Raw genomic sequence first — 57671 nt, forward strand, 5'->3', positions numbered from 1 at the left:
GTTTGGGAATTGCGATCGCGCTATGTTGACTTGTTAGTGTTAAGTGTGGCACGGGGTCAACTGAGTGCCACAACTGTTGGTCTAAAATTCTTTAAGCAGGGTGTAGTCAAAGCTTTAGCTGAAAAAGGCAACGACGCAGATAAACGCTCTTGCATTGAACTTTTAGCCCAAATTGATTCCCAAGGAGCAGCGGAAGTTTTAGCACCTTTATTAGTCAAGTTAACCCCAAGTTTGCAATGCCAAAGTTTGGAAGTGATGCTGATGGAAGGTGCAAATCCGGTTTATCTACCCGCCATCCGTCCTTTATTAGAACAACCCCAAGAAACCAACCCCGAAGTTTTTGCCCTAGCGCTACGCTACATTTGGCTAGCTGAACCCAATCCCAATTTAAGCCTCCTCGAAGAATACCTGCACTCTCGACATAACTCACTCATCCGCGCCACCGCCGCGGCTTTAGTTTTACGCCAGGGAACGCCCATACAAAAGGTAGCAGCCACTAAAACCATGCGCCGAATGCTGACTCATAAGCAAGAACGAGAACGAGTGAATGGAGTTAGAGCGCTCAGAGAAGCAGTTTATTTGCAAGCGTTGCGAATTCACATCCCGAATTTGTTGCAAGACGAGTCGTTGCGGGTGCGCTGTGCAGTTTTAGAAATGATTGCAGCCACTCATTTAGAGGACTACTATTCAGCACTAATCGCCGCACTTTACTATAAATCAACCCGCAGTACAGCAATGTTAGCCCTCGTGCGACTGGAAAACGAAGCCCTAGAGATGTTGTTGCAGTTGGCTAAGAATATTTACAAACCAGAAGTAGTGCGGATGTACGCTTGGCGTACCATTGCTCAAGTTGGTACCCAAGAGGCAATTGAGACTTTATGGGAAAATTTAGAAACATCTTGGGGTACTACCAGGGATCATATACTCCACAGCTTACTCAAGATACACAAACAACCAGGAATTAAAGGTTTAGGAGATCGATTTTATGAAAGTCGTGTAGAAAATTTAATTCGGCAGGAATTAAAATTTTTAGGGGAGATTTACGCTGCCTATATAGACTTTCAAACACCAGATAAACAAGAAAATTATCAATCAAGTGAGAGGATTTTGATTGTCTCGGAGTTACTACAACGCGCCCTGCGAGAATTAGAATTCGATGTCAAAGAACGATTACTAATGCTACTGAGGCTGCTTTATTCGCCAGAAAAGATGCAAGCAGCAGCGTTTAATTTACGATCGCTCTCAGTGGTGAACTTAGCGCGGGGGTTAGAAATCTTAGAACATACCATTACTTTGTCTTCAAAGTCTTTATTGCTGAATATTTTAGATAATCGAACAGAGCCAGAAAAATTGCAACATCTTGTGGAAGCAAAGATCGTGGAATACGAAAATATGTTAGTTAGCGATCGCCTCCACAGATTGCTATTATTGGGTAATTTGCTTTCTGACTGGTGTCTAGCTTGCTGTTTTCACTTTGCTCAAGTTTCTCGCATCCGGTTAACAAGCTCAGAAATTTTAGCGAGTTTGCGTCATCCAACAGGCTTCGTTCGAGAAGCGGCGATCGCCTACCTAAATATGGTTTCCCAACGCGTCCTCTTCCAAATCCTACCGCAACTGCAAAACGATCCACACCCTTTGGTAGCTGCTCAAGTTAAGGAGTTGCTTGAAAAATACCAATTCAAAAATTACAATTCCCAAAGACTTGATAACAGAAAAATGTAAGAATTCAGTAATCAGAATAATATTCATTGAGCATAGGGCATTAGGAACATCCATGTACGTACTCATTGGTGGAGCTGGCTTAGTCGGGCTAAGTTTAGCGCATAAACTGGTAGAACTGGGACATACTGTTGCCGTTATTGATATCGATCCTACCGCTTGTCGCTATGCCCGCGAACAAGTGGGAGCGATGGCTTTTGAAGGAAGCGCTGTGAGTACAGAAGTATTGTTAGAAGCTGGGATTCGCAAAGCTGGCTCCTTAGCTGCTGTATTACGCAGTGATGCCTTAAACTTGGCGATGGTGACTCTTGCTAAACATTATGGTGTTCCTCATATTTTAAGTCGGATGCGCCACCCCGATTTTGCTGAACCTCTGCGTCTGGTTGGAGCTAATCATATTATCAGTACTGTTGAACTATCAGTTTCAACAATGGTAAATGCTATTGAGTATCCGCAAGTGAAATCGATGATGCATTTTGAACAGGGACAGATTGAGGTACTAAAACTTTCTATCCCAAATAATTGCTATGTTGTTGGTCGTAGTGTTGCCCAAATTGCTCAGGATTCTCGATTTCCAACTGGTTCGTTAATTATTGGCTATCAACCTCATCCCCATGAAGATTTGATGATTCCAAATGGCAGTACAGTATTGCAACCTGATTCAACGGTACTGATTGTGACTAAACCAGGATGTTTACACCAAGTTATTGATTTTATTGAAGGCTGTAATACTAATTCGTAATTCGTAGGAGCGTATTCCTACTTAAAAATCAAATCTAAACGCTGCTGGGTTTCTTGGAGTGCTTTTGTGGGTGAATATTTACCCAACAGCACAGATTCAATTGCTCGTCCTAAACTGTCAGAAATCCGATTGTATCCAGGAAAAATTGGACGCGATCGCCCATATTTTACTTGATCTAAAAATACTTTTACTTGAGGAATTTTATTCATAAATTCCTGATATTTTGCACTTTCACGAGACTTAAAATTTACTGGTAAATAACCAGTTGAGAGGGCTAATTCTGTCTGAAATTCTTCACTCAAAGCATACTCGACAAACTTAAAGGCTGCTTTTTGGCGCTCTGGTGTAGTTTTGAAAAAGAAGAGATTCTCACCACCGATAACAGTAGCAGGTTTTTGTCCAACAGGAATGGGAAAAACATCAAAATCGATACCAGTCGCTTGAAATTCTGCAAGATTCCAAGGCCCATTTAATTGCATTGCAACTTTACCAGCCAGAAAATCATCTGTTTCATAACCCCGTTCTGGACTAGATAAAATAGTAGAACCATCGGTAATTAAATTGCGCCAAAATTGCAAAGCAGCGATCGCCCCTTGATTATCTTTCAAATCCACTTCTGCCGCATTCTGGGAATCCCCACTCACTAACTCGCCGCCGCTACTCCACATAAACGGTAGCCAAGTAAAGACTGTAAATTCTCCTTTCCCTAAAGGTAGAAACATGCCATATCGATCTGTCCGTCCATCGCCATTGGTATCACTAGTTAATTTCTTGGCGACTTGCTCAAACTCTTCCCAAGTGCGGGGCAATTCTGTAATTCCCGCCGCCTTAAATAAACTTGGGCGGTAAAAAATACCAATATTATTCGTAGCAAATGGCACAGACCAAATCCTACCGTTGTATTTCATTGATGTATACAAAGCGGGGTCAATTTCAGCTTTTATTGGAGATTTTTCTAACATTTCATCCAAAGGTAAAAGCGCCCCAAGTTCTACCAATTGACCTGCGATCGTCGGATTGTACCACAACAGATCGGGAGGCGCATTTCCGACAACGGCTGCCAAAATCTTGGGCGTTTGCTGATCCTGTTGCCCGATATAGAGCGACTCTACCTGAATATCTGGGTGAGATTGATTGAATTTGTCTACCAGCTTTTGCAGTACATCCCGATTTGGCGGCGGATTTACCCCTTGCCATAGGGTTACATGAATTACACGATCTTCTTTAACACCAGGTAGGATAACTTGACATCCAACTAAGGCAATTATGCTTACTGATAATATAAACAGTAGGTTTTTAAAGTAGTATGACAGTTTTTTTCTTTTTCGCTTGCTATGGCGTTTGTCATTTGTCATTGTCATTTCTCATTGGGCAAAACAGTTCTGTTAGCGGTAGCGGGGCGTTTAGCCCGTGCTGAGTTAAGAGTTCCGAGTAAAGAACTGAAATTTCCCACTCAGCACTCCTAAAGGGCATTGGGCAAAACAGTTCCGTTAGCGGTAGCGGGGCGTTTAGCCCGTTCCGAGTTCTCAATAAAGAGTAAGGAGTTTTGTTATCTCCTTGTCCCCTTGTCCCCTTGTCTCCCTCATCTTCCTTTTACCAAATTCACCTTTGCATCTGGGCGAAGGCTAGGTATATCCTAATCTTTGAATAGAGTTTTGATAATTTCAGATTATGGCAGGACATAGTAAATGGGCAAATATTAAGCGCCAGAAGGCGGTAGTAGATGCAAAAAAGGGAAAAACTTTCACTCAGTTGTCCCGCGCGATTATCGTTGCGGCTAGAAGTGGTGTGCCAGATCCAGCGCTGAATTTTCAACTTCGCACGGCAATCGATAAGGCAAAAGCAGCAAGTATCCCCAATGATAATATTGAACGAGCGATCGCTAAAGGTGCAGGGACTTTTGGCGGCGAGAACAGCAGTTTTGAAGCTATTCGCTACGAAGGTTATGGCCCTGGTGGTGTAGCGATTTTGATTGAAGCCTTGACAGATAATCGCAATCGCACAGCCGCTGATTTGCGTGTAGCTTTTAGTAAAAACGGCGGTAATCTGGGTGAAACAGGTTGTGTTAGCTGGATGTTTGAGCAAAAAGGCGTTTGTGTGTTGCTGGGTGTGGTTGACGAGGAACGCCTGTTAGAAGCATCCCTTGAAGGTGGTGCCCAGTCTTATGAAATGACTGAAGATGAGATGATTGAAGTATTGACCGACATTGGAAATTTAGAAACCCTCAGCCAAACACTTAAGGCTAAAGGCTTTAAAGTGACTGACGCCGAATTGCGGTGGATTCCCAGTAATAGCGTAGAAGTTACTGATTCCGAACAGGCGCGATCGCTTTTCAAGTTAATTGACACTCTCGAAGGCTTAGATGATGTTCAAAATGTCACAGCTAACTTTGAAGTTACAGAGGAATTGATGACTATCAGTATTTCTTAATCAATATCTGTCAAAAGAGACATGAAAGATTCACATCAATTTCAACCTTTCGACATACACCTATTGGATAGTTGAACTGTTGATTAAGTAATGAGGAATTTCAAGTGAATAACTTCGCTAAAGCTTTAGTTTTGGCTTTAATGTTTGCTGCACCCGTAGCTATTTCTGTACCTGCTGTTCAAGCTGCAACTACTCATAAGGCTCATGTAAAATCTGGTAAAATTCATCACACAAAACATACTAGACACCACAAACGTCATCTAAAAAATCAACTTCAAAAACCTCAAAAATAGTTAATATTTAATTGCAAAAGTTTTTACTAGCTCTGTAATCAAATTTAGTGCTAGCTTTAGTTCAAAAATAATTGCATTATTTAACTCAGCTGCAATTGCAAACTTTAGATCCCCGACTTCTCTAAGAATTCGGGGATATTCTTGTTAAGAAAAAGATTTTTACATACCACAATCCTAAGTTTTTAAATACAGGAGTTTCTAACTAAGTGAAGTATAAAATTTATGACTTAATATGATCTATAAAAACTTTTTATCCCTACCTCCCAATACGGTTCGGTTAAAGGGGAAAGGTTAAAGGGACTCATGTTTTGAATATATCCTTTCCCCTTTACCCCTTACCCTTTCCCCAGACCACACTCGATTGTGAAAAATGCTTATCCGAACCGTATTGCCCCACCTCCTGCCTCCAAACCCGTAACTTTGTACTCCATGCAAAAGAAAACTGTTATATAACCCTCTTCACTTGCTCAAAGGGACGCGATCGCGTAAGAATAAGAGTTAAGATGCTGTAATTTATCTTCACAATGGCGCTAGCAGAACTTAATCAAACTCTTTACTCTCCCCAAACACCATCAGACAATCGGGGATATGAATATGATTTGGTAATTGTTGGCGGTGGAATTATTGGCTTAACTCTAGCCTCCGCCTTAAAAGATTCTGGTTTGAGTGTACTGCTGATTGAGGCAAAAGTGGCATCAGCGGCGGTAGCGAAGGGTCAAGCCTATGCAATTCATATGCTTTCGTCGCTAATTTACCAAGGAATTGGAGTTTGGGACAAAATGTTGCCTCAAATCGCCAAATATTGTCGGGTTCGTCTTTCTGATGCCGATTATCCGGGTGTAGTGGAATTTGCCACAGATGATATAGGGACACCAGAGTTGGGTTATGTGGCGGAACACCAAGCATTGTTGCAGCCGTTGCAAGAGTTTGTGCAAAATTGTCCAAATGTGACTTATCTCTGTCCGGCTGAGGTGGTAGATACGCAATACCAACAGGACACTGTAGCGATAAATATTAAAATCGGCGATCGCCTACAAACAGTCAAGAGTAAATTACTCGTAGCTGCAGATGGGGCGCGATCGCCAATTCGTCAAGCTGCGGGGATCAAAACCTCTGGCTGGAAATATTGGCAATCTTGCATCGTCGCATTCGTGAAACCCGAAAAACCCCACAACAATACTGCTTACGAAAGATTTTGGTCTAGCGGTCCCTTTGCGATTTTACCTTTACCGGGGAATCGTTGCCGCATTGTCTGGACAGCACCTCACGAAGAAGCAAAAGCTTTATGTGCCTTAGATGATGAGCAATTTTTGGCAGAATTAACCCGTCGGTATGGCAATCATATGGGTAAATTGGAATTACTTGGCGATCGCTTTATTTTTCAGGTACAACTTATGCAAAGCGATCGCTATGTTCTTCCGCGACTAGCATTAATTGGTGATGCAGCCCACAATTGTCATCCTGTTGGCGGACAAGGTTTAAATTTGGGTATTCGGGATGCAGCAGCTTTGGCGCAAACATTACAAGCAGCCCACAAGGCGGGTAAAGATATTGGGGATATTCAGATTCTCAAGGGTTATGAACGCTGGCGCAAGCTGGAAAACCTCACAATATTGGGTTTCACCGATTTGTTAGATCGGATGTTTTCTAATAATTTCTTACCTGTGGTGATAGTTCGTCGCCTAGGTTTATGGTTTTTGCAGCGAGTACCTTTCTTAAAGATATTTATGCTCAAGTTGATGATTGGCTTACAAGGGCGTACTCCAGAATTGGCAAAACGTTGACCAAAGAATAGACCTCTTGCAAAAGTCTATAAATGTATGTTTTTAGGAATTATGCAAAATTATTTAACTCTTGTGTGGTGGGCGACATGAGTGCCCACCACACAAGTGCGAGACACCCACCCCACAATATTGGGTAATTTATTTCTTGGAAATCCCTTAGTCTTTTTGATTTGTTAAATACCAACTTTGAAGCGCCAGCCGTTGAATTTCGCGCCAGGGAATATTGTGTTTTCGAGCTAATTCTGCACAATCTTCATATTCTGGCTGCACATTAGCAATAACTTTTTCTACCGATTGTCCTTTCCATGCTAATTTAACGCGAACTTTACCGTATTCAGTTTCCACTTGTTGAATTTCTCGCTGTAAAATGGCGCGTTCCTGATTACTTCGCCGAATACCCAATGTTGTGGTTTCGCGGAATATAACTGCTTCACAACTGAGTAAATTTTCTGGATGACAGATTACAGTCAGCAAAATTCCTGGGCGGGATTTTTTCATGCCGATCGCCTGGGTAAAAACATCCACTGCCCCAGCGGCAAACAACGCCTCAAATACATAGCCGATCGCTTGGGGATTTAAATCATCAATTTGGGTCTGTAGTACCGAGATAGTTTCTAGATTTGAGCTAATATCTGCCGAATTGCTGAAATTGGACTGTAAATTTGCGCTTTCGCCCAACCAGAGGCGTAAAATATTGGGAATGGGTAAATTTATGGTTCCTGCTCCCAATCCTATCTGCTTGATAGCGATCGCAGGTGGCGAACCAAAATCTCTTGCCAAAGTAGTGGCGATCGCGGCTCCTGTTGGTGTCACCAGTTCTCGTTCAATGCCATTACTATAAACCGGACAACCCCGCATTTCCCACAGCTTTAATACTGCTGGTACTGGTACAGCCATTTGGCCATGTGCTGCCCTAACGGTGCCGCCACCAGTCGGGAACGCCGAGCAGTAGAGTAAAGGTAATCCTTGCCCATTGCTCTCAATCCCCAACCAATCCAACCCCAGGCAAGTACCCACAATATCTACAATCGCATCTACAGCACCCACCTCATGAAAATGAACTTTTTCAGGAGCAATACCATGCACCGCCCCTTCCGCGATTGCTAGCTGCCGAAATACGGCTAAACTCCAAGCTTCTGCTCGTGGTGGCAACTCTGCTTTGAAAATCATCTGCTCTATTTCTGGCAGGTGGCGCGTGTGATGGTGGCTGCGATCGTGAGTTTCGTCGTGGTCGTGATGATGATGTACTAAATTGACATGTACTTTAGTCGCTTGCTGACCATTCCGTTGCACCAGTTCCGCTGCTAACTGATATTCCTGTTCAATTCCCAACCCATTGAGTTTTTCAATTAAATACTCCACAGGAACACCTAAACTAACCAAAGCACCCAGGCACATATCACCGGAAATTCCTGTCGGACATTGAAGATAAGCGATTTTATTCATAGTTATTAATCATTAGTCATTATTCATTATTTATTAACTATTCCCCTCTGCTCCCCATCTCCCAAGTCCCCACCTATGGCAAAAATTTTCCCAGTTCATCCGGATAATCCTCAGATGCGCCGAATAGAGGAAATAAAGTCAGCGCTCTCTAGTGGTGCTGTCATGCTTTACCCTACTGATACAGTTTATGCGATCGGTTGTGATTTGAATGCCAAGTCAGCGGTAGAACGAGTGCGGCAAATTAAGCAGCTAGCAAATGATAAACCACTGACGTTTTTATGTCCCTCGCTTTCAAATGTGGCAACTTATGCCTTCGTAAGTGACACAGCCTATCGGATTATGAAGCGCCTAATTCCCGGTACATACACGTTTTTGCTCCCAGCAACTAAGTTAGTACCGCGCTTAGTGCAAAGTCCCAAGCGGAAAACTACTGGAATTAGAGTACCAAACCATACTGTGTGTTTGGCTCTGCTGTCAGCCTTAGGCAATCCGATTATTTCAACTTCCGCACATCTGCCAGCAGATGAAGCAGATAATGGCATGATTCGGATAGATCCAGAGACAATTCAATCACGGGTAGAGTTATTTGACCGTTTGGACAATTTGGTAGACATAATTGTAGACACTGGCGAGGAACCTACATATGAAGTATCTACTATTTTGGATTTAACGGCAGATGAAGCGGTAATTATACGGAGGGGCTTAGGTTGGGAAGCAGCAGCAGCGTGGGTATAAGAGTTAAACTTCATTGGCGCGCCTCTTGGTTTCGGAAAATGTGATTTAAACGACTCCAGTTTGGAGATTGTCATAATTAAAGGCGATGTCTACGACGTGCTGCGCCTACGCAGTGGATATAACAGGATGGTGGCAACACTGGGTATAGCAGGGTATTTGACAACTTAAAAAAAAATGGTGCGTATCCATTTACTAGCATCAATGTGGTGGCTTGTGGAAGAACCGACACATTGTCATAGCTGTAACTCTTTCGTATTTCCTACAGTATTAAATATGAGCTTTAGATCTGAGCATTACATGCGGCAAAACTTGATGGATGAATGCCCAAATATTCTCCAGCCAAAACCAAGTTTGATTGCTGTGTCTGCGTTGTAATTACGGTGCAATACTACTCCCTGGAAAAGTTATGAAAGCTAATGTCGTCAATCTACCAAACTCTACACCAGTTTTTGAGAGTCACATTTCTACTGAAGAATTGCCAGCTAGCAGCACTGATACCTTGATTCAATTGCTGTGTCAAGAAATGCAAGGGCAAGTGAAAGCAGCACCCAGGTGTGTCCAAGCTTTAGCCAACCGCATAGCCATAGAAGTAGAACGCATTTGCGATAAAAGCTCTCGTATCCAAACATCTGGGCAAATTAAGTCTTGGCAAATTACATTGGCAAGGCATCGGATGCAAAAATGCTTACGTTACTACCAACTAGGTTCAAAACAAGGGCGGGTAGAATTACATAGCAATTTGGGTGCGATGGTTTACCGCCATGTAACTATATCTGGCTCTGAGCTGGGTTTTGAGGCTCGTTACAGCCTTATTGAAGATTTTTTACAAGCATTTTATATTGAAGCCATCAAAGCTTTCCGCCGAGAAAACGAATTACCTGAGGATCACACACCGCGTACTCAGCTCCAATTAGCTGAATATATGGCGTTTACAGAACAGTACGCCAAACGTCGCATCAATTTACCTGGTGGTGCAAATCAGCAATTAATTATCTTGCGCGCCCAAGGTTTTGCCCGTCGTCAGCCTCAAGAAACGACGGTGGATATTGAAATGGCGGTAGAGTCTGCTAAGGGTGAAGAAGCAGAATCTTACCAACGGAACTCGGCGGTGCAACAACTGCGATCGCAAATGATCGCCAAAGCTAATTTCGATCCATCAGAAGAGTCAGAACGCGATCGCGTCATCACTGAATTGATGAAATACCTAGAGTCTCAAGGTCAATCTGACTGTATGGACTATTTAAATCTCAAACTCCAAGACCTCTCAGCCCCAGAAATTGACCAAATTCTCGGTTTAACTAGCCGTCAGCGCGATTATCTGCAACAACGCTTTAAATACCATGTAGAAAAGTTTGCCAAGCAACACCACTGGCAATTAGTACATCAATGGTTAGGTGCGGGTTTGGAACAAAAATTGGGTCTATCTTCCCAGCAGTGGGAAATCTTTATCGGTCAACTTACAGAACAACAACAGGAAATTTTACAACTAAAAACTGCACGAGAAAGCGATCAGGCGATCGCCAAAGCCATCAAATGCACTCCCAAACAACTACAAAAACGCTGGACTCAACTTTTAGAAATAGCATGGTCTATCCGCAACGGTAACACTGAGGCGCAGACAGGTTGAAGTCTAAGGGATAATTACTACTTGAATTACTAACTTGTTTCTTATCCAAATTATTAATACATTTGTATTTATTTAGTACAAAAATACCAAATTTTTGTACTTTCATCAAAAATTCATATTAAGAAACTGATGATTTGCTACCGCTTCTATGAAATCCTAGAAGAAGCGGTACTTTTGGCAGAGGAATTTAGGATGGCTCTGACTCAAGGTGGACGAGCAAATAAAGCAGGGAAGATTTTAGAAATTAATGTAGAAGCAATTTTGAATGGATATAATTATTTCCAAGTAGGGAATTATGTCTCAAAAGAATTGGTATTAAATGCGGCTTTATTACCAAAACGGTATGGGAAAGAGGTTTATATTGGAACTGGAATTTATCATACTGATTTAAAGGTTGATTTTTACGTTGTTGGCTCACCTACGATACCATCTGGTTTAATTATCGAGTGCAAATGGCAAGAAAGCCCCGGCTCAGTTGATGAAAAGTTTCCTTATTTGAATATGAATATTCAGCACTATTACCCTGCACCTACTATTGTGATTTTAGGCGGTGAAGGTATGCGAGAAGGTGCCAGCAAATGGTTAAAAGCAAGAGTTAATGATAATCATAATTTATTAGCAGTTTATAGCTTAGACAGATTTATTGCTTGGGCAAATAAAAATCTTTGAAAGATGTAATTAATAGTTCGTCAATCATGCCTCGATTTTTTATATTCGAGTTAATCGATCGCGTTGCTTTAATCGTGTGTATTTCAAAGTTGATCTCTGTATAAATTTTTTGAATAAATTCACTATTAGAATTACATACCATTATTCTGACACCACGACTTGCTAACTCTGCACAAGTATCTCTCAAAAGTTCTTGGTCTTTTTTAGTAAAAGAATTTGCACTATAGGCGGTGAAATAACTTGTATTATTGATAGGATGGTAAGGTGGATCAAAAAATACAAAGTCATCATTCCCAGTTGCGCGATTTAGCACTTCTGTAAAATCCGCTTGTTGAATTTCTGCGTGATAAAGTCCTGCGGAGGCGACTCGCAGTAGATCTTCAGGACAAATATTGGGATTTTCATATCTGCCTAAGGGTACATTAAATTTACCCTGTGAATTGACCCGATAAAGACCATTAAAACAGGTTTTGTTAAGATAAATTACACGAGCAGCTTTTTCTAAAGCACTACTAGGAGAATTATTTCTTACACTATAGTAATAATCTCTATTATGTTGTTTTTTATGTTCTTTTAGCAGCGAGATTAATTCCTCAACGTTATCTCTAACACAGCAATAAGTATTAATTAATTCGGCGTTAATATCAGTTAAAATTGCTGTGGTTGGTTGAAGATAAAAAAATATAGCACCGCCACCTAAAAACGGCTCATAGTAAGTTTTATAACTCTTAGGAAAATAAGGAATATATTGCTGAATCAACCTACTTTTGCCCCCTGCCCACTTCAAAAAGGGACGCGGGCTAGTTTCTTTGGGGATTTGAATAACCATTTACTTACAATTTGACTTAAATAATCGTGGCTAAATAAAGCCAATATAACCGACGAAGCATATTTTATATTAGCTGGCTAATTTTCCACCCGCATAGATTACAATTGAGTAGATAAAGCATATCAAAACAAACATAAGTTTATAACAAGGCAGTTTACATTCAGATGTTTGACGGATTTTGGGATAACGTCTTTCGCTACCCACGGTACTTAATTACTATCGTCTTAGGCTTGTTTCTGAACACCTTTGCGCCATTAGTGCCACTGTTGAAACGCCCAGTCACCTTAATCGCTCTGTTGGGTTTATTTGTGAGCAGCCTAGTCTTCCTTACTCTTACCCTACGTGCAATGCTGGGTTTTAGTACAATCTAGACTAGGGCTATGTTGTGGGTTCTGCCCTACAGACAGTTGTTTTTGGCGTTGTTTGCGCTAATTACTGTCTACCTAACTTGCATCTATTCACGTTATGTCGTACAACCTCTGTGAGGAGGCGAAACTTTTATGGCTACAAATCGCCGCGTTTCCCGCGTTGCTGAATTAATCAAACGCGAAGTTAGCCAAATGCTAATCAACGGCATTAAAGATGACCGTGTGGGTACAGGAATGGTAAGTGTTACTGATGTTGATGTTTCCGGCGATCTCCAACACGCCAAAATTTACGTCAGTATCTATGGTACAGATGAAGCCAAGGCAGAAACAATGGCAGGCTTAAAGTCGGCCACGGGTTTTGTTCGCAGCGAACTTGGTGCTAGGGTACGCTTACGTCGCACACCAGAAGTCATCTTTCTCGAAGATCGCTCCATAGAACGGGGTAATAAGGTACTGGCGCTACTAAACCAACTGAACAATGAGCGTCCGCCAGAAAATCTCATAGCAGTAGAAAACACAACAGATCGAGATGATGAATTATCTGATGAATAAGCAGCTTAAATAACAATGTAACTTCAGAACAATTAATCTCAGCAAATCCGCCAAACATTTTACAGACGTGACTAGCTCCCGTCTGTTTTAATGTGACCATAACCTAATTCAGGGATCGGTACTTGCGTATAGTATGCTTTGTGTTTGCCTTGGCGCTCTTGTCTTCTACGTCCCCGTCTCGTCGTATTTATAGCGAACATAAAGAGAAATGGGATTACTGTACCCTTATACAGATGTTTGCCTAAGAAAAAATGTGTAGCATCACTGCTGAAATTAACCAAGTAATTGCCGATTTGTTTAAGAAATTATTAACAGATGCTAGGGTAAAAAACTTCATAGTGTAACTTAGCCGTTAGTTTTGCAACAGTTTATACTTTAGTTACTGCCAAATATTCTTATCTTGTTTACCTTGAGATAAGTACCAACAGTTCCAAATACGGCTTTAAGGTGATTATTTTGATATGTAAGCGATCGCTCTCTCAACTCTTTCCATCTGCCAAATCATGATTAAAGGCAGTAGTAACAAAGCTTTCAGACCTATTGTTCAAAGTCAGACAACTAACTTAGCAGGTTTTGTTAACTACTTTGACATTGTTTTGTGAAGCGTAGGTTTCAGAAATGTCAGGGTTTGTTGACTTTCTTAACATTTCTTGAGATAATTTCAGGTTATGTAGCGTCAAAATGAAATCAGTTCCGTATAGCAAACTACAAAACCCTAGCCACAAGTCAAATCCCTGTCGTGTTTGTTCCTAGCAGCTAACGGGAACACTATCTAAGTATTAATTTGTGAGTAAAAAACATGAGTGTGAATACGGTGCCTTCTATTAATTACTATTCTCTGGATATCATCCAAGACGAAGCACGTCGACTGGTGCATAAGGGAATGGTCAGCCGACAACAGCCAATATATACACTCTGCCAATACATTCCAGCCAGAGAGTGGGTTTGCGTTGAATGTGAATTAGAAAAATGTGACTTCTTGTTGCGCGATCGCATTGGCGATTTGATTGGTCGTGAAGAATGGGACAACGACTAATCAATATTTTGACTTGGCATTTCGGCTTTCGGATGTCGGATTGGGAGTTTATTTTCGATGCCTGGATTTTACAATCAACGATTCGATGCCCAATCTCGGGGATAGTCTCTGGCTTTTAGTAAATATTGCCCCCTGGAGAATCTTGCGTTTTTCATTAATACGTAAACATTAAGTCTGAATTTATATAACTTTCGGGTTACTTGAGCCATCAGAACAAATCGTTCTGGCGCTACAACTTGAGTCTAGTATATAGATTCTCTTACCGGAGTACTTCCCAATGCTGGACTGCTCCGGTAATTTTTCTAGAAATATCAGACATTGGGCATCGGGCAAAACAGTGCTGAGTGAGGAGTTTTGTTTATCTCCTTGTCTCCTTATCTTCCCCTACCCCTCCACTCTTCATCCCACTTGGTCTAAATACTGATTAATATCATCAATGATACGAGTCAGTTCGGCTTCTGTAGTTACGCGGATGTTAATGTTGCGAACAGTTAGCAGTACTTTGGCTGCGAAAGGAGTCGGCCAGATATTAGGATTACAGAAAACTTCTAAAAAGACCTCGCCAGTATAACGATATTCTAAAGGAGGCTGGGGACTCGCTTTACCACAGCCAGGAATGGGTTTAGCAGCGACAATTTTTAGGCGTTCCATTAATTGATCCGTTGCTGCCTTTAATTCTCGTGCTGCTTTGGGTGAAAAACTGAAGGAGACAGAACCTTCAACTAGGTTCAGTGTGAGAGGAATTGAAGACATTACTTTTTTATTAAAACTTGTTGATAATTACTTATATTACCTGAATAGGTAGACTAGTGGTCTATCGGAAAACTTTTTATAGGTTCGTAGTAAGCACTTTAGTGCTTAAAAATTCAAGGACTAAAGTCCTTACTACAAACATGTATAAATATCAAAACTAATTTGTAGTTAGTTCTGCTAACGCTGACAAAACGTCCTCCAATTATCTTTGCGAGGATTTACAGACAGAGAAAATTAATTAATATCTATTTTCTGTTAACGCCAAAGATACGCTATTACTTCCAAAGGTATTACTAATATATATAAAGCTTGTAGCCCATTTTAGTTAAAAAGAATGTCAATAAATTAGTATAATTCCTTCGATTCTCGAGACAATTAATCCTTACTGTGTAAGAGGTTGATACATTTTATTTGTATTTATTTGTGTTTTTAGTTTTACATTGGAAGTCATAGAACTTGATGTGATAAATAATCTATGACTTACGATAACCGCGCCGAAGTGCGAAAGGTTTTAATTATTACCCTACTGCTCAACCTATTTGTCATGGGATTGAAAGTACTTGTGGGCTACTGGACAGGTTCTTTGAGTTTGTTCGCTGATGCCTTGCATAGTGTGACAGATAGCGCCAACAACGTTCTAGGATTAATTGCGAGTAAATTTTCTTCTCCACAACCCGATCGCGAGCATCCCTACGGACACAGCAAATTTGAAGCTGTGGGAGCGTTAGGAATTGCCTCATTTTTAGGAATAGCCTGTTTTGAAATTCTCCAAGGAGCAATCGAACGAATTTTCAAGGGTGATGGTGAACCTGTGAGAATATCACCGCCTGAGTTGTGGTTATTACTAATTGTCTTGGGTGTGAATATTTTTGTAGCGTTTTACGAACGTGCTGTGGGTAGGCGGGTAGGTAGTCCAATTCTCATAGCTGATGCCACACATACCATGAGTGATATTTGGGTGACAATTTCGGTAATTGCTGGCTTGATTGGAGTTTGGCTAGGTTATCAATGGATGGATTTGGTGTTAGCTTTTCCTGTCGCTTTGTTGGTATTTTGGAGTGGCTGGTCAGTTTTAAAAGAGAATTTACCTTGGCTGGTAGATCAAATGGCGATCGCACCAGAAGCAATACATGGGATCGCCACTGCTGTCCCTGGTGTAATTAACTGTCATGCGATCGCTTCTCGTGGTGTTCTTGGTCGTCAAGTATTCATTGAAATGCATTTAATCGTAGATGCACCAGACGTAGAAACCGCGCACCAAATCACCGAAGAAGTAGAAAGCCGCTTAGAAGATCGGTTTCATCCAGTGAGGATTTTAATCCACGTGGAGCCACCAGCATACAAGTCCGAGCAAATTAGTTTTGAGACCAAGGGATAAGGGTAGAGGGACAAGGCGACAAACAGATAAACAGATAAACAAAAAACTCCTCACTCTTAACTCAGCACGGGCTAAACGCCCCACTATCCATGTACAGCAATCAGAACTGTTTTGCCCAATCCCCAATACTTCGGCTCCCTTCTCTACGAGAGGCTGCGCCAACGGCTTCGCTACTTCGGCTTTGCGGTAGTTGAGCGTAGTCGAAACTCAGTACAAGTCCCCAATCCCTAATCCCACTTCATATCATTTTTTACAAGAATTAACCAAATTTGCGACGATCGCAACTAGTTCTCCTGGATCAACTGGTTTAGCAACATGAATCTGAAAGCCGGCTTCTAGAGCGCGGTTACGATACTCGCGATCGTCATAAGCAGTTAAGGCTATAGCGGGGACTTCTCCAGAAATATCTGGTTTGAGCGCCCGAATCTTGCCCATAAGAGTGTAGCCATCTTCACTAGGCATAGCAATATCACATATCAAGATATCAGGGTGTAATTGAGCTAATACTTGCAATGCTGCTGCTGCCGATGCAACTGCCATAACGCTTGCTCCATCTGCTTCCAATACAGTTGTAATATAAAAACGACTATCCTCATCATCATCAACGACGAGGATGTTTAAGCCAGTAAGAGCAAGAGGAGGTTCCATAACATCTCCATTAACGTTGATTAAATAAAAATGATTTCTAGCAATCTGCTTCTTTTCTTTTCTCAGGGACTACATTATTAGGTAATTTTACTGCGATAGTGCCTTTTTTCAGAGAAAACAAATCATTTCTCCTAGCCATGATCCAAATTTATGGCTATTTTTTGTCTATCTATCGTTTTACGTGGTTTCAATTTTGTCCAGGTCTAGATTTTTTAATTGAAAAATTTCAATTTAATAAATACTAAATTTAATGAGATTAATGAGAAAATCTTATTTGAGGAATTTTATCATCAATTCAGATTTTAGTTCCTTAGATATATTAAACCAAAAACTTTCTCACTAAATTAGAGATTCTTTTCAGTTCAGCTACACTTGTGATTATTGCTACTAGTGAACACTAACGATTTTACCACTAACTTTCTAGTTGACCTCACCAACTGCGATCGAGAGCCAATTCATATTCCTGGCTCTATTCAACCTCATGGAGTACTTTTGGCATTAAAGGAACCAGAGTTAACTATCCTGCAATGTAGCAATAATACCTCCTCTTTGCTTGGCATAAGTCCTGAACAATTGCTAAATAAACCTTTAAGTAATTTATTAGAATCTGAGCAAATCAAACTTTTAAGAGATTGCTTATCTGAAGAGAATTTAGATTTTGTCAATCCTCTGGAATTGAAAATAATATCTGGGAGCAAAACTGTAGAATTTGAGGTGATTATTCATCGTTCTAATTCATGTTTAATTCTCGAATTAGAACCTATATTTTTAGAGAAAAGTAACGTATTTTTTAAGTTTTATCATCTAGTAAAACAGACTATATCTAAGTTACAACTCGCATCTAATGTTACAGAAATAAGTCAAATTATTGCCAAAGAAATCAAAAATATAACGGGTTTTGAACGGGTGATGGTCTATCGCTTTAATGAGGATTGGAATGGGATAGTTATTGCGGAAGAAAAACCAGAATATCTCACATCTTATTTAGGTTTACACTATCCAGCTTCTGATATTCCTATACAAGCTAGGCAACTCTACAGCGAAAACTGGTTGCGACTGATCCCGGATGCTAACTATCAACCAACTGCCATTATACCCACAAATAATCCTTTGACTGGGCAACCTTTAGATTTAAGTAAATCAGTGTTGCGAAGTGTTTCGCCTTTACATATTGAGTATATGCATAATATGGGCGTAACAGCATCAATGTCAATTTCTATTATGAAAAATAAAAAACTCTGGGGACTAATTGCTTGTCATCATCAATCGCCTAAATATGTTCCATATGAAATTCGCAATGCGTGTGAATTTTTGGGACAAATGACATCTGTACAACTAAATGCAAAGGAAGATAGCGACGATAGTGAATACAAGATTCAGTTGAAATCAGTTCATAGCAAGTTAGTAGAATACATGTCGGCAGAAACTAACTTTGTTGAAGGTTTAATTAAGAATCAGCCGAATTTACTTAATCTTGTGAATGCTCAAGGAGCAGTGGTCTATTTTGACAAAGAATATTTTGAGGTTGGTAACACTCCAGAAAAACAAGATATTCACAATTTGATCGAATGGATTTATGAAAACTGGCATGAAGAAATTTTTTACACTAATTCCCTATCAGCAGTTTATCCGGAAGCAGAAAAATTTCGGGATGTAGCTAGTGGTTTGATGGTATTTTCGTTTTCCAAAACTCAGAAAAACTATGTTTTGTGGTTTCGTCCAGAGGTAGTGCAAACAGTAAATTGGGGAGGTAACCCAAATAAACCTGTGGAAGTGAAGGTAGATGGGAGTTTGCGCTTATCACCTCGGAAATCGTTTGAGTTATGGAAAGAAACCGTTTGGTTAAAATCTCTGCCTTGGAAACTCTGTGAGGTCAATGCAGCACTGGAGTTGAGAAGTGCTATTATTGGCGTGGTCTTGCGAAAAGCAGATGAACTAGCGCAGTTAAATATCGAGCTACAACGTAGTAACAACGAATTAGATGCCTTTGCCTACATTGCTTCTCATGATTTGAAAGAACCATTGCGCGGTATTCATAATTATTCTAATTTCTTAATTGAAGACTACGGCGAAATCCTTAACGAAGAAGGTAAGCAAAAATTAATAACTCTAATTCGTCTTACCCAGCGGATGGAGGATTTAATCGATTCACTCCTGCATTTTTCTCGCTTGGGAAGAGTAGATCTTTCAATGCAGCACACCGATCTTAATATTGTTCTACAGCGAAGTTTAGATCTTTTGAGTGCCAGAATTGAGGAAATGAGGATAGAAATCCGTATTCCTAAACCACTGCCAACAGTTTACTGCGATCGCGTCCATTTAGGCGAAGTCTTCAATAATCTAATTGCCAACGCTATTAAATACAACGACAAAGCCCGAAAATGGATTGAAATTAGCTATATTGAAGCCCCTTCACCTGCACCAGTTATATTCTACGTTCGAGATAACGGTATTGGGATTCGAGAAAAACACTTTGAGGTGATTTTCCGGATCTTCAAACGTCTACATGGACCGAAGAAATATGGCGGTGGTACAGGAGCAGGATTGACCATCGCCAAAAAAATTGTCGAACGACATGGCGGTACAATCTGGGTAGAGTCAACCTACGGCGAAGGCACTACCTTTTATTTCACATTACAGGGAGTAGACTAAACCTATGATTGGCAAAACTGCTCAACCTCTACTGGTGATTGAAGACAGCGACGAAGACTTTGAAGCGCTATGTCGAGTCATGCGCGGACAATGCGTTATTAATCCGATCTTCCGCTGTACTGATGGTGATGAAGCACTTGACTTTCTCTACCACACTGGCTCCTACAGCGACTCTCAAAAGTTCCCTTGTCCCTCAATTATTTTGCTCGACCTGAACTTACCAGGAACGGATGGACGAGAAGTCTTGGAGCAAATCAAGCAGGATAAATACCTGAAAAATATTCCTGTAGTTGTATTTACCACTTCTTCTAACCCCAGAGATATTGAAGTATGTTATCAATACTGCATTGCTAGTTATATTTTAAAACCAATTGACATCAATCGATTAGTACAAACTATTCAAAGTTTCATAACCTATTGGTTAGATATTGTCATTCTCCCTGATGCTGTTAGCAAGTAGTCATCATACAAACGCTAACTTTTTTAATTATTATGTTTCTCCTATATTAATTGTTCGATATTGTAGTCAGTGATTACCAAAGCTACATGTCACCCAAAACACGACAATAAGGCAATAGAGAGGTTTAGTATAAATATATAATAAAGTTATCAGTAAATTTTCTGCTAAACTTTATGTAATGACTACCACTTGACAAAAAGATTGTGGTAGAGTCTTCAATGGGTAATCACTTAAGGCTAAACACTATTTTTGATATCTCTATTTCTGATATCTATATATTTATATTCTATATGTATTTTATTTTGTCCTTTTTCGATTAGAAAATCTTGATAATAACTAGAACTTAAATAAAAAAGCTAGAAGTGACTGTGGTGAACAAAAATAGTCACGCTAGCTGCTGATCACAACTATTTCATCGGTAAACTCTGTAATGCAATCACCTAAAGATTCATCCAATTTACGAAAACAAGCTGTTAAGGGAGTATTTTGGTCTGCTCTAGACAGTTGGGGGCGTCAAATTATTTCTCTTGGTGTTTTCTTAATACTGGCACGCTTACTAGGTCCAGAAACTTTTGGTATAGTCGCTCTTTCTACCATATTTTTAAACTTTTTACAAGTTTTTCTCGATCAAGGTCTTTCTCAAGCAATTGTTCAACGTGAAGATCTAGAAAAAGAACATTTAGATACTGCCTTTTGGACTAATTTAGGAGTTAGTGGACTGGCAGCAATACTTAGTATTGCTTGTGCTGGATTGATTGCTGAATTATTCAAAGAGCCACAAATTACTCCAATCATCCGCTATTTATCTCTAGGCTTTATAATCAGTGCTTTTAGTAGCGTTCAAGAAGCAATTTTTCAACGAAAACTAGCTTTCAAATCCCTTGCTATACGCTCATTAATAGCGGTAATTATTGGCGGTATAGTAGGCGTAACGATGGCATTCATGGGATTTGGAGTCTGGAGTCTTGTTGGTCAGCAATTAACTAATAGCTTGATACAAGTTTTAGTACTTTGGTGGGTAAGTGATTGGCGTCCAGGACTAAGATTTTCTCCGAAACACTTCAAAGAATTATTTGCTTTTGGAGTGAATGTAATGGGGATAAATTTATTTAATTTCTTAAGCCGCCGCTCTGACGATTTTTTAATTGGTTATTACCTTGGTTCTATTGCCTTAGGATATTACACCGTTGCCTATCGGTTGCTGCTAATCTTAACACAATTACTTACTAGCGTTATTGTCAAAGTTTCTCTTCCTGCATTTTCTAGGTTACAGTCCGAGCCAGAAAGATTACGTAATGCACTGTACAAAGGAATCCAACTTACAAGTTTAATAACTTTTCCAGGATTCATGGCCACGGTAATATTAGCACCGGAAATAGTGACAGTCGTATTTGGGCAAAAGTGGACGCCAAGTATTCCTGTCATGCAAGTTTTGAATCTTATAGGTATTCTTTATGCTTATTTTTATTTCAATGGTTCTGTGATCATGGCTGTAGGAAAGCCTTCTTGGAAATTGGCTTTGGATTTTTTACAAGCCGTCAGCAATGTTGTAGCATTTGCTCTATCAGTTCAATGGGGAATTGTTGCTGTTGCCGCAGCTTACGTGATCAGAGGTTATTTGATGGTTCCCCTGAATATTTGGGTACTTTGGAAGTTGATTCGCATTGATGTAAGCACTTATTTAGCCCAAGGTATAGTTCCTCTAATAGGAACAACAATTATGCTCGCTGCGATCTTTAGTGTTAAATATTTGTTGAGTAACTTCATCAGTTCTTATGCCATATTAGCTATTTCTATAATTGTTGGTATAGTCGTATACTGTGTAGCCATTTTATTAATTGCACCGAAACTATTTTGGCAAGTCGTAAATATTTCCCGTTAACCTAGTAGGTAAAGTATTTTATGACAAAGAATCAACAAATTCCAGACAACAGCCTAGCTTCTGAGGTAACTAAGTTATTAGAAACTGTAATTGATGGTGGTTACTGTATTGGCTGTGGGGCTTGTACAGCCATCAATGGATCTCCCCTAAAAATGCAATTAGATGAATATGGTAAGTTGCAAGCGACTATCGATCCATTGGTAGATCCGGGGCTTGTGAGTAATTCAGTGCAATCTGTATGTCCTTTTTCCAATGAAAGTCTCAATGAAGACCAAATTAGCCAACCATTATTCAGTAATGAATGCAAATATCATGATAAAATTGGCTACAATTTAGCTACTTATGCGGGTTATGTATTAGAAAATGATTTTCGCGATCGCGGTAGTTCCGGAGGTATGGGAACCTGGCTAGTGAGTAATCTTCTTAGTCAAGGACTAGTTGATGGTGTGATTCATGTGCATCAACGGCATCCCTCGGAGTCAGACCCTAGACTATTTTCCTATCAACTTTCAACAACTATCGAACAGGTACAGAATGGTGCTAAGTCCCGCTATTACCCGGTAGAAATGTCTGAGGTAATACAGCTAATTCGTGAACGACCAGGACATTACGCTATTGTTGGTATTCCATGTTTTATTAAAGCTGTTCGTCTGTTGATGCGACAAGATCAATTATTAGCTGAAAGAATAAAATTCTGCGTAGCGCTAATTTGTGGACATCTTAAAAGTATGCGCTTCGCCGAGATGTTTGCTTGGCAAAGTGGCATCGCACCTGGTAACCTTTTGGCAATTGACTTTCGCAAAAAATTACCAGATGCAGACGCCAACCGATACGGTGTTGAAGTAACTGGAGTTCAAGAAGACGGACAGATAGTCACTCATGTTAAGTCTGTGCGCGACCTCTATGGTACTGATTGGGGGTTAGGCTTCTTTAAGTATAAAGCTTGTGATTATTGTGATGATGTGGTGGGAGAAACAGCAGATGTTACCGTTGGTGATGCTTGGTTACCTCAGTATATTCAGGATAGTAAAGGTACAAACGTTGTTGTTGCCCGTCACCCAATCATTTATGAGATGATCGAGCGTGGTATGAGTGGAAGACAATTAAAGCTCGATCGAATTAGCGCTGATGAAGTTTCTCAATCACAAAAATCAGGTTTTCAGCATCGACGAGAAGGTTTGGCTTATCGTTTGCACTTAACTGACTTACAGGGTCAATGGCGTCCTGAGAAACGGGTTCAACCCAAAGCAAAACACCTCAATAGTACCCTAAAAGAGCGGCAACATCTGAGGGTAGCTCTAGCAGCAGAAAGTCATCTTGCTTTTAAAGATGCCGTTGATGCTGGTAAATTTTCTGTGTTTCAGCAGCGGTTAGATTCCTTAGTACAAGGATATCAAAAACTATATCAAAAGGAAGCATTATGGAGACGAGGAGCGAGGAAAATTAAATATTTATTACTGAATTTGCTTGGTACTTAAATCGGTATTTTCATGAATGATTAGTTTGTAAAATTATACAAATCAATCATTGATGAAAATTGTAAAAAATGCATCAAACGATTTGCTCCCTAAGTCATTGTTCAATTAATTTAGGACTTACGCACAGCCAATGAAAAACGAAGTACAGAGGATACCGAGGGGGATGAGAGTTTAAAAGGGTTTTTGCGTAAGTTCCCTAATTGCTTGTCATCTAGTTGTCAAATATTTTGTTTTGAAGATTACATAGAGTTTCAATCACTAACTGAATTACTTCTCCCAGGTACTAGTTTTTACTACTTTATAAGTATCAAATTACACTTAATCATTAAGTTACTGATTGCGTTAAAACAGTTTTGACAGGTAGTAAATACTCCCCTTCATGGCAGGAAAGAAAGGTAGGATTTATAACAACCCTTAAACAAATGAAAACAAGATTTACGGTATTATTTGGGTATAGTTTGTGATATTTTTATTACAAAGTTTTGAATTTTTCAGGAGAAATTTTGGCTAGGAACAAAGGAGTTGTTATATGCGGGTTTTACGGTAATCACAATCTCGGTGATGATGCTATGCTCCACGGTATGATTAACCTACTGCGAAAGCAGCAACACGATCTATCGTTTACAGTCTTTTCTAACGATCCGCAAGACACTCAGTCTCGTTATTATGTGCAGTCAGTTCATCGCTACAAACAAGATGTGAAAATTCAAAGGCTTCTGAAAATACTTGAGAGTAGATATTTTGTTCTTGGAGGTGGTGACTTGCTGCGTGATAGTCTTCAACACACTGTTGCGCCGAAGTGGTTACGTTTTTTACAACAAGCGCTAAAATTCCGTCGTCGTACACTTGTAATTGGAATTAGTGTTGGAGAAATTTGGAAACCAGAAACTAAAGTTCTGATTCCTAAAGTTCTAAACAAAGTCGATTTTTTGGCAGTTCGTGATATACAGTCGAAGAATAAGCTTGAAGAATTAGGGGTCTGTAATTCTATTCATGTGATGAGTGACTTAGCCCTACAGGCTATACCAGAAACATTATCTCAATCTATACGTCCTGCTAACCAACCTCTTCAAATAGGTATTTCAGTGCGACATTTAAGTGGCCGTGGTATCTCTGTAGATGTTGATGTGTATCATTCATTGGAAAAAGAGATAGCAGCATTAGCAGATTTTTTGGTGGAAAAGTATGGAGCTATAGTACATTTTTTGCCTTTCCGAACATATGAAAACAGCTATCATCATACTGATGATGACTATGTAAGTATATTGAGCTTACTACGCTACAGCCGTCATTCAGCCCAATTTGTTGTTCATCGGTATTTTAAATCACTTGAAAACTTGAACACATTAATTAGTAGTTTAGACCTAATGATTGGTATGCGACTACACTCGCTTATTCTTTCAGCAGGTTTAGGTGTGCCAATTATAGCTGCTGAATACGATCCTAAAGTTCATGGTTTTATGGAGGAGATTGGCCAACCTGAGCTTTCAATTCCCTTAAACTGTTTCGATCAAACACGGTTAATTCCTATAATCGAGACAATATTGAACGACCCATTAACAGCTCGCCTGAGCATAGAAGCAGGAGTCAAGAATTACACTCAGCGAATGACAGGGGTAGAGATAGCTCTTAAAAATGTATTATCAAATAATTGAGTAGCTCAATAAAGTTGTGAACTTCTTCGCTGTCAAAAAGGCAATCATTTTTTGATAATTAAATAAACAAAGTACTGATTGTAAGATTTGAATTATGTCTAATGTAAATTATGAGTTGAAAATATTTCAATCTGCTTGATGATTCCAAAATGACAATTTTATTCAAGCTTGAAAAGCTTTATGGAAGGAAAATTTGAATTCAGAGCGGGCATCAATTTTAAGGCTTTATCTTTACTATAAAAACCTTAAGGATAGAAATCATGATGAAGGGAATTATTACAGGAATCACTGGATTACGTAATAGAGGTGTTGAAGCATTAGTCATCCCCAGTATTGAACAGTTACTAGAACGTCAGCCTGATTTGACTATAGATGTATTGACTGATTCACCTGATTATGACGAAACTCGTTTAGAGGTTTTTGGTTCAAAGCCAATAAATGATAACCTAAAAAATGCTAATAGAACCCGAATACACAAGTTACGTAACATTGCTTCTCAATTTTATCAGCCTTTGTCACCTGATTACCAATCCAATGTAAAAACCATTCGGGAAGCATCAATTGTGATTGCTTCAGGAGGAGATGTATTCAGTTCTGACTATGGGAGATTGAATCGGCATTTATTACCATTAAATATAGCTTTAGATGCTGGTGTACCAGTTGTGTTTCTGGCTCAATCAATTGGACCATTCAAAACTGAAGATGAGGTGGAAGCTTGGTTAGCAGTTGCTCGTCGTTCCAAATTAGTTACAGTTCGAGAAGAACTTTCCTACAACTATGTCACGAAAGATTTAGGTTTAGATCCTTCATTAGTTAAACATACAGCCGATCCAGCTTTTTTGTTGAGGCCACCATCTCCAGAGATCGTAGCTAAAATATTGACTAACTACGGTATTGACCAAAACAGACCGAAAATTGCGATCGCACCTAGCCAGGGTATTTGCCGTTACGCTGGTCAAGATTACAACAATCATATTAATGTCTGGTGTCAGGTAATCAAGCTGATGATTCACGAATTTCAGGCGCAGGTATTGATAATTCCTCATGTTCAAGAAATCAATGCGAATAATGACGATCGCATCTTTGCCACACAATTGCTAAAAGCCCTCGATTACAATCGGGATGTTCGACTTGCTGGTGCAGACCATACTGCATCAGACTTTAAAGGGTTAATTGCAGCTTGTGACATGGTTGTAGCCGAAAGAATGCATCCGGCGATCGCTGGGCTTTCTAGTGGTATCTGTACTATGCCGGTTGGTTATTCAGTTAAAGCAGAGGGAATTATGACCGATCTTTTCGGTTCCCAAACACTGGAAAATGGACTACTGATTTCAATTCAACAATTTCTCAATGCTGATGTAGCTTGTGCCGCGATCGTTAACTCTTGGAATAAACGTCACGAGATAGCTGATCAACTAAATCAAGTCCTACCAAAAGTGAAGCAAGCAGCAGCCAGTAACTTTGATATGATTTTGGATATTTTGAAATAAAAGTCCTGCCATTAGACTGAAGTATAGATTGCACTCAATTCTTAGTGTTCAAAGGCAAATAATAGCAATTAGTTGAGGTAATTAAATTGAAAATGCAGCAGATAAAATCTATTTTTCTCCCTAGAGTGAATGATGAAAATCCTTACATCAAGCAGTTAATTAGTCATTTAGAACAACTAGATATTCAAGTAGAACTGCCTAGCGCTTCATCTTCCAGAACCTTTTTTTTCCCCGAAGTAGTTTTACACAAAAAGGCAGATATTATACATTTACAGTGGTTACATCCATTCTTTATAAATTCTAATAAAGTAGTTAACTTATTGAAATTATTAATATTTATACTCCAACTAATTGTCTTAAAAATAATTGGCAAAAAAATTGTTTGGACTGTACATAATCTTAAAAATCATGAAAATCAATACATAATTCTAGATAGGATTTATAGTACTGTGGTAGCCCAATTAGCTAACGCGATCATTACTCATTGTAAAGCTGCCAAAGAAGAAGTTGCACAAGAATTTTCTATCAAGAATAAAGATAAAATATTCGTTGTTCCGCATGGAAACTACATAGAGTGTTATAAAAATAATATTGAAAAAACAATTGCGCGAGAAAGTTTAGGTTTAAAAGATTCTAGCCTTATTTTTCTCTTCCTGGGTACGATTCGTCCCTACAAAGGAGTATTTGAACTTATAGATAAATTTAATCAAATATATAGTGATAATAGCGATCAAATACAGCTAGTAATTGCTGGCAAAGTTTACAATGATAGCCAAGAAATAACAGATATCCTTAGAGAAAAGATTGCTAACTATCCAAGAATCAAGTTCTTCCCTGGCTTCGTTCCAGACGATGAAATTCAAGTTTATATGAATGCTTCTGATGTAGTTATCTTTCCCTACCGAGATATTCTGACATCGGGTGCAGTAGTTTTAGCAATGTCCTTCGGTAGAGCTTGTATAGCACCACGTAAAGGTTGTATTGGAGAAGTTCTTGATGATGAAGGTGCATTCTTATATCAGATTGATGAAGAAAATGGCTTAATAAAAGCTATGAATTCCGCTGTAGAAAAACACCATCAGTTGTTGTCTATGGGACAGCATAATTTCGAGTTAGCTCAACAGTATAATTGGAAATACATTGGTAAACTTACGGCTGATGTATATGGTTATTGCCTGTAGAAATTAACTATAGATAGAGAGTATCAAACAGGCGTTCCGGCAAAACTCAACCAAACCAAGTACGAAATAGTTAAACCAATAGCAATTAACGCCACCCAGATAAAGCGATTATCTTTGGTATTCACTTGACTAAGGTCAACGAATTCTCGCTCAGTCGGTTTAGGCTTCTGCTCTTGAGAAGATTTAGTGGACTTAGCAGCTACAGTAATTTTGAGTTCATTATCTGGTAGTGCGGCTAAATCGGGGATTTGGGTCATCCATTCGCTGGGTCTTTTTAGCTTTGGTGCTTTTAAGATATAAAGCATCCGCCGCGCTTGTTTGCTAGTTTCAAGATGGGGGTGGCGTTTGAGTCTTTCGCAAAGAGCGATCGCCTCATCGGTGCGTCCAGCCGCTTCATAAGCTGTCACCAAACAAATTTCTACTTCACCTCCAAGACGAGAATTGCGAGCTAACAAGGCGCTGGCCTTTTCTAAATTTTCTACAGCTTCGCGGTATTGCCCATTTTCAAAGGCAACTTTCCCAGTCTGGTAGCGGGTTTTAGCAATTTCTAAACTTTCTGCACTCACGTCTTCTACACAAATCAGCACTGTTTTAATTTTGCCAATACCAGCAATCTTTTTAAAATCTTTTCAAAAGCTGGCAATCTGAAAGTAAATAAACTTCTAAAATTTTAACTAAATAGGTGTGATTATTTTTGATTAAAAATTCCAACCTCAAATAACAGGTTATGAAAAACATGCTGAAAATTAAGCATTCGCAACTGTATTGGCTAGGAGCAAGCATGTCTTTGGCAGTGATGAGTGCTGCGATCGCCCCAGCATCTGCCCAGATAATCATCATTGATGGTAATTCTGGCTTCCGGCGATCGCCTACTGTCGGTTCCTTTATTTATGGTAGTCCGATTCCCACACCTATGCCTGTAGATCCAGCAACGGGACTAGTACCACAACCTACTCATTACTACAATTATTCCTATCCCCAGAGCAGACAAAACCTGAGAAATTCTACCCTGATTAATCCAACCTTGATTAATCCAGAAATTCGGGACTCAACACTAGTTAATCCAGTGATTATAAATAATTCATGGCGTCGGACACCATTTAGTGGCGGGCGATCGCGGGTTATTATTACCTATCCCCGGTAGAGTGGGGAGATGGGAGAGATGAGGAGACTTCTACTGAGTTTCGACTACACTCAACTACCCGCAAAGCCGAAGTATGGGGAGATGAGGGAGAACTTTTTATTCAGCACTCCTCACTCAGCACGGGCTAAACGCCCCGCTACCGCTAACAGCACTCCTAAGAGGTAAATTGCGAACCGAGAATCATTGTCCCAATCCCAACGTCAGTAAAGATTTCTAGTAGTAAAGCGTGGGGAATGCGACCATCAATGATATGTGCTGCACGGACACCTTGAGCAAGCGATCGTACACAACAACTGACTTTGGGAATCATCCCACCGCTGACAATACCACCAGCAATCAGCTCGCGAGCTTCACGAATATCTACTTTTGGAATCAAAGTAGATGGGTCTTTGTAATCTTTTAAAATTCCACTGGTGTCGGTCAGTAAAATTAACTTTTCTGCTCCTAATGCAGCAGCTATTTCTCCAGCTACAGTATCGGCGTTAATGTTATAAGCTTGGCCTGTTTCATCTGCGGCGACACTTGACACTACCGGAATATAGCCATTGCTAGCGAGGGTCTCCAAAATCTTGATATTTACATTGCTGACTTCCCCCACAAAACCGATGCCTTCTTGACCTTGGGGACGAGCTGTAAATAGATTACCGTCTTTACCACAAAGTCCTACAGCCAATCCACCAGCTTGATTAATTAGCGCGACAATTTCTTTATTGACTCGACCTACTAAAACCATTTCCACAACATCCATTGTGGGGGCATCGGTAACTCGTAAACCATTTTTAAACTGCGGTTCGATTCCCAGTTTATCTAACCAACTGTTAATTTCTGGGCCACCACCGTGGACTACAATTGGACGCAAGCCAACACAGGATAAGAATACAATGTCGCGGATAACTTTGTCTTTGAGTGTGCTATCTTTCATCGCCGCGCCACCATATTTGACAACAACAGTGCGACCGGCGAATTGTTGAATATAAGGTAGTGCTTCGCTTAGTACACGCACACGAGTGGCTTCAGCTTGCCTGATGTATTCAGAATCGTTGTCCGTCATGAGGAGCCTAACAGAGAGAGTTAAAACCTATTTCAGTCAGTGTAGAAGACTTTGTAACTCGTCACAATCTTTGATGCCAAAGTTGAGTATGTTTGTACTGATAAGCCGTAGCTATTTAGTTCGTCTCAGAAATGTGAAAATCTATAAAAGAAGGACTCACAGTGCCATTTAAGGAAAACTGTCGGCAACGAGTTCGCTGATTCAACACCTTTATTATGGACTCAAACCTCGCGTTGCAAACATAACAGATATTTAGGCGATCGCTCCTTCAAACCTCTAGAATTGAAATCATTCGGCTGAAGTGAGCAAATGAAAATGACCACGCTGCTAATCCAAACTGAAAGCACACCCCTAACGGTAAATTTTCCCTCGCTGGTGCAGATGACAAATGAGCAGTTCTACGAATCTTGTCAAGCTAATGGAGATTTGCGAATTGAGCGCACTGCCAATGGGGAGGTTATCATCATGCCACCAGCTTTTTCAGATACGGGCAACCGTAACTTTAACATTGCTGCACAGCTTGGGAATTGGACTGAACAAGATGGCACTGGCATAGGCTTTGACTCTAGTACAGGTTTTACGCTACCCAATAGAGCAATGCGTTCCCCTGATGCTTCTTGGATTGAACTGGAGCGCTGGAACGCCTTAACAGATGAACAAAAAGCCTCATTTGCACCAATTTGTCCTAGCTTTGTGATTGAGTTACGCTCCTTGAGCGTAGGCGTAGCCCGTCGTAGACATCGCTTGATAAAATTACAAGAGAAAATGCAGGAGTACATCGATAACGGTGCATCACTAGGCTGGTTAATTGATCGGCAAAATCGAAAAGTCTACATTTACCGTCCGAATCGAGAAGTTGAGATTTTGGATAATCCCGAAGCAGTTAGTGGTAATCCAGAATTACCAGGGTTTATCCTGCGGATGCTTTGGTGAATATATGCCGTTGAAAATGGGAGGTGGTAATCCAGAATTACCAGGGTTTATCCTGCGGATGGGCAAAATTTGGTAATTTGAGTTTTCCTAATGAGAAACTTGTGTTCTGAGAACGTTGGGAATTGACTCAAGTACTCGCTTGGCAACCTCTTTAGGTGTATCTCCCTTTCGCTCAATTATTTGCAAATCGGCTTGAGAGTAAAGTGATGTTCGTTCTTAGAGGAGCGATCGCATTACGCTACGCCATAATCTGTATACTGACGCTTGTATGGAGCTTGCAAACCCAACACAATATCCTCTCGTGGTACTCCCATCATCACTAATTCCTCTGCTGGATTGCGATCGGTTAAATTCTGTTGCAACCAGATTTTGCTATCTTTAATATCAAAATGCATAACGCATCGATAAATACGATTTAATCCTTGCCAACCGATATTCATCCATTGATAATGATTGCGTTCTGTGTCTAAAATGAGTTGGACTTCGACATCATTATCCGAGACATCATCACTGGCATAGTTCGTCAACAATATTTTAATATACTCTTGATATTTTGCTAGTTTATCCACTCTACAATCACCTCATCTACTGGATTGTAAACAATTAATAGTACCTGATACTGTTTTATCGCAGTTTTAGAAACTCCAGTTTAAAAAATGTTTTGTACGTATCCAAGGGAACTGCTAAGTATAATACTCGCTCTGGTTCATATCCTGCTAATGCTAGACGGTAACTAAGGAATTGTCCCAAAGCGGAGTAAAAATCTGTTATTGCCGAGGGGTTTAAAAAGCTTTTGATTTCAATTGCTATTTTTTCATTTCCTTTGTCTGCGGCAATTATTTTTTCTGCGCCTAAATCAATTTGGAAATTGACTTCCCCAAATTTAAATTTTAATGGATCGCTCGTAATGATCCATTGTTCTTTTTGCAAAGCTTTTTTAACTGATTCATGAAAAATATCTTTTACAGACACAGTTAGCTCAATATTCCACATTAATGAGAAACAGGTTTTTTCAAGACGTTCGGAATTCGCTCAATTACTCGCTTGGCAACGTCTTCAGGTGTATCTCCCTCTCGCTCGGTGATGTGCAAATCGGCTTGCGAGTAAAGTGGTGTTCGTTGTTCGAGGAGCGATCGCAATTTACCCTTAGGATCGACATCTTGCAGCAGTGGTCTTGTGGTATCCTCAGCTAAACGGTTGTAAATTATTTCCACTGGCGCATCTAGCCAGACTATCAAACCGTGGTGCAAGTAGCCCCAATTTTCTCGCCTTAGTACAATGCCTCCACCTGTGGCAATAGTCAACTTTGTAAAAGCACAAACTTGTGAAAGTATGTCGCTTTCTAATTTGCGAAATCCTGCTTCACCTTCTTGAGCAAATAACTGATTGATAGATTTACCTGTTGCTTGGGAAATTATATCATCGGTATCCACAAACCCATAACTTAGTTCCTTTGCTAGTAAGCGCCCTACTGTCGTCTTGCCAACGCCCATGATACCGATTAAATACAAGTTAACTCCTTGTAATAAGCTGCTCACCAGTTGCTTCGCTCCAATTATGAGTTATGAGTCACAGTTTAAAATTATAAGCTCAATGACTCTATCTAGGATTTAAAAATATGGAGTTTTGCACCTATAGACCAACCGGATAAAATTACTTGATTTCTAATTAAGCCACTGCACTTAACAAAGACACAATATACTGAATACTGATTTAGATTTACACCTTTGTGTTCAGCAGTTTTCGCTAAGTGACTGACAAATAAAAAAATAATCAATCGCTTTGGGGAGACAAGGGAGAGATATTGCTACCTTGTCCTCCTTGTCTCCCTACTCCTATTGGATGCAAAAATTGAGTAATTTAATTTTTGGATGTCCCTAAACGAAGATGTAGAGATTTTGGTATTCGCACTAAAAACTTACCACTATAGCTATTATCACTATTCACTCAAGGAATACCATTGCTAGCTTTGTAAGCTGTTTCAATCCATAATTCTCGCGCTTCATTAATGTTATCTATATCAAGCGATTTGATGAAATCTTGAGTTTTACCGATTAATTAAATCTTGACTAATAAACCTAGTTTGTGTGCTTTAACCACTTCAAATCCACTGTATATTTTCCAGCTTGGGTAGAGTGCAAAAGAAATCCAGCAAATACCATCATTTATGCTTGAGTTTTTCTTTGATCCTCTACATTTTTCAAATGCATTCTACATACTCTAAGTCGGGAACCCTGTACAGTAGTTGTTTTCCTACCTAAGTATATTTCTAGTGTTAACTTTAAATGAACTCTATTGGGTCATGACTAGTGAACATTTGATATCTAAAATGTTGCTTAACTATGTTTAGGCTTAACGTAAATTTAATATAACTTGTTTGAAACTTTATTGAAACAATTTCTGTCTATTAAAATAATCCGCATTTTCTCTGGGGTGAGCAATTTTAAGTATACAAAGTACTGTGTTTTTAACAGCACAAAGTAAATTTTCTAAAATTTCAGTTATAACAAGCCCTAAACAATTAAATTTTGATTATGAAGGTGTAAATGATGACTTATTTGCGGTAATGAACCCAGAAATCGTTGGAAATTTGAAGTTTCGATACAAAAACTACTGCATATTTCACTTGAATCAGCCTGAATTAATAAATAGTAGGATGAATGAGGCGTCAACTATGAATCGAATTCGTGACGTTGTACAAAAAGCTTTAGCAACTGGCTATTTGACAGTGGAAGCTGAAAATCAACTACGACAACTGTTGACTACCCGTTATGACTTGGAAGATTTTAATGCTTTCATGACTTTGCAGGAAGCTGCCATGACTGGTAAAGTCAAGCAAGAGTCAAGAGAGCGGTGTGGTATCAAGTAAAAACCTAGGCTAATACAGCATAATTGAAGAATAAAACAGACTTAATACCTCGCTTTAAGATCTATTTTGTGTACTTAACTTAACTTGAAACCTTTTGTCTGTCTTACTTACGGGGACGCCTGTCGTCATCTTCAAAATCATCATCAAAAAATTCCCAATCATCATCATCTGCTTGATTGGTAGTTGGTGGCTGATAAGGTGGGATAATTACTCGGTAATCAGCATCATAAATTGATTCGGTTTTTCCCGCAGCTGTATTTTTTGGCTCACGGTAGCTGTAGGAGTAAACTGAACCAGACCCAGAACTGCTTTTAGGTTGTGATTGACGTTCGTAAGTTTTAGAGTCTCTAGACTGTTGAGTTTGAGGATTAGGAGTAGGTGCTTCCTCTGACTTTTCATCAAAGTTCCAATCATCTCCACTGCTATTTGTCTCCCAATCATCAAATACATCGCTGGTAGGTTCTTCTTTTTTACTAGTCGGTTGTGGAGAACTAGGGCGACTAGGTGTAGGTTCTTCTCTACGGTTTGCCTTCGGACGAGATGAAGTTGGAGTTGATCTGTCAGGAATCTGGCGTTGTCCTGCTGCAAAATAATTGGATAATTTAAATAACGTAGCAATCAATACAGATGTGAAAACACCACTGGCAGTACTAAACAAAACCCACATTGCTAGGGGTAATGGTTGAGTCCTCAGACCTAAAAATACTAGTGATAGGGGAGGTGACCAATTTTGAACTAACAATAGTGTTAGTCCTCCCAGTAAAGCTACCAATAGAATTAAGCGAATTACAGCCATAACAAAGGCAAAAGTAAACAGTTATTCAATTAAAGCGAAAGGCAAAAGTCAAAACTGGGTCTATCAGGACTAGCTTCGTAATCTGTTAAGACCAGTTATAGGGCATTGGTTTGATTTTCCATAACCAATGTCCAATGCCCAAACTCTTGATTTTTCCTTGATCTGGGTAAAGTTATATTTACCTATCTTTCTTTTACCTTTTTACTTCCTTCCTTGCCAACGCTGAATGGGGATACAGTCAATATCTAGTTGATCTAAAGCACGGGCAACTACAAAATCAACTAAATCCTCAATGGTTTGGGGATTATGATACCAGGCGGGAATAGCGGGAACAATTCTGACTCCAACTTCTGCTAAAGAAGTTAAGTTACGCAGATGAATCAAGCTAAAAGGGGTTTCACGGGGGACAATCACCAGCTTTCGCCCTTCTTTGAGTTGGACATCGGCTGCGCGTTCTAGTAAATCAGAACTCAAGCCAACTGCTAGCTTTGCCACTGTACTCATGCTGCATGGAATAACGATCATTCCCAGCGTGGCAAAGGAACCACTGGCAATTCCAGCACCAACATCATTCCAAGGATGACAGCGTAGTTTACCAGAAATTTCAACTCCAGCTTGCTCTCGCCAGAATTGTTCTTGTTGAATTGGTTCTGATGGCATCCGAATTTCCTGTTCTGATTGCCAAACCATGTAAGTTGATTTAGAGGCAACCAGTTCAATGCTATACTCCGCTTCTAGCAAAAATTTGATCGCACGAACAGCATAAATCAGACCAGATGCGCCTGATACACCTATAACTAGAGATTTTGTATTATTTAACACGTAAAATTTACTTGATTTTACTCATCCTCCGCGTAAGGGTCTAGGTCATCAGGTTCAATATCATTTGGTAAGTAGAGGTCTGAAAGATCCTCATTGGATGCATCGCCAGATAAACCTTTGGCTACACCATCACTACCCACAGTGACCAAATCAATTTGCTGACGGTAGTAATCGACACTTTTAACTTGTACGGCAACGCGATCGCCTAATCGATAGGAAGCGCGATTTTTCCGCCCAAATAGTGCCTGTTGTCTGGCGCGATATTCATACCAATCGTCTTTGAGAGAACTGACGTGTACTAATCCTTCAACTCTCAGAGGCACACCAGGATTACTGCTGGACTCCACCTCAGCGGCTGGGACTTCAATTTCCACAAAGAAACCGTAGGATTGAACGCCAGTAATCACGCCTTGAAACACCTGACCGATGCGCTGCTTCATTAGTTGGGCTTTTTGCAGTCCAGCTAAATCAGCTTCGGCTTCTTGGACTTCTTTTTCTCTGTCGTTGATTTGGACAATTACCCTAGTTAAATCGCTTTGGAGTTCTTGTTGCAATTCTGGGGGTAAAACGTTCCAGTTAATTTCGGCGTGGCTGGAGGAGTGGCGCAAGTTAACCCGCTCTCTGACACGAGTATTGCGGCGATCGCGTCCATGTTCCAGAAGTGTGTAATAAACTCTCTGCATAAGCAAATCTGGATAACGTCGCAAGGGGGCGCTAAAGTGCATATACTGCGGTAGTGCCAGACCAAAGTGAGATCCTTTGGTGGTGCTGTATGCAGAGGGTTTGAGAGTATCTTGCAACAAATAGGTGAGAACTTGCTCAGAGGGAGATTCGGCAAAAGCTCCAGTCAAATGTTGATAATCTAAAGGTTGGATATCTACTTCTGGATCGAGGGCTAGGTCAACGCCTAAATTAATCGCTAATTTCAGCATTTCCTGGACATCTTCGACATCGGGTGTGCCTTGGACTCGCCAGATAGCCGGAACGCCAAGGGCGTTGAAATGAGTCGCCATCAGCTGATTAACTAGCAGCACTAACTCAGTGAGGAGCGATCGCACTGGTAAATCATTCACCACCACAGCGCCAAGAATCCCCTCATCATAATAGGCGTTTTGGCTGGGCGGCAGATTTAACTGGAGACTACCACGATTCAACCGTACCTGTTTCAGGTCTCTTTGCAAAGCTTGCAGGTTTTGCAGAATCTCCAAAACCTCTGGGGATTGATTTTCAGATTGACCTAAAAGAATTTCCTCGGCTTGTTCTGTAGTTAGTGCAGCCTCGACGTTAATGGCGCTGGGTTGAATTTCCCACTCTACGACTTGTCCTGATTGCGGATCGATGGTGATTAAAAAAGAGATGGTTAAGCGATCGCTTTTGGGTATTAAAGAACAGCGTTCTGCCACAATTGTTGGTAACATTGGCAGAACTAATTCTCCCAGATACACTGATTTTCCTCGTCTGAGTGCTTCTCTATCTAAAGCTTCGTCAGGTAGGACATAGTGAGAAACATCGGTGACGTGAACTCCTAAAAGCCAATTTCCGGAAGGGTTTCTCTCCAAACTAAAAGCATTTTCGATTACTTTCGTGTCTCCATTTACTCCTTCAATGGTGAAAGTAAATACATTACGTAAATCTAAGCGATTTTTTAGGTCTGCTTTTAGCAGCTTTTTGGGTAACTTGGCAGCGCCTTCGAGGACGTTATCCGGGAAAGTACGGGATAGGTCGTGTTTGCATGTTACCAAATCTATATCAGCAGCGGCTTCGGCATCGCTACCTAGGATTTGCACCACTCTCCCCAGGGGAGGATATTGTGCCAATGGGTAACGCAAGACTTCCACATGGGCGAGGTGATCGATCGCTTCTTCTAATTTCGCCTCATTAGCTTGAATCTTCAGTTCAAACAACAGGCGATCGTCTAAAGGCACAGCCCGAAAACCGCTTTCTACCTGCTTAATTCGTGCCAGCAAGGTGTGGTTGGAACGTTCTAAAATCAGCTTCACTTCTCCTTCGGGAGAGCGACGGCGACTGCCTTCTTTGAGGACTCTGACCAAAACGCGATCGCCATTCCAAGCATTACTCAGATGACTTTCACGAATGTAAATATCCTCAGCTCCTTCCACATCTTGAATAGCAAAGCAAAAACCCTTACTAGAACAACGGAGTTTAGCTTCGATTATTCCCTCTTCTAAAACGCGGCGATACTTGCCCCGTTCTTTCACCAAAATACCGATTTTTTCCAGAACATCTAAAGCAATGTGAAGTTTTTGTAAACTTTTTTCATCTTCACAACCAAGTTTCTTTTCCAAAACTTTACGAGCCACCAATTTATCATCGGTGAAATTGGCAAGGAGTGTAGCGATTGAAAATTCCATGCAGTGAACCGACCTTTGGTCAAAACATCATTTTTTGTTGAATCTGGTTCTTTCTTGTATGCCCTCACCAAAGAAGATGAAAAGTCAGCTCTGTTGGTTAACAAAGCGTAAGGAGAAAGGGGAAAAAGGCCTGTCTTCATACCTTTCCCCCTTTCCTTTTAACCTTTTTCCTTCTTGTGTTTTCCCTTTACCCTTTTCAGAGCCTAAGAGGTTTTGACGGCTTACAGAAACAAGGTGGAAACGAATTGCCCTGAGGCAAGGCTTCCTAAGTTTCAAGGAAAGGAAGCCAACTTACCTTACGGGAAAATGCTCCCGAAGTTGTGTTGAGCCGAGTGACCCACAGACAACTCTGGGCTTCTAGGGACTTCTCACTGCACGATGCTCTCAGAGTTTGCCTGGGTTCAAATACCTTCGTCTAACCAAACTTAGAAAATACGCCTGATATTTAAGATTCAGCCCCGCTAGGTAATTACGCGACGGGTTTTTGAGAAGCTGGCTTGGAGAACTCTCCATACTTCCCAAAAGCAGTATCCAGGGGAGCCACTGCGGTCTTAGGGTCTCCCCAAGTGGACGAGGCAGTGCGGTCTTGGGGGTTCCCCCCATGAGCAACTGCCGTCAAGTGGGGTCGAAACTACAGGTGTTTGATTGTCTAGATTCAAGGTAATTTTACGCCATGAGACTCTGATTTTTAACTAGAGGAACTGCTGGTAAACCCAATTTTTCCACACGTAGAATCGGTAACAATTAGGTGAACAGCTTAATAAGCAGTGAGGGCGAACCTTATCTTCATTATTGTAGATTTAGAGCGCACTTCCAGAAAATAGTTCTAGATATTAACTTGGGTAATCAGTATAGCATTACAGCTAAGACTACTCAGGTAAGTTACCATTAGCAAAAAATTTCCTTAAAAAACAGCTACTGCTACAATTGGGACACGGGACAAAGCAAAACAGTGCTGAGTGCTGAGTTAGGAGTTAGGAGTTATTTCTCTCCCTGCCCCCTGCTCCCAGTCCTCACTCCCCACTCCCCTCTAGATTGGTAGCAGTATTATGTTGGCTCAATTCCAGAGCTTGTATCCCAAGGGCAATCTGATTTCTGAATTAGTGCAAATTTTTCAAGGAAAATATATTGTCAGGGCAAGCGTACAAATTGAAGGTGTAACCCGTGCTACGGGTATGGCAGCAGCAGAAACAGTAGAAGCAGCAGAAGACCAAGCGAGAAATAGGGCGCTGATAGTTTTGGGTATTACAAATGCCCCACAGGAATCAGTAACATTTATCTCAAATCCAATTTCTCCACCGCAGCTAAATTCTTCCTTGAACACCAAAGGGGGATTCAGTGAGCCGACTTATTCCTCTACCAAAAATGAGGATTTTGTTGGTAGTCAGTGGTCAGTTGTCAGCGACAAAGAAATATCTATGCCGCCCTCGATAGGACGGAATATCAAACCAGAAGTACTAAAGAGCAGCAACGAACAGTATGAAAATACTACTATCCTGCCCTTAGCAAGCGAGATACGAAACACAAGTACAAACGATACCTATAGTCAAGATTTAGGTCAACAGTTTACTGTGACACCTAACCAGGAGCTAGAATTTGCTCCTCCAGTGGAAAACTTAGAAGTAACCTCTGACAACCAGGTGGACAATCAAACCTTTCTAGGAAGTTCTGCCAATAATGTCACACCATTTACACCCCGGAGTTATAGCCCTCAAGAAAATGCCGATATCCCTTCAGTGACAGGAAAGAGAAAAAAGAAAGCTGAACCTGTGGATTTATCCGATGTAATTGCCAAAACAGATGTTGAACTTCAGCGTTTAGGCTGGACACCAGAACAGGGACGGGAGCATCTGATTCAAACCTACAATAAGCGTGGGCGTACTTTACTGACTGAAGAAGAATTGCACGGATTTCTTAAATACCTCCAATCTCAGCCAGATCCGCTAGCGGGATTTTGATTTGTCATTTGTCCTTTGTTCTTTGTGATTGGTAAGAACAAATGACAAATAACGTAGGCTGTGGAAACAGTGGCTCAGTTATGGAAGCTGTGAATTTTTATGAATTAATTGCTCAAACAAATGTTGAACTTCAGCGTTTAGGCTGGACACCAGAACAAGGACGGGAACATCTGATTAAAACTTATGGCAAGCGTTCGCGTACTTTACTGACACAACTAGAATTACTAGACTTCCTTCAATACCTTCAATCTCAACCGTTAGACGAAATTGTGACTGCCAAAATTAATGTTGAAATCGAACAGTTGTGTTGGACACAACAGCAGGGGCAAGTTAATGCTGAAATCGAACAGTTATGTTGGATGAATGAACAAGAAGAGAAGTATGTCATAAAAACTTCTAGCAAGCAAAATAGAAGTTTGCTTACCCAAAAAGAATTATTAGAATTCTTCAAACACTTAGAATCTGAACCTACAGTAGAATATCCCAGCAATCTTGATGCAGAATATGAAGGGTTTCAAGATTTTTCTACATACTCAAAAAAATCAGACAAGGTAATTACCAGAAAGTCTTCTGAGGATTTATCTCAGCTAATTACTAAAACCGATGTCGAAATCCAACGTTTAGGTTGGACACCAGAACAAGGGCGGGAGCATTTGATTCAAACCTACGGTAAACGGGGGCGTACTTTGTTAACTGAAGAAGAATTGCGCCAATTCCTTCAATACCTCCGATCTCAGCCAGACCCATTAGCGGAATTTTGATTAGTCATTAGTCTTTACCAAAAGACTAATGACTAATAACTAATAACTAATTACTAAACAAGAGCTACAGGACGACTACCTGCGGCGTGGCGGTCAATCACTTGGTCAATTAGGCCATATTCCCTAGCTTCCTCCGGCGACATGAAAAAGTCACGTTCAGTATCTTCAGCAATACGCTCAATTGGTTGACCTGTATGTTCGGCTAAATAGTTGTTTAGCCGTTGCTTGTGGTACAGAATTTCCCGCGCCTGAATTTCAATATCAGTCGCCTGTCCTTGAGCGCCACCTAGAGGTTGATGAATCATAATCCGAGAATGAGGTAAACTCATCCGTTTACCCTTAGCACCAGCACTGAGGAGGAAAGCGCCCATACTCGCCGCTAATCCGGTACAAATTGTACAGACATCAGGGCGAATGTGTTTCATAGTGTCAAAAATGCCCATACCAGCCGTCACCGAACCACCGGGAGAATTGATGTACATATAAATGTCTTTCTCCGAGTCTTCAGCATCCAAATACAGCAGTTGGGCAACAATCAAGTTAGCAATGTTGTTATCAACTTGTTGTCCCAAAAAGATGATGCGCTCACGCAACAGCCGTGAGTAGATGTCAAAGGCGCGTTCACCTCGACCCGATTGTTCAATAACGATAGGAATCATGCAAGCGTGTTTGTGGCTACTTTAAATACATTTTATCGGTGACAGCAGTAAACTGGGGTTTATCTCTCTGTTTCCTGGCAAATACAGCAGGAGGAAGGAGGAAGGAGGAAAACTGCCGTCTGACTTGAAAGTGCTGTACATGGATAGCGGGGCGTTTAGCCCGTGCTGAGTAAAAATACAAGTCCCCAGTCCCCAGTCATTATTTCATCGGGGCTGCCTCATACCTTCCTCAATAAAAATATAATTCCAACCTTTTTGATGGTGACTTGCACTCAGGGCACTTTTTAAGTGCAAAAGCCGTCTTTTAAGATGTCCCTCTTTAGGGAAAAACCAATTAAAAAACTCCGACTCTCATCTCTCGGCGTTTGCTGTATCACTTTGACGATGTGTTGATTAGACTGATAACCGAAATTGGATTTGCTTGGGGAATTTTATTAGATGCTAGTCAGATTTTAAACATTTTTTCAGGATTTCCCAAAGCAATTGTCAAGTTATTTTTGTTAGATTCAGTAAATTGATAAGTACGAGGTGTATTCAGAATAACCAGCCCTGATTGAAATGCTATCCATCCAGAGAGAGACGTGCCATGCTGGAAAAACTTGTACAAGCCGCCATCATCACCTTCTTGCTCCACCTGATAGCAGGACTTAGCCCAAATACTATAGTTAAAACAAAAACAGCATCACCTGTGCCAGAAACGCCAATAAGTATCGTTAGCTTGCTATTGCGAACTTTTCAATAAAAATATTTTAGAAATTGCACAGGCGTCGGCGAGATTTAGATTTAAGATATGCACTGTTGCCTCCTACCCACGGAATAATTATGTGTAGGGTTTCTTTCTTATCTACTATACATGTAGAACTAATACTCCTGGGAACACGATAGACTGAGCAAAGAAGGCAACTACTTGCATTTCATTATGACTAATCGCCTTGCTGAAGCTAAGAGCCTCTACCTACGCAAACACGCCGAAAACCCGATTGACTGGTGGTCTTGGTGTGATGAAGCACTTGCAACTGCAAGGGCGCAAAATAAGCCGATTTTTCTCTCCATTGGTTACTCTAGTTGCCACTGGTGTACTGTTATGGAAGGCGAGGCTTTTTCTGATTTAGCGATCGCTGACTATATGAATGCCAATTTTCTTCCCATCAAAGTAGATAGGGAAGAAAGACCTGACCTCGATAGCATCTATATGCAAGCTTTGCAGATGATGAGCGGTCAAGGCGGTTGGCCTTTAAATATTTTTCTTTCTCCAGAAGATTTAGTCCCGTTCTACGCTGGGACTTATTTCCCTGTAGACCCACGCTATGGTCGTCCGGGATTTTTGCAGGTTTTGCAAGCTCTCCGCCGTTATTACGATACAGAAAAAGAAGATTTACAGAAACGCAAAGCCTTAATTATTGAGTCGCTGCTTACGTCTGCGGTATTGCAAGATGCCACAACAAACGAGGTAGAAGACCAAGAATTACTCCGTCAAGGTTGGGAAACCACCACAGGTATAATTACTCCTAATCAATCAGGTAATAGCTTTCCCATGATTCCTTATGCAGAATTAGCACTGCGGGGAACTCGATTTAATTTTGAATCTCGCTATGATGGCAAGCAAATTTCTACCCAGCGCGGACTCGACTTAGCACTGGGAGGAATTTATGACCATGTAGCCGGCGGTTTTCATCGCTATACTGTTGACCCGACTTGGACAGTACCCCATTTTGAAAAGATGCTCTATGACAATGGACAGATTGTCGAGTATCTAGCTACTTTATGGAGTGCAGGAGTAGAAGAACCAGCCTTTGAGAGGGCGATCGCTAATACTGTACTATGGCTAAAGCGGGAAATGACCGCCCCTGAAGGTTATTTCTATGCTGCTCAAGATGCCGATAGTTTCACGGAAACGACGGCAGTTGAACCAGAGGAAGGAGCCTTTTATGTCTGGAGTTACAGCGAACTACAAGAACTGTTAACACCTGAAGAACTAACCCAATTACAACAACAGTTTACGGTAACTTCTAACGGTAATTTTGAAGGACGTAATGTTCTGCAAAGACGCCATGTAGGACAACTGAGTGCAACCCTGGAAACAGCACTAAGCAAACTTTTTACAGTCCGCTATGGCGTTACTTCTGAGTCCTTGGAAACTTTTCCCCCAGCTTGTAACAATGAGGAAGCAAAAACCAGTAACTGGCCAGGTCGTATTCCCTCGGTGACAGATACGAAGATGATTGTCGCCTGGAATAGTTTGATGATTTCTGGGTTGGCTAGGGCTGCTGGGGTTTTCCAACAACCGTTATATCTACAATTAGCAGCACGAGCGGCGAATTTCATTCTCGATAATCAATTTGTGGATGGGCGTTTCCACAGACTCAACTATGTAGGTCAACCAAGCGTTTTAGCTCAATCTGAAGATTACGCTTTGTTTATTAAAGCTCTTCTCGATTTACACGCTTCCAACCCTGAGCAGAAACAATGGTTAGAAAAAGCGATCGCTATCCAAGATGAATTTAACGAATTTCTCTGGAGCGTAGAGTTAGGTGGATTTTATAATGCATCGAATGATTCTAGTCAAGATTTAATTGTGCGAGAACGCAGTTATGCCGATAATGCTACACCGTCAGCTAATGGAGTGGCGATCGCTAATCTTGTCCGTCTTGCCCTACTCACCGATAATCTAGATTATTTAGATTTAGCGGAACTTGGTTTAAAAGCTTTTAAGAGTGTAATGCATCGCGCTCCCCAAGCATGTCCTAGTTTGTTTACAGCTTTGGATTGGTATCGTAATTCTACCTTGATTCGCAGCACCACTGAGCAAATAAACTCTCTGATCCCCAAGTTTCTACCAACAGCTGTGTTTGCCATCACATCTGATTTACCAGAGGGAAGCGTTGGCTTAGTTTGCCAAGGTTTGAAGTGTCTTGCACCAGCAGAAAATGTAGAGCATTTATTGCAGCAAGTGGAGAAAAGTCAGGTGAGGGCGTGAAATAGTTTTATTTCTCCGAACTAGGATATTACTGAATCCAGTATAGTGATGAGCCTAGATAGACCAAGGATTAAGAATTACAACCCCTGTCCCAGCAAAATCTTTTTCGTTACGAGTCACAAGTGATAAGGAGTTATGAATTGCGATCGCTGCAATCAGAGAATCCATAAGAGGTAGAGGTCGCCCATTCTGTTCTAGTTGCCCGACTAAATTTCCCCACAACAACATTGTTGAAACATCTATATTTAAGATTCTTTGTTGAAAGCGATTGGGCAGGATTTCATTCAGCCAAGTTGTTAGAGATTCTTTTCGCTTAGATGGAGTAATTTTGCTGATGCCTTTAGCAATTTAGCCAATTGTGATGACGCTAAGGTAAAGTTTTTCTGGCACTTGGGCATCTAGCCAATCTAAAACTTGTTGATTTGGTTGTTTGGCAACAAGTTCGGAAATCAGGCAGGTATCAAGGAGATAAGTCATGGAGTGAAGGCATCACGGGGAAGGGTGCGATCTCGACTAAGGTCAAGTTCTTCGGTGAGTTCAGCCAGGGGGGATTGACGGAAAAACTCTGAGATTTTGCTTGGTTGATCTAGGTGGGTGTTGTTATGTGTAGTCAGGCTTTGGGCAAGGAGTTGGATGATGTACAGTTTATCGTTGGGGGAAAGCTGAAGGAGTTGTTGTTCGAGTTCTTGGATAGCCATGATCGGGTTTAAGTAGAAGATAAATTTATTCTACTTTCAACGTCAGAGGTTAATTTAGTTTGACTCGTTTTTTACTATCTATTTTTTTGGCGAATGACTATTAACTCATGTAGCAAATTAACTGCCATTGTCTTAGCAGGTGGTAAAAGTTCTCGTATGGGTCAAGATAAAGCCTTGATTCCCATTCAAGGAGTGCCGTTGTTACAGCGAGTTTGTGGGATTGCTCAAAGCTGTGCTGATGCTGTTTATGTAGTAACTCCCTGGCCAGAACGCTATCAAGATTTGCTTTTGCCTGGTTGCCAATTTATTCGAGAAGTACCTTTATCTGGTGAATCTCTCGCCCACGGGCCTTTAGTGGGTTTTGCTCAAGGACTAGCCGAAGTAAAGACAGAATGGGTGCTGTTGCTAGCTTGCGATTTACCGAGGTTGCGGGTTGAAGTGTTGCAAGATTGGGTAACTAGACTCGATCGCGTGGGAGATAATGCGATCGCAGCTTTAGCTCATCATCCTAAAGGTTGGGAACCTCTGTGTGGTTTCTATCGCCGTCGCTGTTTGCCACAACTTTTAGAGTTTATCAACCAAGGGGGGCGATCGTTTCAGCAATGGTTACGGCAATATCCTGTGGAAGTTTTGCCTTTACCAGAACCAGAAATGCTGTTTAACTGTAATACACCAGAGGACTTGGCTTTACAGCGGTTCGGTTAAGGTAAGAGACGCGATAAATCGCCGTCTTTGGATCTAGAATTTTCTGTGCCTCTGCGTGAGATAAAAACAACGCAAAGAGATCGCCCAAGCATCAATAACGAAAAGCCTATAATCCTCGCCACTAATGGTTTTTAGCCTATCTCACCCTGTGAAAAAGCTAGATTATGCCACCGCCACCACTTTATTTTTGCGTGCCAATACCGTCGCACAAATGCCTATCGCTTTCGGTGACATCAGGATTATTTTTTAACGGATTATAGGTTAAATAATCGTGTACCGAATCACAACTGCGCCTCATTAAAGAGTCTAAATCCATATCCCACAGTTTAATAGTTTGGTCAAATGATGCGGTGGCGATGGTTTTGCCGTCGGGGCTGAAACTCACACTATTGACTTTGTCCTGATGCCCTTTGAATTCTTGTAAAAGTTGCCCTTGCAGGTTCCACAACCGCGCTGTTTTGTCCCAGGAGGCGGTGGCGACGGTTTTGCCGTCGGGACTGAAACTCACACTAATGACTTTGTCTTGATGCCCTTTGAATTCTTGTAAAAGTTGCCCTTGCAGGTTCCACAACCGCGCTGTATTGTCCCAGGAGGCGGTGGCGATGGTTTGTCCGTCGGGACTGAAACTCACACTATTGACAACGTCCTGATGTCCTTTTAATTCTTGTAAAAGTTGCCCTTGCAGGTTGCACAACCGCGCTGTTGTGTCCCCGGAGGCGATAGCGATGGTTTTGCCGTCCGGGCTGAAACTCACACTGAGGACACCGTTCTGATACCCTTTGAATTCTTGTAAAAGTTGCCCTTGTAGGTTCCACAACCGCGCTGTATTGTCAAATGATGCGGTGGCGATGGTTTTGCCGTCCGGGCTGAAACTCACACTGAGGACACCGTTCTGATGCCCTTTGAATTCTTGTAAAAGTTGCCCTTGCAGATTCCACAACCGCGCTGTATTGTCATCTGATGCGGTGGCGATGGTTTTGCCGTCGGGGCTGAAACTCACACTATTGACTTTGTTCTGATGTCCTTTGAATTCTTGTAAAAGTTGCCCTTGCAGGTTCCACAACCGCGCTGTTTTGTCAAATGATGTGGTGGCGATGGTTTTGCCGTCAGGGCTGAAACTCACACTATTGACAAAGTTAAAGTTCTGAGACCCTTTGAATTCTTGTAAAAGTTGCCCTTGCAGGTTCCACAACCGCGCTGTATTGTCATCTGATGCGGTGGCGATGGTTTTGCCGTCGGGACTGAAACTCACACTATTGACTTTGTTCTGATGCCCTTTGAATTCTTGTAAAATTTCTTTCCCTTTGAATTCTTGTAAAATTTCTTTGAATTCTTGTAAAATTTGCCCTTGCAGGTTCCACAACTGCAAGGGCAAGTTCCACAACCGCGCTGTTTTGTCCCAGGAGGCGGTGGCGATGGTTTTGCCGTCGGGACTGAAACTCACACTATTGACTTTGTCCTGATGCCCTTCCAAGCGATTGCGTTCTCTTCCCTGAACAAGAGATGCTTGCAAAGCACTTAAAGGTTCTGGTTTAGTTTTGTGTTGGCTTTGCAGGATTTTTCCTGCTTTTATTGCTGTGACGAAAGCTTCTAAGTCTTTATGTTCATTAATTAGAGATAAGGAATATCTACTCAGAGATTCAGCTTGATTGAGTTCCGACTGCTTCGTCTGATTCCATGCCGTCAAACCCAATCCACTGCTAATTATCACCGCCACCACTGAACCCGCCGCAATCCCCCAGGCGGTTCTGATTTCGCGCTTCCTGCGGGCTGCTTCGACTTGTTTAAGGCGATTTCCTTCTTCAATACTCTGCTCGATAAATTCTTGCTCATCAATTAAGTCTTCGGGGCGTTCCTTCAGTTTTTGTTCTGCTTCTGCTAATGCTGCACCACGCAACAATGACCCCGGATCTTGCTTTGTTGCTTCCCATTGTCTCTTTGCCGATCGCAGTCGCTCTTGCCAAGCTCTAAAAACGCGGCTTGTATTCATCCATTCTCGCAGTTCTCCCCAATTGCGAATCAGAGCTTCATGGACTACCTCTACCGTTTCTTGACTGGCAAGATTGCGACTTGTCACCACCAACCGAGCATCAGCTAATTTTTTTACCAAAGACCAGCTTTGCTCCCCCAATTCCGCTTTCATCGCTATACGTCTGGTATCCTCTGCTCCCTCACCCGGACGCACCAATTGAATAAAAATCCGCCGGACTTTTTCTTTTTCATCATCTGTCAAGTTGCCATATTTCTCATCAGCATGGCGAGCTAACGCACCTTCTACTTGACCAATTTCTTCATAGATTTTGTGAGTTAATTGTTTACCCGATCGCTTATTCCACAACTCTGTTAATGCAAACTCTAGCAAAGGTAAATTTCCCGGCTGGTCTTCCACATCATCTAGAATGCGTTCTACCAGTCCTGTTGCAAATGTCACCCCTAATTTTTGGGCAGGTTTTTCAATGACTTCTGTTAGTTCTTCCCGATTCATCGGCCCCAGTTTCAGGTCAGCATTTTGCAAGACATCAGCAAAGGGACGATAGGAGAGAGCATTTCCCAAAAAATCTGCTCGCATCGTCGCTACCAACACCGTAGCCGATGAAGACAGAGAATTGGGAGCTTCTAGACTGGCTAATAAGCAGTCGAGAAACTTACGGCGAATTTCCTGATTGTTACAGAGTGTGTAAATTTCTTCAAATTGGTCAGCAATCAGTAGCACCCGATGATTCGGGTGATTTTGGCGAATTTTAGCAAAAACGTCCAAGAGAACAACAGAGCCATCTTGCAAGTAACCAGCCATCTTTCGGGCTTGGGCAATTTGATCGGTTGCATCTAAGTTGGGTGTATAAAGAGGAACAAGAGCTAAAGCGATCGCCTGGAAAGGATCAGATCCAGGACGAAAGTGAGTAAACTGCCAATGACCTTCTTTTTCTAACTTAGGAACTAATCCCGCTAATACCACTGAAGATTTACCGCTTCCTGATGCACCTAGCACCGGAATAAAATTATTGGTTTTAGTTACACGATAAAGTTCTTCTATAAATATTTCCCGCCCAAAGAAAAACTCGGCATCATTGGGGCCAAAATGAAATAAGCCCTGATAAGGACAACGGAGATATTCATCAACAGCGATCGCCGAATCAACAGGTTTTACTTCTTCCCTAGAGTAGAAGTAGTTGTAGATAATGTTTCCTTCACCAACTACAGCACCTTTGACTTCATTTTCAAACCTTGAATTGTATTTGGAACCCTCTTCAGCCATCTAGAGACTCCAGTGGCTTTAGCCAAATTTATTTTCTTGTGTGTTGCGATCGCCCACCTGAATCCCCTTGACTTCTCCTTGAAACACCGTACTGTACTTACCTACCGCTGACTCTTCAGGTTTTAACTGTTCCAGCAACTCCTGTGCTAACTTAATAATTTCTGCATCTTTATCAGCACCAGTTTCCGCTAATTTCTTTTTAAGTGGTGCTTCATAGGTTTCGGGATCTGTTTCGTGTTCTTCCAGAACCATTTGTGCTTTTGGTTCGCTTTCAAATCTCTTCTTAATCAAGGTTTTCAAGCCCTGATAGGCATCTTTAACGGCTGTCCCTGCGGTATCTTTAGTAGCAGCGAGCGCACCAGCACCTAAAGCCGCAATAATCATAGAAACAGGTTCCATAGTTAATCCTCAATAATTTGTAGTAGCTAAAATAGTTATATTCGACGTTTAAAAAATATTTGAAAAGGGTCTTTTACTATCATATTTAGCACAGCCAAGCATCTCAGTATATGGCTAAAACATTTAGCCCAAATCAGAACTTTCCGCTACTTTTCAAATATCCTCTTAGATTATCACAGGATGTGTAATTTATTAGTTACAACATGAATTTGACGATCGGTAAACCAAAAAGTTTTAAGTTAATTGAAGAAAAATACAGAATTCAGAATCAATTTAGTGGGAGATTCAGCCAAATGTGCGATATCAGTCTATTTGATAACGACGCAATTAGGTGATTGGTGAGATGAGGTGAATTTTCGTTCTGAATTCTGCTGTTTAACGAGTGCGACAAAATTTGCGATCGCTATCACTCTCAGGATATTGCCAAGAATAGGCAAAATGGCTAACTCCCTTCAGTTGGGGCGCAAATTGACGAAGTGCTTGCATTTGCAATTCTAGAGATGGACGATTACTCACGGATTTTCCCCACTGACCTGCTAAAGCTGGGATAATCTGTGTACCCGGTTTTGCCATACTCAAAACGCGTTGTACTTGCGACACAATACAACTGACATCACCGCAATTTCCATAAGACATCGGATGCCACTCCAAGGTTGTGGGGAAGCGATCCCAAGGTTGCAAACGTGAATCATAGCCTTGTCCGACAGTTTGATTCCCATCTGGGAAAAACACCACTCCTGTGGGAATACCTTGCTGTTTTGCTGGGTAACTAGCGATGGTGACAAAATCGAGAATTCCTTGCATGGCGTGGGCAACAGCTAGCTGCCACAATTCCCATTGCAAAAGCGGTTGTCTATCAGTTGCAGGCTGGATTGATTTTTCCGTTGGGGGATTGCGTCCTTGCCAAAGAGGTTCTCCTTCTTGGGGATAAAGTTTATCAACTTCCGCAATATCTCCGGCGGTGACAAATCCCTTACTCAAAAAGCGGCGAATTAAGTCCAGTCCTTTATAATTTTGCGCTCGTTTAAATAAAGCTTCTTGAGTTGCAGGACTAAATAACCATAAATCTGAAACTTTAGTGGCGATGGAATCACTTCCTGCTTGTCGGGGATAGCGCACGTAGTCCAATAACAAACCATCTGGGCGACGGCGTAAAACTTCCTGTACTAGTTGGTAGTAATCGCGTTTTGCTTGGGTGTTGTAGGGGTCGATAAATAGTTGAGAGCCATTATCTACAACATATAGACTCGTCTGACCTTTGCCATTACGAGCGATCGCCGCTTCTCTATCTGGCCGTAGCGCGTAAGTATAGCCGAAATTTGTGGTAAACATCCAGGCATACACCTTCAAACCCCGTTCCCGACCTTTTTTTATTGCCGTAGCGAGTAAATCGATGTTTTCTGCTCCTGGGGTGCGAATCACTGAAGGCCAAACTGTCGGGTTAGAAGTTGTCGGCAATAATACCTGCCCATCGTAAAATACCTGTAAATAAACTTGGTTATAGCCACCGTTAACAACCCGATCCATAACCCGATCGATTATTCCTGGCTGAATGTCACAGGGATACAAGCGCAACCAAACAGCTTGGATTTGTGGCCAAGTCCGAGTGCGACACTTTCGTACTTCCTGTCCTTGTGTTTCTAGTATTTTTTGATATCGAGCCTGGGCATTTTCGTTACCTTTGAGGGCTGACAAACGTAAGCTTTCTTTTTCTTGCGCCGCTGTTGGTGATAACTGACAATACTGGCTTACTTGCGCCCTTGCCGGTTGGTTTCCAAAGCTGGAGAGTAATGAAGTACTACTGAAAACCATAGCGAATAGGCGCCGCCAAAATAATGTTGATCTTGCAACGTTTAAAGGACGATTAAACATACCTGCTAGTAGATGGACACAAAAATCAAGTACCCCAACTCAGATAATTGTAAGTAATGTGTATCAAATTATATAGTTGAGTCATCAGGGCTTGAAAACCTAACTTTTCAAGACTGCCAAACATTTATTTCTGTTGCCGTATTTTTTTTGTAAACACATAAATCTATATAAAGATATATAAAGCAACCTTAGCTGACTATTAGTGTAGACTCTGTTCCACCTAAGTTAATAAAAATCTGTCAAAACTCAGTGAGATTTTTGAACCCAGAATACTCTCACTTCTAGCTAATGATGTATGAATTAGTTTAGTGCAAAATTTCAAATTTTCAACTCAGACTTAAATTGAAGTCCAGAAGGTAGTTAAGAGTAGAACCGGAGATACTCCGGCTCCACTCAGAATTCAAGAATCAAAACTTTGGACTGCTGACTCTTAATAATGAAATAGACAATAGTCAAGAGTTAACCACCACGCTTCAGCGCGGCTTCGACCTGCTGTAACTCCTTGTCTAAACGATTTTTGAGTTTTTCAGGTACAGGACGATTAGGATAGGAACTGTAGTGTCCAGCTAGAGAATTGAGAGCTGTTCGCATAGTTGTAAAGGAGCCAAGACCAGAAACAGAGTTAGCCCTTTGGTAGCGAGCGGAAAAGTCATTAATTTTTTGACGCGCTTCTGCTTGAATAGCTGCTTTGTTTGGTGAATCTTGCGATAGTTCTATGGCTTGTCTCATAATATTGACCACAGCCAAAGTGTCTTGACGATAATCGCCACTTAAACTATCTGGACTGCCAGAACAACCCATCAAGCCCATACTTACAACCAAAACTAGTGCAAGCAGACGCGACCAATAGCGCTTCATATGCATTAATCGAAAGAATACGTAAATCAACGTCTATCGTATCTTGAATTGGTATCTTGGGGATCAATTTAGTGTTGAGTAAGGATATATCGCCAATATCTCTCTTAAAATCTACCTTAAAAAGGTAGATTTTGGGGAATCTCTATGCCTTTGATGTATCAAAAAAACTTTTTAGATGTCCTTTTACACGTTGAGATGATTTAATCAACTAATTTTCCCTGCTTTAATCTTTGTAGTTTAAGCATCGTAATACAGATCGTCAGCCACAAAAAACCGACTCCATAACCTGCAATTATATCTGTCGGCCAATGGACTCCTAAATATAATCGGCTGATACCAATAGCAGCAATTAAAATAACTATAAAACTGTAAATAACTTTGGCAAAATGGGGATAATGATTTGCTAACTCGTAAGCAATAAAACCATAAAGCACCATAGAACCTAGTGCATGACCGCTAGGAAAACTAAAAGATTTTTCAGAAATCAAGCGATGCCACAGTTCAGGGCGAGGTTTAGAAAAAAACAACTTTAGTCCTGTATTTAAAATTAACCCTCCCAAGCAAGCAAGTACAAAAAATTTGGCTTCTTCTTGATAGCGCCGCCACCAAAGTAACAAGACGGTAACTCCTGCAACTATAACAACTGTACTAGGATTACCAAGATTTGTCACAAACAGCATTAAATTATCTAAATTGGGATTGGCGAACTGATGTAGCCATAACAGAAAAGTAGTATCAAATGCAAAAGCTTCTCGCTCTAAAACCTCTTCAGCTAGTTTTGCTAAAACAAAAAGAATGAGCAGACAACTCGCAAGTCCAACAATACCAATTGTGGCAATTAAGGGAGCCAAACGAGGATGTATATGACGTAACCAGAAATTAGAAATTTGTCGGAGCATACTTTAATATTATTCATTGTTAGAAGGTCTAACTACTGTTAGTCTTTTCTGCTTTAGAGTTGTGAACAAGATACAAACTCCCAGTATTGATGCAAGAACTATGGATGAGCCAATAGTCCCAAAATCGAGGCCACCTTTTGCGTGTGATTTTGTCATAATATCCCCCAGTGTTGCACCAAATGGTCTGGTAAAAACAAAGGCAATCCAAAACAATATGACTTGGGAAATTTGGGTATAATAATATGCTGCCAATACTAGAGCAAGCAAACCAGCAATTAGCAGCGCTCCTCCTACAAATCCAAATCCAGAACTATCGGCGAGAAAATCGCCCAAGGCAGTACCTAAAGTATTTGAAAATAGAATTGTAGTCCAATAAAGTAGCTCAATTTTAGGCGTTTTAACGTTATTAACAGATAATGAGCCAACACTGAATCGCCAAAACGTCAAAATAACTAAGAGAATGGTGACTAAAATTGTAGTCCCCGCAGCGTAGCCAAGCCCTAAAGTGCGATCCATAAAATCTGACATTGTTGTGCCAGCCGTGCTAGTTGAAAGGATGACTGTCCAATAAAGTAAAGGGTTATAGCTTTTCGAGATTAATTGAGTCACAAGAGTTGCTAAAAAAACTCCAATCAATATAAGAGAACTAATCGCATAGCCTACATTTAGTGTCATCGATAAAAGGTCTCCTGCCGTTTCTCCAAGAGTAGTGGCACATATTTTCATTATCCAAAAAAACGCAGTTATTTGTGGAAGTTTGTTCATTTTTGTTATTGCTTCTTGTTGGGTTATCTATTTTATTTAAAGTTGTGATTTTATCCTAGACAGAAAAAGTCAAGAAATAGTCAAGATTTGATTCACTCACCGTTTTCTACCTAAAAAATAGCTTAAATGTCTATTTAAAAGTTATTTTTCCTATTGAATATTGAATTTATTAAACTTAAAGCAATCTTGACTATTTCTGGACTTTTATTACCTACTGTGAAAATAGAAACCTAGACTTCAAGGAATTTCACAAGTATGAAAACTTCAACAAAAATAATTTTGGCAGCAGCTTTTGTTGGTACTTTGGGACTTGCTGAATTGTCAAGAGTTGTTTCTGCAAAACAACCACAATCTTTTGTAGCAATTGCGCGTCAGAATCATAGTGTGATTAAAGTTGCGGAAGCTAGTGATGGGGACGGTGAAACCAACGATGATGGACAAGAAGCAGTAAAACTGCGATCGCTAGCTAAAATTACAGCACAACAAGCACAGCAAGCAGTTGAATCATCTGTGGGAGGTAAAGCTAAAAGTGTGAAACTCGAAAATGAAGATGGTAACTTACTTTATACTGTGGAAATTGGTCAGCAAGATGTTAAAGTTGATGCTGGTAATGGCAAAGTTCTCTACGCTGAGAATGACAATCAACAAGATGAGAAGAATGAAGCCAATCGTCCCAAGAGTAGTATTCAAGTTCCAGAAACCAATGATAATGATAAGTAAGTACTAAAGTTAGAAGTCCCTTACCTCAACAGAAGTTAAGGAAGAAGCTGTTCTAGGCTACACTAAGTAAACATATACTACATTGGGATTGTTGAAGATAACCTTCATCAATCCCTAATTTCTAGATACTGGATAATCATAAATCAAGAAGATTTTAAATAATATCGAGAAGTTAAGTGAAAACTAAGCGTTCAACTGGTTTATTGGCAATTGTAATTTATAAGACCTTTGTGGCTTCCCTACTAGCGGTTACATCTATAGCCTTGCTATTTACTCTAAAAAACCAACATACTTTAGCTATATTTTCGGAATCTTATATTTTAGAAACAAAACTCACAATTATTGAATGGCTAATAGATAAGATTCTCAATATTAGTCCGACAAAACTTAAGTTTAGCGGAATAGCTGCTGGAGCTTACGCTATTGTAACTGCAATTGAAGCAGTAGGTTTATGGTATGAAAAATCTTGGGCAACACTGTTAGTTTTAGGACTTGTTGGCATCAGTATACCTCCAGAAATATTTGAATTAATAAAAAAAATAACAATAATAAAGTTGATAGTATTTTTAGTTAATGTAGCTGTATTCTGGTATTTATTACATCACTTTAAAAATTATAAAAAGTAATATTTGTCAAGTTTTGAAAGTCAAGAAGTTGGTAAACGGATAGTAAAACAACTACCAACTCCTAATTGACTTGTAACACTAATTAATCCACCATGATTTTGAGCAATAGCTTGAGCGATCGCCAGGCCTAAACCAGAACCACCTGACCAATAAGAACGAGACCGATCTGCTCGCCAAAAACGCTCAAAAACCTTATCGATATCTTCTGGTGCAATTCCCACACCTGTATCTTGCACGTTGATATAAAGCTGGGAACCGATACGACTGGTTTTAATTTCAACTACGCCTTTTGATGGTGTATAATAAAGTGCATTTTCAACTAAATTAGTAAATAATCGCGTTAATTGAACTGCATCACCTATTAGCTGAAGATTAGGAGTTAATTGAAAATTCAAGTTAATTTGTTTGGCTTCAGCTTGAGGTTTGTACAGTTTTATTAGGTTGTCTAATATTGACGTTAAATTGAGAGTATCCCTATTGGTAGTCGGAACTTTATCAGTGCGTGCTAACAACAATAAGTCTTCTGTGAGGCGAGTCATCTGGCTTGTAGCACTGGCGATCGCCTGAAATTTTTCTGCATCTTTTGGCCCTATTTCTTCTGGATATTCTAGCGGTAACTCGGCATTAATTTTTATAGCCATTAACGGACTGCGTAGTTCGTGGGAAGCATCAGCAGTAAACTGTTTAAGCCTTTGAAAACTCTCTTCAATTGGTTGCATTGCTTGGCGAGTTAGTAAAATTCCGGCAATCCCGCTAAAAACTAAAGTTATAATAATTCCACCACCTAATCCCCAGTCGAGTTTTTCCAGCGTTTCATCAAATTCTTCTAAAGATTGGCTCACCCTTACATACCCAACTAGCTCACCATTATCGCTAGCAGTAATTGGTACAGTCACTACTTGAATAGGAACTTTACCTGTTTGAATTTGTACTATTTTGTTTGGTAAAAAAGGTAAAGTTAAAACATTTTTTCCTTGTTGAGTAATTAAATTACCCTGAGTATCAAACCACTGTAATCCTTGATGATAAGCAATTAAGTCTTGTGGACGAAAGTCACTTTCAACCGTTAGGCGACCTTTTTCCAACTCTACATTTGCAGCCGCACCTTTTCCTATGGCTATGAGTTTATCTGTTATTTGTTCGTTCAGACTGCGAGTGAAAGCAAATCGAACTGCGATCGCAAATATTCCTAGCAGCGATGCAAAGACCACTAAGTAAGACAACAATAAACGATATCTAATTCTTTGAAACACATTAAATGTCTTGATTTTTGAATTATTAATTGTGTCCTAGACGATAACCAATGCCATAAATATTTTCAATCAAGTCCTCGGAACTTCCAGATGCTTTAAGTTTATTCCGCAAATTTGTAATATGAGTTTTAACACTTCCTTCTCCCGAAGATTTATCAAAGTCCCAGAGTTTATCAAGAATTGCAGAACGAGTAATAATTTGATTTGGGTTTCTCAAAAAATATTCTAATATCATATATTCTTTAGGAGTTAATAATATGATATTTCCTGCATAAGTAACCTGTTGAGTTGCTGGGTCTAATTGTAAATCACGGTGGATTAAAATCTGGGGACGAATCTCTGGAATTCTTCGAGCTAAAGCTCTGATACGTGCGGCTAATTCTTTTAATTCAAATGGCTTAATCAAGTAATCATCAGCACCAGCATCAAGTCCGATAATTTTATCATCTGTTGTATCTCGTGCCGTCAGCATTAAAATCAAAACATTAGATGAAGAATCGCGTAAACGCTTACATAAAGTAATTCCATCTAATTTAGGAAGCATTAAATCTAATAAAATTAGTTCATATAACCCTGATTGTGACCATTGCCAAGCTGCCAAACCATCGCTTGTTATATCTACAATATGGTGTTGTCGTCTTAAAAACTCGGCTAATGGTTTAGCAATGCGATCGTCATCTTCAACTATCAAAATTCTCATAATGCTGCACCTCTAAATTATTAGGGCTTGCTAACAAGGTTAATCTTAAAATTTTTCTCATATCTTATTAATTTGAACTTAATTTGATTTGATTAATGTTTCTATGAATGCTAAAAATATGCAATACCAATCAAGCTAATTCCAGAAAATACTAATTCCTAAATGAAATAGTTACTTAATTTAATTTGTACATTTACCTGATGACTGATGACTGATGGTCGTTGACCTGGATTTCTCGCTTGTGAGAAATTCGGGGTTGACTGTTAAGCGTCAACCGTCAACAATCAACAGTCAACGACCATCAAGAGTGTTTATATACTTTAGACGCGCATCAGTAGTGGTTTGTCAAATTCATTTTGATGCTTAGAGAAACGCGATAAATCGCCGTCTCTACAGGGAATTTATCCATCAATTATTTATTGACAGACTATTACTCTTAACTACTAACTTTTTGATAAAGAGTATCTCGTTGTTGGTAAGGTCTTCCTAAGGAAGCGATCGCCATTTGCAAAGTTTCCACTTCCATACACGTACCACCTAAGGCTCCTGCCATTGTGGTTATGTGTTCTTCCATCAAAGTCCCACCGATATCGTTACAACCCCAAACTAAGGCTTCTGTGGCACCTGCAAGTCCCAGTTTTACCCAACTCTGCTGATGGTTGGGAATCCAATTACCTAAGTAAATTCGCGCTACAGCGCCTAGCAGCAATGCATCACTCAAAACTGGTTGATCGCGTCCGACACGGTGACGTAAGGATTTGGGCGCTTCTT

55 protein-coding genes and 1 pseudogene (2 of these 56 only partly in view) are annotated in these 57671 nt (G+C 40.5%); 29 read left to right on the plus strand and 27 right to left on the minus strand.

The genetic code is table 11. From position 1 onward, the window contains the following. Nucleotides 1-1722: the 3' portion of an MFS transporter gene (locus ACFG4S_RS23055; RefSeq protein ID WP_392531315.1), read on the plus strand. Its footprint begins 1311 nt before the window's first position; 1722 of the gene's 3033 nt are visible here — the last part of the coding sequence; its start codon lies beyond the left edge, outside the window; its stop codon occupies nucleotides 1720-1722. 52 nt (nucleotides 1723-1774) lie between these two features. Further along, entirely contained in the window at nucleotides 1775-2461 is a 687-nt protein-coding gene (locus ACFG4S_RS23060; RefSeq protein WP_392531316.1) for a potassium channel family protein, read from the plus strand. 17 nt (nucleotides 2462-2478) lie between these two features. Here the strand turns inward: ACFG4S_RS23060 and ACFG4S_RS23065 are convergent, their stop codons facing one another. Beyond that, nucleotides 2479-3816 (minus strand): ABC transporter substrate-binding protein, encoded by a 1338-nt coding sequence (locus ACFG4S_RS23065; protein WP_392531317.1) that lies wholly within the window; start codon nucleotides 3814-3816, stop codon nucleotides 2479-2481. Between the two features lie 316 nt (nucleotides 3817-4132). Between ACFG4S_RS23065 and ACFG4S_RS23070 the strand changes: the two genes are divergently transcribed. The 3 genes from ACFG4S_RS23070 (at nucleotide 4133) to ACFG4S_RS23080 (ending at nucleotide 6968) form a co-directional block, all read left to right on the plus strand. Beyond that, a complete protein-coding gene (locus ACFG4S_RS23070; RefSeq protein WP_392531318.1) occupies nucleotides 4133-4891 on the plus strand; it encodes a YebC/PmpR family DNA-binding transcriptional regulator in 759 nt (252 codons plus the stop codon). 104 nt (nucleotides 4892-4995) lie between these two features. Then, nucleotides 4996-5184 (plus strand): hypothetical protein, encoded by a 189-nt coding sequence (locus tag ACFG4S_RS23075; protein WP_392531319.1) that lies wholly within the window; start codon nucleotides 4996-4998, stop codon nucleotides 5182-5184. A 524-nt stretch (nucleotides 5185-5708) separates the two neighbouring features. Then, nucleotides 5709-6968 carry an FAD-dependent hydroxylase gene (locus ACFG4S_RS23080; RefSeq protein WP_392531320.1) on the plus strand — a complete coding sequence of 420 codons (1260 nt, stop codon included), beginning with the start codon at nucleotides 5709-5711 and terminating at the stop codon, nucleotides 6966-6968. Nucleotides 6969-7124: 156 nt separating this feature from the next. Here ACFG4S_RS23080 and larC read toward each other — a convergent pair whose 3' ends face one another. Then, complete coding sequence (larC, locus tag ACFG4S_RS23085; RefSeq protein ID WP_392531321.1) at nucleotides 7125-8414, minus strand: nickel pincer cofactor biosynthesis protein LarC; 1290 nt, start codon at nucleotides 8412-8414, stop codon at nucleotides 7125-7127. Nucleotides 8415-8489: 75 nt separating this feature from the next. Here larC and ACFG4S_RS23090 point away from each other — a divergent pair, with 75 nt between their 5' ends. From ACFG4S_RS23090 to ACFG4S_RS23100, 3 genes are all read left to right on the plus strand, one after another. Further along, on the plus strand, nucleotides 8490-9149 hold the full coding sequence (locus ACFG4S_RS23090; RefSeq protein WP_392531322.1) for an L-threonylcarbamoyladenylate synthase: 660 nt from the start codon (nucleotides 8490-8492) through the stop codon (nucleotides 9147-9149). A 406-nt stretch (nucleotides 9150-9555) separates the two neighbouring features. Beyond that, entirely contained in the window at nucleotides 9556-10776 is a 1221-nt protein-coding gene (locus ACFG4S_RS23095) for a HetZ-related protein (RefSeq protein ID WP_392531323.1), read from the plus strand. A 192-nt stretch (nucleotides 10777-10968) separates the two neighbouring features. Further along, on the plus strand, nucleotides 10969-11445 hold the full coding sequence (locus ACFG4S_RS23100; RefSeq protein ID WP_392531324.1) for a PD-(D/E)XK nuclease superfamily protein: 477 nt from the start codon (nucleotides 10969-10971) through the stop codon (nucleotides 11443-11445). Here the strand turns inward: ACFG4S_RS23100 and ACFG4S_RS23105 are convergent. Next, the gene (locus ACFG4S_RS23105) at nucleotides 11417-12274 is read right to left on the minus strand and encodes a DNA adenine methylase (RefSeq protein ID WP_392531325.1); all 858 of its coding nucleotides are present in this window, start codon (nucleotides 12272-12274) and stop codon (nucleotides 11417-11419) included. The two genes, ACFG4S_RS23100 and ACFG4S_RS23105, sit on opposite strands and share 29 nt — an antisense overlap. Before the next feature lie 164 nt (nucleotides 12275-12438). Here ACFG4S_RS23105 and ACFG4S_RS23110 point away from each other — a divergent pair, with 164 nt between their 5' ends. The 3 genes from ACFG4S_RS23110 (at nucleotide 12439) to ACFG4S_RS23120 (ending at nucleotide 14230) form a co-directional block, all read left to right on the plus strand. Then, nucleotides 12439-12645: a DUF751 family protein gene (locus tag ACFG4S_RS23110; RefSeq protein WP_392531326.1), complete on the plus strand. Its 207-nt coding sequence runs from the start codon at nucleotides 12439-12441 to the stop codon at nucleotides 12643-12645. 129 nt (nucleotides 12646-12774) lie between these two features. Then, complete coding sequence (rbfA, locus tag ACFG4S_RS23115; protein WP_392531327.1) at nucleotides 12775-13194, plus strand: 30S ribosome-binding factor RbfA; 420 nt, start codon at nucleotides 12775-12777, stop codon at nucleotides 13192-13194. A 799-nt stretch (nucleotides 13195-13993) separates the two neighbouring features. After that, on the plus strand, nucleotides 13994-14230 hold the full coding sequence (locus tag ACFG4S_RS23120) for a DUF4327 family protein (protein WP_392531328.1): 237 nt from the start codon (nucleotides 13994-13996) through the stop codon (nucleotides 14228-14230). Nucleotides 14231-14629: 399 nt separating this feature from the next. Here the strand turns inward: ACFG4S_RS23120 and ACFG4S_RS23125 are convergent, their stop codons facing one another. After that, nucleotides 14630-14983, minus strand: coding sequence for a hypothetical protein (locus ACFG4S_RS23125; RefSeq protein ID WP_392531329.1), 354 nt, complete (start codon nucleotides 14981-14983; stop codon nucleotides 14630-14632). Nucleotides 14984-15458: 475 nt separating this feature from the next. On the opposite strand from ACFG4S_RS23125, the gene ACFG4S_RS23130 reads away from it, so the two are divergent. Beyond that, nucleotides 15459-16361, plus strand: a complete 903-nt coding sequence (locus ACFG4S_RS23130; protein ID WP_392531330.1) for a cation diffusion facilitator family transporter — start codon at nucleotides 15459-15461, stop codon at nucleotides 16359-16361. 243 nt (nucleotides 16362-16604) lie between these two features. Here ACFG4S_RS23130 and ACFG4S_RS23135 read toward each other — a convergent pair whose 3' ends face one another. Beyond that, complete coding sequence (locus ACFG4S_RS23135; RefSeq protein ID WP_392531331.1) at nucleotides 16605-17009, minus strand: response regulator; 405 nt, start codon at nucleotides 17007-17009, stop codon at nucleotides 16605-16607. Between the two features lie 390 nt (nucleotides 17010-17399). Between ACFG4S_RS23135 and ACFG4S_RS23140 the strand changes: the two genes are divergently transcribed. The 7 genes from ACFG4S_RS23140 to ACFG4S_RS23170 all read left to right on the plus strand — a co-directional run bounded on the left by ACFG4S_RS23140 (nucleotide 17400) and on the right by ACFG4S_RS23170 (nucleotide 27807). After that, entirely contained in the window at nucleotides 17400-19661 is a 2262-nt protein-coding gene (locus ACFG4S_RS23140) for an ATP-binding protein (RefSeq protein ID WP_392531332.1), read from the plus strand. Between the two features lie 4 nt (nucleotides 19662-19665). Beyond that, complete coding sequence (locus tag ACFG4S_RS23145) at nucleotides 19666-20121, plus strand: response regulator (RefSeq protein ID WP_392531333.1); 456 nt, start codon at nucleotides 19666-19668, stop codon at nucleotides 20119-20121. Between the two features lie 430 nt (nucleotides 20122-20551). Continuing rightward, nucleotides 20552-22003 (plus strand): lipopolysaccharide biosynthesis protein, encoded by a 1452-nt coding sequence (locus tag ACFG4S_RS23150; RefSeq protein ID WP_392531334.1) that lies wholly within the window; start codon nucleotides 20552-20554, stop codon nucleotides 22001-22003. Between the two features lie 20 nt (nucleotides 22004-22023). Continuing rightward, a complete protein-coding gene (locus ACFG4S_RS23155) occupies nucleotides 22024-23481 on the plus strand; it encodes a Coenzyme F420 hydrogenase/dehydrogenase, beta subunit C-terminal domain (protein WP_392531335.1) in 1458 nt (485 codons plus the stop codon). A gap of 482 nt (nucleotides 23482-23963) precedes the next feature. After that, complete coding sequence (locus ACFG4S_RS23160) at nucleotides 23964-25136, plus strand: polysaccharide pyruvyl transferase family protein (protein WP_392531336.1); 1173 nt, start codon at nucleotides 23964-23966, stop codon at nucleotides 25134-25136. A gap of 260 nt (nucleotides 25137-25396) precedes the next feature. Beyond that, nucleotides 25397-26626 (plus strand): polysaccharide pyruvyl transferase family protein, encoded by a 1230-nt coding sequence (locus tag ACFG4S_RS23165; protein ID WP_392531337.1) that lies wholly within the window; start codon nucleotides 25397-25399, stop codon nucleotides 26624-26626. A gap of 92 nt (nucleotides 26627-26718) precedes the next feature. Continuing rightward, entirely contained in the window at nucleotides 26719-27807 is a 1089-nt protein-coding gene (locus ACFG4S_RS23170) for a glycosyltransferase family 4 protein (protein WP_392531338.1), read from the plus strand. A 23-nt stretch (nucleotides 27808-27830) separates the two neighbouring features. On the opposite strand, the gene ACFG4S_RS23175 is transcribed toward ACFG4S_RS23170, so the two are convergent. Beyond that, entirely contained in the window at nucleotides 27831-28373 is a 543-nt protein-coding gene (locus ACFG4S_RS23175) for a hypothetical protein (RefSeq protein ID WP_392536060.1), read from the minus strand. A 161-nt stretch (nucleotides 28374-28534) separates the two neighbouring features. Here ACFG4S_RS23175 and ACFG4S_RS23180 point away from each other — a divergent pair, with 161 nt between their 5' ends. Beyond that, nucleotides 28535-28951, plus strand: a complete 417-nt coding sequence (locus tag ACFG4S_RS23180; RefSeq protein WP_392531339.1) for a hypothetical protein — start codon at nucleotides 28535-28537, stop codon at nucleotides 28949-28951. A gap of 154 nt (nucleotides 28952-29105) precedes the next feature. Here ACFG4S_RS23180 and argB read toward each other — a convergent pair whose 3' ends face one another. Then, a complete protein-coding gene (gene argB, locus ACFG4S_RS23185; RefSeq protein ID WP_392531340.1) occupies nucleotides 29106-30002 on the minus strand; it encodes an acetylglutamate kinase in 897 nt (298 codons plus the stop codon). A gap of 315 nt (nucleotides 30003-30317) precedes the next feature. Between argB and ACFG4S_RS23190 the strand changes: the two genes are divergently transcribed. Further along, nucleotides 30318-30935: a Uma2 family endonuclease gene (locus ACFG4S_RS23190; RefSeq protein ID WP_392536061.1), complete on the plus strand. Its 618-nt coding sequence runs from the start codon at nucleotides 30318-30320 to the stop codon at nucleotides 30933-30935. Between the two features lie 233 nt (nucleotides 30936-31168). Here ACFG4S_RS23190 and ACFG4S_RS23195 read toward each other — a convergent pair whose 3' ends face one another. The 4 genes and pseudogenes from ACFG4S_RS23195 to ACFG4S_RS23210 all read right to left on the minus strand — a co-directional run bounded on the left by ACFG4S_RS23195 (nucleotide 31169) and on the right by ACFG4S_RS23210 (nucleotide 32882). Beyond that, complete coding sequence (locus ACFG4S_RS23195) at nucleotides 31169-31504, minus strand: XisI protein (protein WP_392531341.1); 336 nt, start codon at nucleotides 31502-31504, stop codon at nucleotides 31169-31171. Beyond that, nucleotides 31492-31907, minus strand: a pseudogene (locus ACFG4S_RS23200) (XisH family protein). Before ACFG4S_RS23200 ends, ACFG4S_RS23195 begins: the two are co-directional and overlap by 13 nt. Nucleotides 31908-31927: 20 nt before the next feature. Then, nucleotides 31928-32473 carry a shikimate kinase gene (locus ACFG4S_RS23205; protein ID WP_392531342.1) on the minus strand — a complete coding sequence of 182 codons (546 nt, stop codon included), beginning with the start codon at nucleotides 32471-32473 and terminating at the stop codon, nucleotides 31928-31930. Between the two features lie 322 nt (nucleotides 32474-32795). Next, the gene (locus ACFG4S_RS23210; protein ID WP_392536062.1) at nucleotides 32796-32882 is read right to left on the minus strand and encodes a toxin-antitoxin system HicB family antitoxin; all 87 of its coding nucleotides are present in this window, start codon (nucleotides 32880-32882) and stop codon (nucleotides 32796-32798) included. A 727-nt stretch (nucleotides 32883-33609) separates the two neighbouring features. Between ACFG4S_RS23210 and ACFG4S_RS23215 the strand changes: the two genes are divergently transcribed. Then, nucleotides 33610-33804 carry a hypothetical protein gene (locus ACFG4S_RS23215; RefSeq protein ID WP_190895038.1) on the plus strand — a complete coding sequence of 65 codons (195 nt, stop codon included), beginning with the start codon at nucleotides 33610-33612 and terminating at the stop codon, nucleotides 33802-33804. A 103-nt stretch (nucleotides 33805-33907) separates the two neighbouring features. On the opposite strand, the gene ACFG4S_RS23220 is transcribed toward ACFG4S_RS23215, so the two are convergent. The 3 genes from ACFG4S_RS23220 to ACFG4S_RS23230 form a co-directional block, all read right to left on the minus strand. Further along, nucleotides 33908-34600: a LapA family protein gene (locus tag ACFG4S_RS23220; RefSeq protein WP_392531343.1), complete on the minus strand. Its 693-nt coding sequence runs from the start codon at nucleotides 34598-34600 to the stop codon at nucleotides 33908-33910. A gap of 201 nt (nucleotides 34601-34801) precedes the next feature. Continuing rightward, on the minus strand, nucleotides 34802-35422 hold the full coding sequence (locus ACFG4S_RS23225; protein ID WP_392531344.1) for a flavin prenyltransferase UbiX: 621 nt from the start codon (nucleotides 35420-35422) through the stop codon (nucleotides 34802-34804). Between the two features lie 17 nt (nucleotides 35423-35439). Then, complete coding sequence (locus ACFG4S_RS23230; protein ID WP_392531345.1) at nucleotides 35440-37794, minus strand: ribonuclease R family protein; 2355 nt, start codon at nucleotides 37792-37794, stop codon at nucleotides 35440-35442. Between the two features lie 1049 nt (nucleotides 37795-38843). Between ACFG4S_RS23230 and ACFG4S_RS23235 the strand changes: the two genes are divergently transcribed. Further along, a complete protein-coding gene (locus ACFG4S_RS23235; protein WP_392531346.1) occupies nucleotides 38844-39752 on the plus strand; it encodes a hypothetical protein in 909 nt (302 codons plus the stop codon). Between the two features lie 41 nt (nucleotides 39753-39793). After that, on the plus strand, nucleotides 39794-40513 hold the full coding sequence (locus tag ACFG4S_RS23240; protein ID WP_392531347.1) for a hypothetical protein: 720 nt from the start codon (nucleotides 39794-39796) through the stop codon (nucleotides 40511-40513). A 53-nt stretch (nucleotides 40514-40566) separates the two neighbouring features. Here the strand turns inward: ACFG4S_RS23240 and clpP are convergent, their stop codons facing one another. Next, entirely contained in the window at nucleotides 40567-41172 is a 606-nt protein-coding gene (gene clpP, locus ACFG4S_RS23245; protein ID WP_392531348.1) for an ATP-dependent Clp endopeptidase proteolytic subunit ClpP, read from the minus strand. 586 nt (nucleotides 41173-41758) lie between these two features. Between clpP and ACFG4S_RS23250 the strand changes: the two genes are divergently transcribed. Together ACFG4S_RS23250 and ACFG4S_RS23255 are read left to right on the plus strand one after the other, a co-directional pair. Next, nucleotides 41759-41914: a hypothetical protein gene (locus ACFG4S_RS23250; RefSeq protein WP_392531349.1), complete on the plus strand. Its 156-nt coding sequence runs from the start codon at nucleotides 41759-41761 to the stop codon at nucleotides 41912-41914. A gap of 177 nt (nucleotides 41915-42091) precedes the next feature. Continuing rightward, the gene (locus ACFG4S_RS23255; RefSeq protein ID WP_392531350.1) at nucleotides 42092-44149 is read left to right on the plus strand and encodes a thioredoxin domain-containing protein; all 2058 of its coding nucleotides are present in this window, start codon (nucleotides 42092-42094) and stop codon (nucleotides 44147-44149) included. A 54-nt stretch (nucleotides 44150-44203) separates the two neighbouring features. Here the strand turns inward: ACFG4S_RS23255 and ACFG4S_RS23260 are convergent, their stop codons facing one another. From ACFG4S_RS23260 to ACFG4S_RS23270, 3 genes are all read right to left on the minus strand, one after another. Next, a complete protein-coding gene (locus ACFG4S_RS23260; RefSeq protein WP_392531351.1) occupies nucleotides 44204-44377 on the minus strand; it encodes a hypothetical protein in 174 nt (57 codons plus the stop codon). A 120-nt stretch (nucleotides 44378-44497) separates the two neighbouring features. Then, the gene (locus ACFG4S_RS23265) at nucleotides 44498-44626 is read right to left on the minus strand and encodes a hypothetical protein (RefSeq protein WP_392531352.1); all 129 of its coding nucleotides are present in this window, start codon (nucleotides 44624-44626) and stop codon (nucleotides 44498-44500) included. Then, the gene (locus ACFG4S_RS23270; RefSeq protein ID WP_392531353.1) at nucleotides 44623-44847 is read right to left on the minus strand and encodes a hypothetical protein; all 225 of its coding nucleotides are present in this window, start codon (nucleotides 44845-44847) and stop codon (nucleotides 44623-44625) included. The genes ACFG4S_RS23265 and ACFG4S_RS23270 overlap by 4 nt, the downstream gene beginning before the upstream one ends. Nucleotides 44848-44940: 93 nt before the next feature. Between ACFG4S_RS23270 and ACFG4S_RS23275 the strand changes: the two genes are divergently transcribed. After that, nucleotides 44941-45552, plus strand: coding sequence for a molybdenum cofactor guanylyltransferase (locus ACFG4S_RS23275; protein WP_392531354.1), 612 nt, complete (start codon nucleotides 44941-44943; stop codon nucleotides 45550-45552). A 181-nt stretch (nucleotides 45553-45733) separates the two neighbouring features. On the opposite strand, the gene ACFG4S_RS23280 is transcribed toward ACFG4S_RS23275, so the two are convergent. The 6 genes from ACFG4S_RS23280 to ACFG4S_RS23305 all read right to left on the minus strand — a co-directional run bounded on the left by ACFG4S_RS23280 (nucleotide 45734) and on the right by ACFG4S_RS23305 (nucleotide 53601). Then, nucleotides 45734-48808, minus strand: a complete 3075-nt coding sequence (locus ACFG4S_RS23280) for a WD40 repeat domain-containing protein (protein WP_392531355.1) — start codon at nucleotides 48806-48808, stop codon at nucleotides 45734-45736. A gap of 18 nt (nucleotides 48809-48826) precedes the next feature. After that, complete coding sequence (locus ACFG4S_RS23285) at nucleotides 48827-49207, minus strand: hypothetical protein (protein ID WP_392531356.1); 381 nt, start codon at nucleotides 49205-49207, stop codon at nucleotides 48827-48829. Nucleotides 49208-49582: 375 nt separating this feature from the next. Next, entirely contained in the window at nucleotides 49583-51079 is a 1497-nt protein-coding gene (locus tag ACFG4S_RS23290; RefSeq protein WP_392531357.1) for a family 10 glycosylhydrolase, read from the minus strand. Between the two features lie 459 nt (nucleotides 51080-51538). Continuing rightward, a complete protein-coding gene (psb27, locus tag ACFG4S_RS23295; RefSeq protein ID WP_392531358.1) occupies nucleotides 51539-51943 on the minus strand; it encodes a photosystem II protein Psb27 in 405 nt (134 codons plus the stop codon). Nucleotides 51944-52137: 194 nt separating this feature from the next. Continuing rightward, on the minus strand, nucleotides 52138-52836 hold the full coding sequence (locus ACFG4S_RS23300) for a phosphatase PAP2 family protein (protein ID WP_392531359.1): 699 nt from the start codon (nucleotides 52834-52836) through the stop codon (nucleotides 52138-52140). A 9-nt stretch (nucleotides 52837-52845) separates the two neighbouring features. Beyond that, the gene (locus ACFG4S_RS23305; RefSeq protein ID WP_392531360.1) at nucleotides 52846-53601 is read right to left on the minus strand and encodes a hypothetical protein; all 756 of its coding nucleotides are present in this window, start codon (nucleotides 53599-53601) and stop codon (nucleotides 52846-52848) included. A gap of 255 nt (nucleotides 53602-53856) precedes the next feature. Here ACFG4S_RS23305 and ACFG4S_RS23310 point away from each other — a divergent pair, with 255 nt between their 5' ends. Together ACFG4S_RS23310 and ACFG4S_RS23315 are read left to right on the plus strand one after the other, a co-directional pair. Then, a complete protein-coding gene (locus ACFG4S_RS23310; RefSeq protein ID WP_392531361.1) occupies nucleotides 53857-54321 on the plus strand; it encodes a PepSY domain-containing protein in 465 nt (154 codons plus the stop codon). Nucleotides 54322-54497: 176 nt separating this feature from the next. After that, on the plus strand, nucleotides 54498-54947 hold the full coding sequence (locus tag ACFG4S_RS23315) for a DUF2127 domain-containing protein (RefSeq protein ID WP_392531362.1): 450 nt from the start codon (nucleotides 54498-54500) through the stop codon (nucleotides 54945-54947). Nucleotides 54948-54967: 20 nt separating this feature from the next. Here ACFG4S_RS23315 and ACFG4S_RS23320 read toward each other — a convergent pair whose 3' ends face one another. From ACFG4S_RS23320 to cofH, 3 genes are all read right to left on the minus strand, one after another. Next, nucleotides 54968-56200, minus strand: coding sequence for a sensor histidine kinase (locus tag ACFG4S_RS23320; RefSeq protein WP_392531363.1), 1233 nt, complete (start codon nucleotides 56198-56200; stop codon nucleotides 54968-54970). A 25-nt stretch (nucleotides 56201-56225) separates the two neighbouring features. Continuing rightward, complete coding sequence (locus tag ACFG4S_RS23325; protein ID WP_392531364.1) at nucleotides 56226-56900, minus strand: response regulator transcription factor; 675 nt, start codon at nucleotides 56898-56900, stop codon at nucleotides 56226-56228. Between the two features lie 436 nt (nucleotides 56901-57336). Continuing rightward, nucleotides 57337-57671: the 3' portion of a 7,8-didemethyl-8-hydroxy-5-deazariboflavin synthase subunit CofH gene (gene cofH, locus ACFG4S_RS23330; protein WP_392531365.1), read on the minus strand. The gene runs 808 nt beyond the window's last position; 335 of the gene's 1143 nt are visible here — the last part of the coding sequence; its start codon lies beyond the right edge, outside the window; its stop codon occupies nucleotides 57337-57339.

The organism is Nostoc sp. C117, assembly GCF_043099735.1.
Lineage (GTDB): Bacteria > Cyanobacteriota > Cyanobacteriia > Cyanobacteriales > Nostocaceae > Nostoc.

Bases quoted from the DNA above. Each gene is read 5' to 3' on its own strand.
- larC (WP_392531321.1), bottom strand. From the start codon at position 8,414: ATGAATAAAATCGCTTATCTTCAATGTCCGACAGGAATTTCCGGTGAT.
- ACFG4S_RS23215 (WP_190895038.1), top strand. From the start codon at position 33,610: ATGAATCGAATTCGTGACGTTGTACAAAAAGCTTTAGCAACTGGCTAT.
- ACFG4S_RS23250 (WP_392531349.1), top strand. From the start codon at position 41,759: ATGCTGGAAAAACTTGTACAAGCCGCCATCATCACCTTCTTGCTCCAC.
- ACFG4S_RS23255 (WP_392531350.1), top strand. From the start codon at position 42,092: ATGACTAATCGCCTTGCTGAAGCTAAGAGCCTCTACCTACGCAAACAC.
- argB (WP_392531340.1), bottom strand. From the start codon at position 30,002: ATGACGGACAACGATTCTGAATACATCAGGCAAGCTGAAGCCACTCGT.
- clpP (WP_392531348.1), bottom strand. From the start codon at position 41,172: ATGATTCCTATCGTTATTGAACAATCGGGTCGAGGTGAACGCGCCTTT.
- ACFG4S_RS23280 (WP_392531355.1), bottom strand. From the start codon at position 48,808: ATGGCTGAAGAGGGTTCCAAATACAATTCAAGGTTTGAAAATGAAGTC.
- ACFG4S_RS23155 (WP_392531335.1), top strand. From the start codon at position 22,024: ATGACAAAGAATCAACAAATTCCAGACAACAGCCTAGCTTCTGAGGTA.
- ACFG4S_RS23240 (WP_392531347.1), top strand. From the start codon at position 39,794: ATGACAAATAACGTAGGCTGTGGAAACAGTGGCTCAGTTATGGAAGCT.
- ACFG4S_RS23235 (WP_392531346.1), top strand. From the start codon at position 38,844: ATGTTGGCTCAATTCCAGAGCTTGTATCCCAAGGGCAATCTGATTTCT.
- ACFG4S_RS23260 (WP_392531351.1), bottom strand. From the start codon at position 44,377: ATGTTGTTGTGGGGAAATTTAGTCGGGCAACTAGAACAGAATGGGCGA.
- ACFG4S_RS23070 (WP_392531318.1), top strand. From the start codon at position 4,133: ATGGCAGGACATAGTAAATGGGCAAATATTAAGCGCCAGAAGGCGGTA.
- ACFG4S_RS23300 (WP_392531359.1), bottom strand. From the start codon at position 52,836: ATGCTCCGACAAATTTCTAATTTCTGGTTACGTCATATACATCCTCGT.
- ACFG4S_RS23150 (WP_392531334.1), top strand. From the start codon at position 20,552: ATGCAATCACCTAAAGATTCATCCAATTTACGAAAACAAGCTGTTAAG.
- ACFG4S_RS23060 (WP_392531316.1), top strand. From the start codon at position 1,775: ATGTACGTACTCATTGGTGGAGCTGGCTTAGTCGGGCTAAGTTTAGCG.
- ACFG4S_RS23270 (WP_392531353.1), bottom strand. From the start codon at position 44,847: ATGGCTATCCAAGAACTCGAACAACAACTCCTTCAGCTTTCCCCCAAC.
- ACFG4S_RS23090 (WP_392531322.1), top strand. From the start codon at position 8,490: ATGGCAAAAATTTTCCCAGTTCATCCGGATAATCCTCAGATGCGCCGA.
- ACFG4S_RS23100 (WP_392531324.1), top strand. From the start codon at position 10,969: ATGGCTCTGACTCAAGGTGGACGAGCAAATAAAGCAGGGAAGATTTTA.
- ACFG4S_RS23125 (WP_392531329.1), bottom strand. From the start codon at position 14,983: ATGTCTTCAATTCCTCTCACACTGAACCTAGTTGAAGGTTCTGTCTCC.
- psb27 (WP_392531358.1), bottom strand. From the start codon at position 51,943: ATGCATATGAAGCGCTATTGGTCGCGTCTGCTTGCACTAGTTTTGGTT.
- ACFG4S_RS23080 (WP_392531320.1), top strand. From the start codon at position 5,709: ATGGCGCTAGCAGAACTTAATCAAACTCTTTACTCTCCCCAAACACCA.
- ACFG4S_RS23325 (WP_392531364.1), bottom strand. From the start codon at position 56,900: ATGAGAATTTTGATAGTTGAAGATGACGATCGCATTGCTAAACCATTA.
- ACFG4S_RS23180 (WP_392531339.1), top strand. From the start codon at position 28,535: ATGAAAAACATGCTGAAAATTAAGCATTCGCAACTGTATTGGCTAGGA.
- ACFG4S_RS23130 (WP_392531330.1), top strand. From the start codon at position 15,459: ATGACTTACGATAACCGCGCCGAAGTGCGAAAGGTTTTAATTATTACC.
- ACFG4S_RS23065 (WP_392531317.1), bottom strand. From the start codon at position 3,816: ATGACAAATGACAAACGCCATAGCAAGCGAAAAAGAAAAAAACTGTCA.
- ACFG4S_RS23105 (WP_392531325.1), bottom strand. From the start codon at position 12,274: ATGGTTATTCAAATCCCCAAAGAAACTAGCCCGCGTCCCTTTTTGAAG.
- ACFG4S_RS23265 (WP_392531352.1), bottom strand. From the start codon at position 44,626: ATGACTTATCTCCTTGATACCTGCCTGATTTCCGAACTTGTTGCCAAA.
- ACFG4S_RS23230 (WP_392531345.1), bottom strand. From the start codon at position 37,794: ATGGAATTTTCAATCGCTACACTCCTTGCCAATTTCACCGATGATAAA.
- ACFG4S_RS23190 (WP_392536061.1), top strand. From the start codon at position 30,318: ATGACCACGCTGCTAATCCAAACTGAAAGCACACCCCTAACGGTAAAT.
- ACFG4S_RS23310 (WP_392531361.1), top strand. From the start codon at position 53,857: ATGAAAACTTCAACAAAAATAATTTTGGCAGCAGCTTTTGTTGGTACT.
- ACFG4S_RS23120 (WP_392531328.1), top strand. From the start codon at position 13,994: ATGAGTGTGAATACGGTGCCTTCTATTAATTACTATTCTCTGGATATC.
- ACFG4S_RS23290 (WP_392531357.1), bottom strand. From the start codon at position 51,079: ATGTTTAATCGTCCTTTAAACGTTGCAAGATCAACATTATTTTGGCGG.
- ACFG4S_RS23145 (WP_392531333.1), top strand. From the start codon at position 19,666: ATGATTGGCAAAACTGCTCAACCTCTACTGGTGATTGAAGACAGCGAC.
- ACFG4S_RS23170 (WP_392531338.1), top strand. From the start codon at position 26,719: ATGCAGCAGATAAAATCTATTTTTCTCCCTAGAGTGAATGATGAAAAT.
- ACFG4S_RS23285 (WP_392531356.1), bottom strand. From the start codon at position 49,207: ATGGAACCTGTTTCTATGATTATTGCGGCTTTAGGTGCTGGTGCGCTC.
- ACFG4S_RS23110 (WP_392531326.1), top strand. From the start codon at position 12,439: ATGTTTGACGGATTTTGGGATAACGTCTTTCGCTACCCACGGTACTTA.
- ACFG4S_RS23305 (WP_392531360.1), bottom strand. From the start codon at position 53,601: ATGAACAAACTTCCACAAATAACTGCGTTTTTTTGGATAATGAAAATA.
- ACFG4S_RS23135 (WP_392531331.1), bottom strand. From the start codon at position 17,009: ATGGAACCTCCTCTTGCTCTTACTGGCTTAAACATCCTCGTCGTTGAT.
- ACFG4S_RS23165 (WP_392531337.1), top strand. From the start codon at position 25,397: ATGATGAAGGGAATTATTACAGGAATCACTGGATTACGTAATAGAGGT.
- ACFG4S_RS23095 (WP_392531323.1), top strand. From the start codon at position 9,556: ATGAAAGCTAATGTCGTCAATCTACCAAACTCTACACCAGTTTTTGAG.
- ACFG4S_RS23220 (WP_392531343.1), bottom strand. From the start codon at position 34,600: ATGGCTGTAATTCGCTTAATTCTATTGGTAGCTTTACTGGGAGGACTA.
- ACFG4S_RS23275 (WP_392531354.1), top strand. From the start codon at position 44,941: ATGACTATTAACTCATGTAGCAAATTAACTGCCATTGTCTTAGCAGGT.
- rbfA (WP_392531327.1), top strand. From the start codon at position 12,775: ATGGCTACAAATCGCCGCGTTTCCCGCGTTGCTGAATTAATCAAACGC.